Genomic DNA, 57,671 nt, shown 5'->3' with positions numbered 1-57,671 from the left:
GTTCGGCCCGAGAGTTTTCAGGAAATCAACAACTTCTACACCTCGACCGTCTATGAGAAAGGTGCCGAGGTCATTGGCATGTTGAAACGTCTGGTCGGGGATGAGGCTTATGGCAAGGCGCTGGATCTCTATTTTGACCGCCATGACGGGCAGGCCTGCACGATCGAGGATTGGCTGCAAGTCTTCGAGGACACAACAGGCCGCGATCTGAGCCAGTTCAAACGCTGGTACAGCCAGTCCGGCACCCCGCGCGTTTCCGTGGCAGAGGAATGGGCGGATGGCACCTACACGCTGACGCTAAGCCAACGCACCGAACCAACGCCGGGACAAGAGGATAAGCAGCCTCAGGTCATTCCCGTCGCTGTCGGCTTGCTGGGCCCGAACGGCGACGAGGTTCATGCGACCCAAGTGCTGGAGTTGACCGAGGCCGAGCAGAGCTTTTCCTTCACCGGGCTTGCAGCCAAACCCGTGCCCTCGATCCTGCGCGATTTCTCGGCCCCTGTGATCCTTGAACATGACACGTCGAATGCCGAGCGGGCCTTTCTGCTGGCCCATGACACCGATCCGTTCAACCGCTGGCAAGCGGGGCGCTCGCTGGCCGAGGACACTCTGCTGCGCATGATCACCGATGAGGCGACGCCGGATTCCGACTATCTGGATGGCCTGTTGGCCGTGCTGCGCGATGAAACACTGGACCCGGCCTATCGGGCCTTGATGTTGGGCCTTCCGACCCAATCCGAACTGGCCGCCGCCCTGTATGACAAAGGCGTCACGCCCGACCCGATGGCCATCTGGACTACGGTTGAGACTCTCCGTCAGGCCGCGGCCCAACATATTCAGGACCTTCTACCGAAACTGCACAGCGAAACGCTGGTGGACGCCCCCTATCAACCGGATGCAGCGCAATCGGGCAAACGTGCATTGGGCGGAGCGGCGCTTGCTCTCACCTCGCGCTTGGACGGCGGCAGCAAGGCTGCAGACGCGTATCAAACTGCCGACAATATGACCCTGCAACTGACCGCCCTGTCCTGCCTGCTGCGTGCGGGCAAAGGTGAGGCGGAACTGAGCGCCTTCTATGACCAGTGGCAGCATGACCGGCTGGTGGTCGACAAATGGTTTGGCCTGCAGGTCTCGATGGCTGCCCCTCCGAGAACAGTCGAGGTCGCGCAAGCGCTGACCGAGCATCCTGATTTCAATTGGAAAAACCCCAACCGATTCCGCGCCCTGATGGGATCACTGGCCATGAACCACGCAGGCTTTCATCAGGCCGACGGAACGGGCTATACCCTGCTTGCCGATTGGTTGATCCGGCTGGACCCGGTGAACCCGCAAACCACGGCGCGCATGTGTTCGGCATTCCAGACATGGAAACGTTATGACACCGATCGGCAGGCGCTGATGCGCGCGCAACTGCGCCGGATCGCCGACACACCCGAGCTATCGCGCGACACGACCGAGATGGTCTCACGCATCCTCGGCGCATGACCCCGTTCCGTTTCACCCGGCAGAACCGGAACCCGCGTGTGGTGGTCTTGCTGATTTGTATCTACGCAGTGCTGATCGGGTTAATCCTATTCCTGAATGCGGCCTGGTGGTTGATGGCGTTGCTGGCGCTGGCGACACTGCCTGCGGTTTGGGATATCGTAAAGGACACCAGCGCCGGGGTCGAACTAACCGCTGAAAAACTGCGCTGGTTCACCGGCCAGCGTAGCGGTGAACTGGACCTGACCGAGGTTGACCGATTTAGATTTGACACCCGCTGGGATTTCTCGGTTCGCGTCTCGGCGGTGTTGAAAACGGACAAGCGACTCCGCCTGCCGGATGAGTCGCTGCCCCCACACAAACATTTCGAAACCGTGCTTCAGCAGGCGGGATTTGCCGTTGAACGCCATCATTTCACGGTATTTTGAAACAGTGCGCAGGATTTCCACCTATTGACCACGCCAAACACCGGCAGGCGAAGCGACTCCTTGAATTGCACACAGTTTTTGGCAAACTGGGTGGGTTACACGTTTGTTCCAGTTTGAGTTTTGCCATGTTTCGGTCTTTCAGGGCGGTCGCCGCCCGTCTTTTCGGCTCTTCTAATCCTACCTCAACGCCTTTGCCTGCGTCCGTCGCGGATGCAACGGCGTGGCTTGTCGCCTCGGGGCAGTTGAATATCCCTGTTGCGGAAACCGATGATACCGCTGGACATCAGATAGTTGAACGCGGTCGCCATCTGGCGCGTCAGGACATGTGGGCCGAGCTGTCGCAAGAGATGCGCAAAGCGGACGAGGCGCGCGAAACGACCCCCTGCGGGCAACCGGTTGCCGATCTGTTGGGTTTCGGGGCCCGTTCGGATGTTGTGTTGGCCGCGGAACACGCCCTATCGGACGGCAGATCCCTTTCAGACTATGACTTTCTGGCGGGCATCTCTGAACTGGAAGTTGAGTTTCAGAATCACCCCGATGACCCGATGATCGCCCTTGTGGTCGCGTTGGCGCATATTGATCTGGCCTGGGCATGGCGTGGGACAGCAGACCCTAAAAATCTGCCCGCGCTGCATCAATCCCGTTGCGCCGCGCATTTCGACCGCGCAGCCGCCTTGTTGAAGGATTGCCGCTCTGACATGCCGAATAGCCCAGCGATTGCCGCTGCGGATTGCGCCCTACTGGCGGGCCATGTCAGCCCACGCACCCGCGTGGCGGACAAATACGAGGCGCTGATCACGCTGGACCCGCAGAACCATCGCCATATGCGCGCCATGGGCAGCCACTTGCTACCACGCTGGTTCGGGACCTATGACCAGCTAGAGATTCAGGCCCTGCGCAACGCCGCGCGCACTCAGAAAACATGGGGTGCTGGCGGCTATACCTGGGTCCAGTTCGACGCCATCGCACTGGATGACGAAGCCTGCGCGCGGGTGGATGTCGAGTATTTTCTGGAAGGTCTACATGACATCGTTGAGCGCCGCCCCGACCAGCAGACGATCAACATGCTGGCGGCCTATTGCTCGGTCACGTTGCAAAACGGGATGGGTCGCAGCCCAAAGGTCGACATCGCCCGCAAACAGATTTGCGAGGCCGCAAACTGGTTGATCCGCGATCACCTGACCGAGCTGCATCCCCTGATCTGGGCCCATGCGGCGAACGGGTTCAGCAACAGCCTGAGCATCAACTCGACCGAGCGCTTCGCCGCCCGTGGCCGCCGGGATGCCCTGCGTGCGATCGCCGATCAATTGCGCGACGAACTGCGCAATGGCCAAAGCGTGACCTTCACGCCGACTGGGTTGCAGGTTACAGGGAACTAACCCCTTGCCCCTTTGGCGCGCCGGGCCTAATACGCAAGCTTAGACTTCTGCGGAAATTAGAGGCGCGCCATGCTCGACCTGACATACGAAATGCCCAAACCCAAAACCATTGCCGGGGCCAAGCACGATTGGGAACTGGTGATCGGGATGGAGGTTCACGCTCAGGTCTCGTCCAATGCCAAGTTGTTCTCGGGCGCCTCGACCCAATTCGGGGCCGAGCCGAACTCGAACGTGGCCTTCGTGGATGCGGCGATGCCTGGCATGCTGCCGGTGATCAACGAATATTGCGTGGAACAGGCCGTGCGCACCGGTCTGGGCCTGAAGGCGGATATCAACCTGAAATCGGCCTTTGACCGCAAAAACTATTTCTACCCCGACCTGCCGCAGGGCTACCAAATTTCCCAGCTGTACCACCCCATTGTGGGCGAAGGTGAAGTGCTGGTTGAGATGGGCGATGGCACGGCGCGCATGGTGCGCATCGAACGCATCCACATGGAACAGGATGCCGGCAAATCGATCCACGACATGGACCCGAACATGTCCTTCGTCGACCTGAATCGGACGGGCGTCTGCCTGATGGAGATCGTCAGCCGCCCCGACATCCGTGGCCCCGAAGAGGCCGCCGCGTATGTCGCCAAGCTGCGCCAGATTCTGCGCTATCTGGGGACCTGTGACGGCAATATGCAGAACGGCAACTTGCGGGCGGACGTGAACGTCTCGATCTGTTTGCCGGGCGCGTATGAGAAGTATCAGGAAACGCAGGACTTCTCGCATCTGGGCACGCGCTGCGAGATCAAGAACATGAACTCGATGCGGTTTATCCAGCAGGCGATTGAGGTCGAGGCCCGCCGTCAAATCGCCATCGTCGAAGGTGGTGGCAAGGTCGATCAGGAAACCCGCCTATACGATCCAGACAAGGGCGAGACACGTTCGATGCGGTCCAAGGAAGAAGCGCATGATTACCGCTATTTCCCGGACCCTGACCTGCTGCCCTTGGAGATAGAACAGGCATGGGTCGATGACATCGCGTCCAAACTGCCCGAACTGCCCGACGCCAAAAAGGCACGTTTTATCAGCGAGTTTGGCCTGACGGACTATGACGCCTCAGTCCTGACCGCCGAAGTCGAGAGCGCCGCCTATTTCGAAGAGGTCGCAAAAGGCCGCAATGGTAAACTGGCCGCCAACTGGGTCATCAACGAACTGTTTGGCCGCCTGAAGAAAGAAGATCATGACATCACCGACTCGCCGGTTTCGCCCGCGCAGTTGGCTGGCATCATCGATCTGATCGCCTCGGATGCCATCTCGGGCAAGATTGCCAAGGACCTGTTCGAGATCGTCTACACCGAAGGCGGTGACCCGGCGCAGATCGTTGAAGAGCGTGGCATGAAGCAGGTCACCGACACCGGCGCCATCGAGGCCGCCCTGGACGAGATCATCGCCGCCAACCCGGCGCAGGTTGAAAAGGCCAAGGTGAACCCCAAGCTGGCAGGCTGGTTTGTCGGTCAAGTAATGAAAGCCACCGGCGGCAAAGCCAACCCCAAGGCCGTCAACGAGCTGGTCGCCCAAAAGCTGGGTTCGTAAGCCCGTTTTCAAAGTTATGCGACGGAGTCAGGCCATCCGCTTGACTCCGTTTTCTTTTGTGCCCTTTCTTCCGCGCAGGAGAGCTGCCATGACCAGAGAATTCGATCAGGAACTTGAAGACCGGCTGATGCGCTACGCGGCCATCGACAGCCAAAGCGACGAGACATCGCCTTCGACCCCCAGTACGCCCATTCAGTTCGACATGCTGAACCTGTTGCAGCAGGAACTGACCGAGATCGGCGCGCAGGATGTCGAGATGACCGGCGACAGCGTCGTTGTGGCGACCATTCCCGGCACCACTGACGGGCCGACCGTGGGGTTCCTCGCCCATGTCGACACCGCCCCGCAATTCAACGCAACCGGCGTTAAACCGCGCGTCATCAAAGGCTATAACGGCGGTGAGATCACCTTTCCCGACGATCCCGATCTGGTTCTGTCCCCGGACGAAAATCCCTATCTGGCCGAAAAGATTGGCCATGATCTGATCACCGCTTCAGGCACCACCCTGTTGGGGGCCGATGACAAGGCTGGCGTGTCGATCCTGATGACCATGGCGCGGCACCTGATCGAAAATCCAGACATTCCACACGGGCCCATCCGCATTGCCTTCACCCCGGACGAAGAAATCGGGCGCGGCGTGACCGAGCAACTGCCCAAGGACCTCAAGGCTGATTTCGCCTATACACTGGACGGGCAGGAAGTGGGCGAGATCGAATATGAAAGCTTCTCGGCCGACCGCGCGGTGATCAAGATCACCGGCGTGTCGATCCATCCCGGTTTAGCCAAGGAAAAGATGGTCAATGCCACCCATCTGGCCGCAAAGATCGTACAGACTCTGCCGCAGGCCACACTTACCCCCGAGGTCACCGACGGGCGCGAAGGGTTCATTCATGTCACCGACATGAATGGCGGCTCGTCCGAGATGGAAATCAAGTTGATCCTGCGGGATTTCGAGATGGAGGGGCTTGAGGCCCAACGCGACATCGTGCGTCAGGTCTGCGCGGCCGTGCAGGCGACCGAACCGCGCGCGACCATCACCTGCGAGATCAGCCACCAATACCGCAACATGCGCTATTGGCTGGAACAGGACATGACACCGGTCGAGCTGGCGCATGAGGCCTGCTGCGAACTTGGGATCGAACCCGTCTCCGTTCCGATCCGCGGCGGCACCGACGGGTCGCGCCTGACCGAGTTCGGCACGCCCTGCCCCAACCTGTTCACCGGCATGCAGTGCATTCACGGGCCTCTGGAATGGATCTCGGTCCAGGACATGGCGCTGGCGACTGAACTGTGCTTGTCGGTTGTGGCCAAGGCGGCGCAGAAGACCGGCTGATTTGCGCCACGTGCGTAACGTCTCTTTCACCCGGCGACCTGCGTGATAAGTTGACGGTCAAAGGTACAAGGGAACAGTCGATGCCGCGCTACGAATACAAAGTCATCCCGGCCCCGCAAAAGGGCGCGAAGGCCAAAGGCGTCAAAACGCCCGAGGGCCGCTTTGCCACCTCGGTCGAGCAGGTGCTGAACGAGATGGGCCAACAGGGATGGGAATACCAGCGCGCCGAGTTGCTGCCCAGCGAGGAACGCTCGGGCCTGACCGGATCGACCACGAACTGGCGCAATGTGCTGGTGTTTCGTCGGGTGATTGAGGCCGAGGCCACTGAGGCAGCGGCCCCCGCGGCCCCAATGGATGAGGATGTGGCGCAGGCTCAACCCATTCCGGGACCGCAAGACGTGAAGGCCCCGGAGGCGATTGCAGAAGACGCAAATGAGCCACCGCTTACCTTGAAACCGGAACAGGATGTCGAAACGTCCAAACCCTCGGATTGATCGGTGCACCATGAGGGCCGGGATCGGGTATCCCTGTCCGCTACGCTGGCGTGGCTATTTGGCGTTGCACCTGTCCGGCAACACCAGCGAGGCCAAGCTTTCGATGAACATGGGTTCTTTGGCAGACGCATGTTTTGAACAGATCGGTGCCAGCCAGAGCTTTTTGTCGGTTCGCCCGTCAACGGATTTCACCAGATACGCCTCTTTTGCTGGCTTCCCACACGGGGTAATGGCACACCGTTCGCGTTTGGAATTGGTATTGATCCGATAATGTTCCAAAGCATCTTTGCATTTGCATTTTGGCTTGGGCGCTTTCTTTATAACTTTGATTTCAAAGTTATTATTCCGGTTCGATGTCTTTTCGGTCTTGCCACATTTTCTTTGTGCCTTCTCGGCAACCAACTCGCATCTGACGCTAATATAGAACGGATTCTTGTGATTGGGATTGTTGTGCTTGGCGCAAAGTGGGATCAGCCAGGATTTCGGAAATTTCCGGCCTTTGTCTATTTCATAGAACTTGATGTGCGCACCGTGAACCGCACTGGCACTGCACCCGAGATAAACGCATTTCGCCCGGCTGGATTTTGAGTTGTTCTGCCAATGCGCAAGCCAGCTGTCACAGCACTGGCATTTACGAACGCCTGACCCATCCTCGTTCAGGACGGGGTGCCGGTCGTCCATATATTTCTGTTTTCCATCGACTCCGAATTTGGAGGTCTTGTCAAATTTGGGCATACACAACCCCTGAAAACAATTCATGGCGCAGCCCGGAAACCTTCATCCGCGCCCAATAAACTGCAATCAGGGTAACATGTTTTCAGGATTTGGAGAACAGATACGCTTGCGCCCATACCAGCCTGTCAAAAGACTGTTTCAAACCCCAATATCCAGCGCCAGCGCATGGATGCGCGGCACCACGTCGCCCAGCGCCTTGTGAACCGCGCGGTGGCGGGCAACGCGGGATTGACCTTCGAACGCGGAAGAACGGATACGGACGTTGAAATGGCTCTCGCCGCCTTCCTGAAATCCGGCATGGCCCCGGTGGCTTTCGCTGTCGTCGACCACCTCAAGTTCACGCGGATCAAAGGCGGCTTGCAGCCGGGTTTGGATTTCTTCTTTCACGGTCATATTTATGCTCATCGGCAAAAAATTTGCCGCTCCCCTCTTCTACTTTCGGCTGCTTAGACTAAACTGCTGCCTCCGAGTCGAGAAGATGCGTTCTTAAGGATCACAGCATGACGAAATCAGACCCTTTCGGATTCGATATGTCCGTCTCCAGCGCCAAGAAAAAGAACCCGCGCGGGCGTCGGGGTATGTCGGGCGCATCTGAAACCTCAGTGCGAATCTGCGACCATCCGGGCTGTGAAGAAGCGGGCAAGTACCGCGCGCCCAAGGCTCCGGACGTTTTGGATGACTTTTTCTGGTTCTGCCAGCAGCATGTGCGCGAGTACAATCAGAAGTGGAACTTCTTCGACGGCACGACCGAGGCCGAACTGAACGCGCAACGCACCAAGGACAAGGTCTGGGAGCGTGAAACCAAGCCCATGGGCGACCCCGAAGCCCGCGCCTGGGCGCGTCTGGGCATCGAGGACCCGCATCAGGTTCTGGGGGCAAACAGCACCCAGAACAAGGGCCGCACCTCGGGCGGTGGTGGCCGCCGTCTGCCCCCCACTGAACGCCGGGCCATCGAAATCCTCGAAGCCAATGACAGCTGGTCCAAGGCCGAGGTTCGCAAGGCTTACAAGAAACTGATCAAGGTCCTGCACCCGGATATGAACGGCGGCGACCGCTCGCAAGAAGAGCAGCTGCAAGAGGTCGTCTGGGCCTGGGATCAGATCAAGGACAGCCGGAACTTCAAGTGATCCTTTGCCCCGCTTCCGCCCTGAATATCAAGCTGGCGAAATACGGGGATATGGCCGATAGTCACAAGAAATTTCTATCGGTCATTCCTTGAGGTAATTTCTTGCGGGTCCCACTTTTTCTGACACTGATTTCTTTCGCCTGCCTTCTGACGACATTTGCATTGCAGTCGGACTGGCTGTTTCTGGCCCTGTTATGCCTGATATCCAGTGCCATTGTGCTGTTGAAGGCGTGGCTTCAACGCCGGAAAGAGGCCCGGAACTGGATCGTGCTGGATGGGTCGAACGTGATGTTCTGGAACGGAGGCGAGCCACGTATCGAGACCCTGCGCGAGGCACTTGCGGCGGTTCAGGCGCAGGGGCTGAAACCCGCCGTCGTTTTTGATGCGAACGCAGGGTACAAGCTTGCAGGCAGATATCTGAATGATCGGGCTTTTGCAAAACTCCTCAACCTGCCGGTCGACCATATTCTGATCGCCCCCAAGGGCACGCCTGCCGATCCGTTGATTCTGCGTGCAGCCAAAGATCACAATGCGCGCATCCTGACCAATGACCGCTACAGGGACTGGAGCGACGACTATTCCGACATGTTGGGCAGTGCTTTGGTCACTGGAGAATTCAAGGCTGGCAAACTGCAACTGTCGCTGTAAGGCCAGTTTGAAAGAAACATCCGCTCAGCCTGACGCGGGCATCTCTTTCCCTTGCCCTTGGTCGGAATATGTTGCACCAAACACAGGTTCAAACCCGGCGAGACGGGCGAAAGGATAAGGACGAAGCGCATGGCTGACGGATCAATTGATATCAACGCAAAACCCACCGAAGAGATCTCGGTCCGTGACGTGTTCGGCATTGATACCGACATGGCCGTCAAAGGTTTTGCGGAACACAGCGACCGCGTGCCTGCGATCGATCCTACTTACAAGTTCGATCCTGAGACGACTCTGGCGATTTTGGCAGGGTTTACGCATAACCGGCGCGTGATGATCCAAGGCTATCACGGCACGGGTAAATCGACCCATATCGAACAGGTTGCCGCCCGCCTGAACTGGCCCGCCGTGCGTGTGAACCTGGACAGCCACATCAGCCGGATCGACTTGATCGGCAAGGATGCGATCAAGCTGCGCGACGGCAAGCAGGTCACCGAATTCCACGAAGGCATCCTGCCCTGGGCCCTGCGCAACCCCGTTGCCATCGTATTTGATGAATACGACGCGGGCCGCGCAGACGTGATGTTCGTGATCCAGCGTGTGCTGGAGCATGACGGCAAGCTGACCCTGCTGGACCAGAACGAGATTATCACTCCGAACCCGAATTTCCGCCTGTTCGCCACGGCAAACACCGTGGGTCTGGGCGATACGACCGGCCTCTATCACGGCACGCAGCAGATCAACCAGGCGCAGATGGACCGCTGGTCGCTGGTATCGACGCTGAACTACCTCAGTCACGATGCCGAGACGATGATCGTGCTGTCGAAAGCACCGCTGTACAACACAGCTGAAGGCCGCAAGACCGTCAGCCAGATGGTCACCGTGGCCGATCTGACCCGGACCGCTTTCATGAACGGCGACCTGTCCACCGTGATGAGCCCCCGGACCGTGATCAACTGGGCGCAAAACGCCGAGATCTTCCGCGACGTGGGTTATGCGTTCCGCCTGTCCTTCTTGAACAAGTGCGATGAGCTTGAGCGCCAGACCGTGGCGGAGTTCTATCAGCGCTGCTTTGACGAAGAACTGCCGGAAAGCGCAGCGAGCGTGAGCTTGGGCTGACGCCGAATTGCGCCCGGTTTCGGGCGCAATGCCTCCGGCGGAGGTATTTTTAGCCAGATGAAGGCGGATCCGATTCCCTGTTTGGTGGAAATCGGGACGGCAATGTGAAAGGCTTGGGGACATGGCACAAAAGAACGACAACCCTGCTGATCCGTTCAAGAAGGCTCTGGCCGAGGCCACCAAGGTCATGGCCGATGATCCCGAGCTTTCGGTAAGCTATACCGTCGATCCCTCGGGCCTTTCGGGCGAGGCTATGCGGTTGCCTCAGGTGTCGCGCCGGATGACGCGCGAAGAGGTTTTGCTGGCGCGCGGAACTGCCGATGCCTTGGCCTTGCAGCGCCGCTACCACGATGACGCGACCCATATGCGCTATGCCCCGCCCGGAGATATGGCGCGGGACCTCTATGAAGCGATGGAAACCGCACGGTGCGAGGCAATGGGCGCGCGGGATATGCCCGGCACGGCCTCAAACATTGATGTCAAGATCAGTCACGAGGCCCTGCGGCGCGGCTATGACCAGTGCAAGCAGCCAGCCGATGCGCCTTTGTCCGTTGCTGCGGGCTATCTGATCCGGCATCTGGCCACGGGGCGTGATCTGCCGCAGGCGGCCGAGAATGTCATGAACCTTTGGCGTGGCTATATCGAGGAACAGGCCGGTGGCACGCTTGAGAAGCTCGAAGAAATCCTCTCGGATCAGGCAGAATTTGCCAAGTTTACCCGTCAGGTGATCAAGGATCTGGGATACGGCGACCAACTGGGCGATGACCCTGATGAGCTGGACGAAGAACAGGAAGATCAGGCCGAGGAAAACGCCGAGGAGCAGCCCGATCCCGACAGCACCGGGCAGGATGATCAGGAGGAACAGGATCCTGACGCCACGCCCGAGCAATCGCAGGAAGAACAGCAGGATCAATCGCAGGCTCAGGTCTCGATGGACGAGATGGCCGAGGATGAGATGGGCGATGAGGCCGAGATGCCCGAGGGGGAGGCCCCGCTGGAGCCGCCTGCCCCTCCGCCTGCGTCCGAGGCTGATCCGGAGTACCAAGTCTATCTGAACACCCATGACGAGGAAATCGCCGCGGAAGATTTGGCAGAACCTGCTGAATTGGAGCGCTTGCGCGCTTATCTGGATCAGCAGCTTGAGCCATTGAAGGGTGCGGTCAGCCGCTTGGCCAACAAGTTGCAGCGTCGCTTGCAGGCGCAACAGAACCGATCGTGGGAGTTTGATCGCGAGGAAGGTATCCTCGATGCCGGTCGTCTGGCGCGCGTGGTGGCGAACCCGACCACGCCGCTAAGCTTCAAGGTCGAAAAAGATACTGAATTCCGCGATACCGTGGTGACTCTGCTTCTGGACAACTCGGGATCGATGCGGGGGCGCCCGATTTCGATTGCGGCGATCTGCGCGGATGTTCTGGCCCGGACGCTGGAGCGTTGCAATGTGAAGGTCGAAATCCTTGGCTTTACGACCCGCGCCTGGAAAGGCGGTCAGGCGCGTGAAGCATGGTTGAATGCGGGTCGCCCGCAGCAACCCGGACGTCTGAACGACCTGCGTCATATCATCTACAAGGGCGCGGATGCCCCATGGCGGCGGGCGCGGCCCAATCTGGGCCTGATGATGAAAGAAGGGCTGTTGAAAGAAAACATCGACGGTGAGGCGCTGGAATGGGCCCATCGCAGGATGCTGGCGCGGCGCGAACAGCGTAAGATCCTGATGGTGATTTCGGATGGCGCTCCGGTCGATGATTCCACGCTGAGCGTGAACCCGGCGAACTATCTGGAGAAACACCTGCGCGACGTGATCGCCATGGTCGAAAAGCGCAAGATGGTGGAACTACTGGCCATCGGGATCGGGCATGACGTGACCCGGTATTATGATCGTGCGGTCACGATCACCGATGTGGAACAGCTGGCTGGTGCCATGACCGAACAGTTGGCGGCTTTGTTCGACAGTGATCCACGCGCGCGGGCCCGAGTGATGGGGATGAAAAAGGCCAGCTGAGGCTGGCCTTGCCTCCGGCGGGAGTATTTTCAAAAAGATGAAGAGGTGGCGTAGCACCACACTTTGGCTTGAGGGAGGCAGACATGTTCCAGTCTTTTGAGGTTACAGCGCGGCCCGAACAAGGACCACCGCGATTGGCTGCTTTACGGCAGGAGTTGGAGCGCGAAGGTTTGGACGGGTTTCTGGTGCCGCGTGCGGACGCGCATCAGGGTGAGTATGTGGCCCCTCGGGACGAACGGCTGTCATGGCTGACCGGATTCACCGGCTCGGCCGGGTTTTGTGCCGTGCTGCGGGGTGTGGCCGGGGTTTTCATTGACGGACGTTACCGCACACAGGTCAAGGCTCAGGTGGCCGATGACTACACTCCGGTACCGTGGCCTGATGTGAGCCTGGGGAACTGGTTGAAGCAGCAGCTACCGAACGGAGGATCGGTCGGTTTTGACCCTTGGCTTCATGCTGCAGGGCAGGTCAAAGCCGTGCAGAAAGACCTTGAGGGAAGCGGGATTGAGCTGGTGCGCTGTGCCAACCTGGTGGATCGTATCTGGCAAGATCAGCCCGCCCCTCCGATGAACCCGGTCAAGGCACATCCCATTGAATTTGCCGGGGAAACCGCTGAAAGCAAGATTGCTCGTCTGGCTGCGGGCCTGCGTGACGGTGGACGAAGCGCTGCCGTTGTCACGCTACCCGACTCGATCATGTGGGTGTTGAACATTCGCGGCTCGGACATTGCTTACAACCCGGTCGCCCATGGCTTTGCCATTTTGCATTCGGATGGGCGTGTCGATCTGTTCATGGCTGCAGCAAAACTAGGCGAAGTGGGAGAACATCTGGGTCCTCAGGTTTCGGTTCATGAGCCTGATGGGTTTCTGGACGCCGTTGCTGCCCTAGAAGGTAAGGTTCAAGTCGATCCGGGCACTGTGCCTCAGATTGTGGCGGACGCACTTGGCGACCGGATGGTTGACGGTGGCGACCCCTGCGCTCTGCCCAAGTCACGCAAGAACCCGGCCGAGATCGCAGGCAGCGCCGAGGCGCATTTACGCGATGCTGTTGCCGTTGTCGAAACCTTGTTCTGGCTGGATCAGCAAACGCCCGGACAGGTTAGCGAAACGCAGGTCGTGACCCGTTTGGAGGAGGCCCGCAGGCGCGACAATGCCCTGCAGGATATCTCATTCGACACCATCGCAGGAACAGGTCCCAACGGGGCGATCATGCATTACCGCGTGACCGAAGAGACCGACAGCGTCCTGCAGGATGGTCATCTGCTGGTACTGGACAGCGGCGGGCAATATCTGGACGGGACCACCGACATCACGCGAACTGTTGCGATCGGTGAGGTTGGTGAGGCCGAGAAGGCCTGTTTCACGCGAGTGTTGAAGGGCATGATCGCCATGTCGATGCTGCGCTGGCCGATTGGATTGGCCGGGCGCGATATCGAATGTGTGGCGCGCGCGCCTCTGTGGCAGGCGGGTCAGGATTTCAATCACGGCGTCGGTCACGGGGTCGGCGCGTATCTGAGCGTGCATGAAGGCCCGCAGCGCCTGTCGCGGGTCAGCCATGTGCCGTTGGAGCCGGGCATGATCCTGTCGAACGAACCCGGCTATTACCGCGAGGGCGCGTTTGGCATTCGGATCGAGAACCTGATTGTCGTTGAAGAGGCCCCATCTCTGCCCGACGGCGATGCGGAACGGGCCATGTTGCAGTGGCGCACGCTGACCTATGTACCCATTGACCGTCGCCTGATACTGGTCGACATGCTGACCGCACAGGAACGGGATTGGCTAAACAGCTATCACCGCAAAGTTGCGGAAAAAATCAGGCCAAGGCTGGGCGAAGCCGCGCAACTGTGGTTGGATGCCGCAACTGCGCCGGTCTGACATCAGACTGTCACATAAATTGGGCAAAGGAGAGGCCCTGACAAAAAATCGAAGGAAAAGACATGGTTGAAATCACGATCACCGCAGCACCCGGCAAATGGAGCATCCGTTCCGGCGGAGCCATTCTGGGCGAGAGCTCGAACGCGCTTGAGTTGCGCGAAGGTGATCTGGAACCCGTGATCTACTTTCCCCGATCGGATATTGCGATGGCCTTCCTTGACCGCACGGACAAGGTGATCCACTGCCCGCACAAAGGCGATGCCACGCATTTTTCGATCGTGAACAAATCCTCGGTCACCGAAAACGCGGCCTGGAGCTTTGAGGCACCCGGCAAAGAAGCGGCGGAACTCAAGGACTATCTGGCTTTCTATCCGGTTGATTCGGTCAAGGTCGAACAGATCTAGGACCGTTCGCGCAAAATCAGGTCGCACCAGGCCGTGGACGGCTAGCGACCAGAACGGTCACCGCAACCAAAGCAATACTGACAAAGCTGAGGTCGCCGGCAGACAGTCGGCAAGGGCCATTCCGGTCAGCAGAAAAACACGTGCCCCGGTATCCATAGGGCTGCCAAGCAGCCTGTTGATCGTCAAAGTCAGGCTGACGGAAAGCATCGGGTAGACGCTGATCACCCATGAACATCATCCCAGTCCGACGACTAGGAAAAACCCCTGAGCGAGTTGATCATCAAATTGCAGAGGGTTCCGTAAAACAGCAAGAGCAGACACGGCCGGCACACAGGGTCTTGGGATTTGCCATGGCGAAGCTGCTTGGAAAATACCCTGTCGGTTTTCAAAACGTTGCGCCTCAAGTCAACGGTTGAGGGTGATCACGTGCCAATCACGCAGCTGTTTCATGCATGGCGGTGCGTTTGCCCTCATACTATGCGGGAAAAAGATCGGAGGGTTCCATGTCTGTTTCTCGTCGCCAATTTGTCGGAATGGTCGGTGCCAACGCGCTGGCACCTGCCGCAAGCTGGGCGCAGGAAGACCCTGTGCTGGACGCGTTGCACAGCACGTTGCGCGGCGGTCGCACCGATTTCGAGGCCAAGATGGCCTTTCTGGTTCAGCGCGGGAACCCGGACGTGGTCCCGGCCCTGTTGACCGCCATGCGTTTCACCGACCGGCGGCGAGACGACATTGTCGAGGTGATGGAGACCCTGACCGGCGAGCAACTTGGCACCGACTGGTTCGACTGGATGCTCTGGCAAGAGCAGAACCCTCAGATCGTCCCCCACCCCTCATTGATCCCGTTCAAGCGCGAGGTCCTGCTGCGGATCGACGACAATTTCGACCTGTTCCTGCGTCCCGAATACCTGCAGCGCGAGCGGATGAAGATCCGGCTGGAGGAGATCACCTGGGGCGGCGTGCGCAAGGATGGCATCCCTTCGCTGGACAATCCGACGCTGATCTCGGCCTCGGACGCCGACTATCTGAAAGAGGATGACCTGGTCTTTGGGGTCTCGATCAATGGTGACGTGCGTGCCTACCCGCTGCGGATCATGGGCTGGCACGAGATGTTCAACGAGGTGATCGGCGGCGTGCCGGTGGCGCTGGCCTATTGCACCCTGTGCGGGTCGGGCATCTTGTTTGAGACGCAAGTGCCGGGGCGGCGGAAACCGTTTGTCTTCGGTTCCTCGGGGTTCCTGTATCGCTCGAACAAACTGATGTTCGATCGCGAGACACATTCGCTGTGGAACCAGTATACCGGCAAACCCGTGGTCGGCCCTCTGGTGGACAGCGGGATCGAGCTGAAGCAGCGCCCCGTGGTGATCACGACCTGGGACAGCTGGAAAACCTCGCACCCTGACACGCGTGTCTTGTCTCTCAGCACTGGGCACCGGCGCAATTATGGCTCGGGTGTGGTGTACAACGAATATTTTGCCTCGCCCGAGTTGATGTTCCCGGCTTTGGTGGATCAGTCTGAACATCGCCAGAAGGACTATATCTTCACCATCCGCCAGTTCGGCGCTGCGCGGGCCTGGCCGCTGGACGCTTTCGACCGGACCCGCGTGATCAACGATGCGATTTCGGATCGACCCTTGGTTCTGATCGGCAACCCGGACCGCCGGACAGTGCGCGCTTACGAGCGTGCAGGCCACCGCTTCACAGCATCAGACAGTGGCCTGATCGACGAGAGCGGTCGCAAATGGACCTTGTCCGAAGAGAAGCTGATCGGGCCGGATGGCACGCAATTGCCGCGCGTGGCCGGGCATATCTCGTACTGGTTTGCCTGGGACAACTATCTGGGCGACGCGGCCAGCGTGTATCGCGGCTAGGAGTGTTCTTCGGCCGCTGTCGCCGCCAGCGCCCGATTGTAGGCTTTTAGAACGTCGATGTGATAGAGCGCGCCAACCGGCGTTTCCGACCCGTTTTCGTCCATGACGATCACCGGGATACACGGAATGTCATCGCGGTCGAAATAGGGCATCGCCGCCTCAAGCGTCGCGCTTGCCTTGACGCAGAGACCTTTTTGGATCAGTGCCCGCGCTTCCTCCTTGGTGATCGAGCGCGCAGCGCCAATTGGTCGCATCACCGCCCCGGCGCGCAGCATGGCCAGAAGATAGGCCTGTGGTCCCGCCGCCAGATGCACGTTGCGACGTTCCAACTGGGTCAGGAAGAAAGACCGGTCCACAAGGCGCGAGGCCAAGGCCGTGGACATCGACACTGACACCATCACCGCCAGACCGATCTGCCAGTCTCCGGTCAGTTCGAACACGATCAAAGTGGTCGAGATCGGCGCGCCCAGAACCGCCGCCGCCACGGCGCCCATACCGGCAAAGGCATAAAGCGTGTGAGTGCCCGAAACCTCCGGCAGCAAGCCGGTCGCGATCAGCCCAAAGGCCAATCCTGTCAGTGCCCCAATCATCAGCGCTGGTGAGAAAACCCCGCCCCCCATGCGCCCACCCATGGTGATCGCAACGGCCACCGTCTTGAGAACCGCGAACAGAATCGCCGTGGTCAGGACCAGATCGCCGGTCAGGGCCCGGATTGTTGTTTCATACCCCACGCCAATGATATGCGGGAACCAGATCGCCAGAAGGCCCAGCATCGCACCCGAAACCGCCGGGCGCAGCCATCCCGGCAGGGACAGACGGCTTTGAACGTGATTACCGATATCCTCGGCAAAAAAGATCGAGCGCATCAGAAGCAACGAGACCAGCCCGCAGATCAACCCGAGGATCAGGAAGGCGGGCAGCTCGACGTAGAATTGCAGCGAACCGGGCGTGTCCAGCGTGAACTCGGTGACGTCGCCATATTCCAGCCGGTTGATGACCGTCCCCGCGACCGAGGCAATGACGATGGGCGCGAAGGCGTGGACTGCGAAATGGCGTAGTACGACCTCAAGCGCGAACAGCGCACCAGCGATAGGAGCGTTGAAACTGGCCGAAACCGCAGCTGCAACCGCGCAGCCCAAAAGGTCACGCCCGGTGATTCCGTCCGCGTGGATGCGGTCACTGACCCAGGTCGAAATGACCCCGGCCATATGCACGACCGGCCCTTCCCGCCCGGTGGATCCACCCGTGCTGAGTGTGATCAGCGAGGCGAAAAACGAGGCGATTCCGGCCTTGGCCTCAACCCGGCCATCGCTGACCGCTGCCCCTTCGATCACATCCGCGACCGAACGCACCCGACCATCATCGGTGAAACGCGTAAGGATCAGCCCCACGATTACCCCGCCAATGATCGGAAGGATAAGCACGATGAACCAAGGCAGAGTCTCGACGTGGCTGTGCAACAGCAGAATATCATCGGTATCGTAGAAATATGCCTGCAGCGCACGGATCGCCTTGCGGAACCCAAGGGCCATGAACCCGGCGGCAATCCCGATCGCCAGAGCGATAAACCAGAACTGGATCTGGCTTGGCCCCCGGCGGCGCATCACCCGCCATGCATCCTTGATCGCGGCCAGAGCCTGATTGAGCTGGTTGCGCAAAATGGTGCGGGTTGATTGGGTCATTGGCCCTCGGGGATCATCATTTAACCCTTAGTAAGCCACGGCGCGACCTGAGAAAAGCAAGATAGCGACGATCAGCATCGCTGATTGCGCGAAAGACGCGCTAAGCCTCCAACAAAGCACGTGCTGCCGCACGGGCCTCGTCCGTGATCGTATCGCCCGAGACCATGCGGGCGATTTCATCCACACGATCCGTATCAGCCAGCGGCACAACCGTGGACAGCGTCTGCCCATCGGTAACCTGCTTCTGCACGCGCCAGTGATGCGCCGCGCGCGCCGCAACCTGAGGCGAGTGCGTAACGACCAGAACCTGCCCGCCATGCGCCAGAGACGCCAGCCTGCGGCCCACCGCATCGGCTGTCGCACCGCCAACACCCCGGTCGATCTCGTCAAAGATCATGGTTCGGGCGCTGTCATCGCCGGACAGGCAAACCTTCAACGCCAGCAGAAAGCGGCTGAGTTCCCCGCCCGAGGCAATCTTGTTCAACGGCCCCGACGGAGCGCCGGGATTGGTGGCAACTGTAAAGGCCACTGCATCGATACCCTCGGGGCCGGGATCAGATGTGGTGATTTCGGTCCGAAACACCGCGCGTTCCATTTTCAGCGGTGCAAGCTCGGCCATGACAGCCTGATCCAACTGCCCTGCCGCCGCTTGACGCGCTGCGCTGAGGTCTCCTGCTGCTGCATCATAAGCAGACTGAGCCGCCTCGACCGCGGCACGTTGGTCAGCCAGATCGGCATCGCCTGCATCCAGCTTGCCTAAACGATCACGCAACGTATCGGCAAAGGTGCCCAAATCATCCGGTGCCACATCATGTTTGCGGGCCAGCGCACGGATGGCGAACAAACGTTCCTCGGCGGCTTCCAGTTCGGCGGGGTTGAAATCCAGCGCCTGAAGGCAGGCGTTCACACCGTCCTGCGCCTCGCCCAGTTCGATCATGGCCCGGCCAAGCGCAGCGATAGGTTCTTCTAACTGTCCGCCTGCGTTGTCTGAGACGCCTTCAAGCCAGCGTACCGCGTCCGACATCGCCCCCTCAGCCCCGTCACCGCCCAGCAGGTCAAACGCACGGGCGACATCGTCACGAATACGCTCGGCCCCCTGCATCATGCGGCGGCGGGCATCGAGGTCTGCGTCCTCGCCGGGTTGTGGATCAAGCTTGTCCAACTCAGCCACGGAATGGCGCAGGAATTCCTCTTCTGCGCGCATGGCGGCCAAAGCGGCCTCGGTCTCGGCCAGTGCCTTGCGGCTGCGCGACATCTCGGACCATGCCTGACGGACCGTGACCAATTGGCCCGAGACCTGAGCATAGTCATCCAGAAGAACACGATGCCCGCGCGGGTTCAAAAGCCCCCGGTCATCATGCTGCCCATGCAATTCGATCAGTGTTTCCGACAAAGCGCGGAGGACTTCGCCAGAACAGCGGCGATCATTGACCCAAGCGGTTTTTCGGCCCTCTGCCGTGTTGACCCGACGCAGGATCAGCTCTTCGCCACCCGGCAAACCGGCCTCAGATAGAACGGCATGGGCGGGGTGCCCTTCGGGCAGTTCGAACTCGGCCACGACCTCGCCCTGCGCAGCACCTTGGCGGACCAGCTCGGCCCGCCCGCGCCAGCCCAATACGAAACCCAGCGAATCCAGAAGGATGGACTTGCCCGCCCCGGTTTCACCGGTCAACGCGTTCAGACCCGGTTGGAAGGTCAGTTCCAACCGGTCGATGATCAGCATGTCGCGAATATCGAGGGCGCGCAGCATCGGGTCTTTAACGTCCCAAGCCTGATGACATGGCGACTACAACCACTGACCTTTGATCGTCTGACGATAGATCGTGCTGAGCCAGTTGTTGCCACGGCTCTTCAGATCCAACCCGCGCGATGTCAGCAGCTGGTACCCGCTATCATACCATTCCGAAGACTGGTAGTTGTACCCTAGGATCGCGCCCGCTGTCTGCGCCTCATCAAACAGGCCGAGCGACAGGTAGGCCTCGATCAGGCGATACAGCGCCTCGGCGGTATGAGAGGTGGTCTGGAAATCCTCAACCACGACGCGGAACCGGTTGATGGCCGCAACATAATGATCCTGACGCAGGTAGTAGCGCCCGATCTCCATCTCTTTGCCAGCCAGATGGTCAAACGCCAGATCGAATTTCAACACGGCCGAAGTGGTGTATTCGCTGTCCGGATAAACCTCGATCACGGTACGCAATGCTTGCAAAGCCTGAAAGGTCAGACCCTGATCGCGGCCAACTTCGTCAATCTGGTCATAATAGCTGAGCGCCAGAAGATACTGCGCGTAGGCCGCGTCTTCGTCTGTCGGATAAAAGTCGATATACCGCTGTGCCGCGGCACGGCTTTCTTCGTAATTCTTGTCGGCGTGGAACGAAAACGCCTGCATGATCAACGCGCGTTTGGCCCAATCGGAATAGGGATACAGACGCTCGACTTCCGAGAAATACCACGCCGCATCGTCCGAGCGATTCTGCGATAGTTCATATTCACCGCGCGTGTAGATCTGTTCCGGCGTGAACCCTTCCAGGTTTTGATCCCGGTCCGCGCCTTTGTTACCGAACAGGCCCCCTGCGTTGCCGCAGGCGCTCAAAACTGCTGCCAGAAGAATCGCGCTTGCGAATCTGACTGCCGCTTTGCTGCCAACCATACCGCTCATCCTTGTCGTCTTACTTACAGGATCCAAACCGGATCGAGCCTTGGTCTAGCACAGAAAATTCCGGTGCAAAACGCCTTATCCACCCGCTGGCGGAAATGTCGTCAGAGTTGATCAGATCAGGCGACAGCAGGGATTTCGGCGGCAATCAGGCCTTGGCCGGGCAGACGGGCGGCCTGCTCGGGGGTACACAGGATCGGACGAACGGCGCCGGGCGTCTCGAACAGTGTGCGCAGCAGCGTGTTGGTCATGGAATGGCCCGACTTATCACCGGTGAAGTGGCCCAGAATCGGACCGCCTGCCAGATAGAGATCACCCAGCGCGTCCAGCATCTTGTGGCGCACCGCCTCATCCGCGTGGCGGAAACCGCCCGGGGTCAGGACCTCGGTGCCCTGAACGACCACAGCGTTTTCCAGCGTCCCGCCCAAAGCCAAACCGTTCTCGCGCATGGTCTCAACGTCGATCCGGCGGCAGAAGGTGCGGCAATCACTGAGTTCGCGCACGAAGGACCCATTGCGCATGTCCAGCGTTTTTGTCTGGTTGCCGATGGCTGCGTCTTCGAAATCAATATGGAAGTCGATGATCAGCCCGTCCGCAGGCTTGATCGAGGCACTGGCCCCTTCACGAGACGCCGTCACAGGCTTCAGCACTTCGTAGGCCAGAACCGGGCTGGCCTGACGGCGAACGCCTTTCGCCATGATGCTGCGCACAAAGTCGATCGAGGATCCGTCCATGATCGGAACCTCGGGCCCATCAATTTCGATCAGGGCGTTGTGAACTCCGCACCCGGCAAGCGCTGCCATAATGTGTTCAATGGTCGAGACCGAAACACCGGCCTCATTCACCAGACGGGTGCAAAGCTGTGTGCGCTCGACCATGTCGTAGGCTGCAGGGATCAACGCATTGCCCAGCTCAATATCCGTCCGTTTGAACCAGATCCCGTGACCGGCAGCCGCCGGTTTCAGAACCATGACCGCAGGCTGACCGCCATGCAGTCCAACGCCGTTGAACGTAACCGGAGATTTGAGCGTATGTTGCAAATTGGGCCTCAGAGCGTGATGTCCAGCCTATGCGGGCTGTGTTGGACCCTGAGTTAAGGAAGAGGCCCCGCAGGCTCAACTCACTCTTTGCAACTGAATGAAACATGTATGTGACAGATCGGCAAAACCCTGCTCAGGGGTATTTAAGTCACTGTAAATAATGAAAAAAGGGCCGCCGTTTGGCGACCCTTTGCGATGATTTTGTTACCGTGATCAGTTGGCTTGACGGCGCAGGAAGGCCGGAATTTCGATACGATCCTGATCCGGATCAGCCTCTTCCTGTGCAGGTGCCGTAGCGTCAGCCTGGCGCATTTGCGGCTGATGACGCGGCGGTTGCGCAGGCGTATCCGCCGCGTGGCCGGTCATCCGGTCGATCAGGCGATTGAACCCGAAGCGGGGGCGCTCTTCGTGTTCTGCCTGCGACTGAGGCGCCGGTTCCTGTGGCCGGGTGGCCGTCAGGCGCTGCGCCGCCGAGGGGACATTCTGAACGGCAGCCTGAAGGCGTTGCAGTGCCTCGGGCGAGGGGGTGCCGGCAGAATGCTGATGTGGCGCGGTATAGGTTTCAGGGGTCTCTTCCACTGGTTCCGGCTGCGGCTCGAACTCGGCCACGCGCGGCTGATAGGCCGGGGGCGGAAGACCATCATCATCCTGTTCTACCCGCGGCTGGAACTGGCTCGGGGCCGGTTCTTCTGCGGCTTCGAACAGAGACGGTTCGCGGTTTTCGGTCTGCACCGTCGCGGCCTCGGCTGCGACGGGCGCCTCTTCCTGAACCGGCTCTTCAGCGGAAACAGTGCGTGTCAGAGGTTCGGACATCGAACGGCGCGCGACTGGCTCTTCCGAGGCTTTCTCGCTTGCGTCGATGCCGGTGGCGACGACCGAAACGCGCATCGCACCTTCCATCGCGGTATCCAGTGTCGAGCCAACGATGATGTTCGCCTCGGGGTCTACTTCCTCGCGGATGCGGTTGGCGGCTTCGTCCAACTCGAACAGGGTCAGGTCATGCGAACCGGTGATGTTAATCAACACGCCCTTCGCACCCTTGAGGCTGATTTCGTCCAGCAGCGGGTTGGCTATGGCCTTCTCTGCCGCCTGAATGGCGCGATCTTCGCCTGTGGCTTCGCCGGTACCCATCATCGCCTTGCCCATCTCGTCCATCACGGCGCGCACGTCCGCAAAGTCGAGGTTGATCAAACCCGGGCGGACCATCAGGTCGGTCACACCCTTGACGCCCTGATGCAACACGTCATCCGCCATCGAGAACGCCTCGGTAAAGGTGGTTTTCTCATTGGCCAGACGGAACAGGTTCTGGTTTGGAATGATGATCAGCGTGTCGACGACCTTTTGCAGCGCTTCAACACCGTCTTCGGCCTGACGCATGCGTTTGGCCCCTTCGAACTGGAAGGGTTTGGTGACAACGCCGACGGTCAGCACACCCAGTTCACGCGCGGCCTGCGCGATGATCGGTGCGGCGCCCGTGCCGGTGCCGCCGCCCATACCAGCGGTGATAAAGCACATATGCGCACCCGCCAGGTGGTCAACAATCTGTTCGATGCTTTCTTCGGCGGCGGCCGCCCCAACGGTCGGACGGGCCCCTGCCCCCAACCCTTCAGTGACCTTCACGCCCAGCTGCACCCGCGCCGAGGACTGGCTTTGCTGCAGCGCCTGCGCATCGGTATTCGCGACAACGAAATCAACGCCGTCCAGCTGCTTTTCAATCATGTTATTGACTGCGTTGCCGCCCGCACCGCCAACGCCAAATACTGTAATCCGAGGCTTCAGTTCGTCGTGCCCGGGCATCGAAAGATTCAATGTCATGCTCTGTCCGCCTGTATTTTTGTTCCGCCAAAGCGGTGTTTTTCTTTACCTATCCGACTTCGATTTTAGCGATGTGATGCGTAAAGGTCACGTCAAAAATCACGCGATTCCACAAAATATGGACGAAATATGGCAATGACCGGCGGCATTTCGCAGGTCTCGCCAAATATAGCGGAAACAACGCGGATCACTACTAGACACGGGATATCCGAGCGATGAACGACTCATGCGCCACGCCCTGAATTCGAACCAAAACTATTGCGGAAAACTGCTCAATGTCCTGCCGCAAGACCTCTGACGGGTCCTGTGGATATCTTTAGGGATAAATCAGGGCTCCGCAAGGTGTTTTTCAACTGATCGGGGCACTTGGACAATTCAGGCTGTGTTCGGTCATGCTGCGCACTTCTTGAATCTCACCATTGCTCAGCTCTGCCAGCCGAACCATCAAACGGCCCTGATATTCGAATGGCCACCAGCAGACCGGAATGCCGTCGGTATCATCATCATAGAGAAAACATATCTGCCCATTCGGTGTCGTGATCTGACCGTAGACGCATCCGCCACCCTCGATCTGCCAGACCGAGGTTTTGCGGTTCAGGAACTGTTCGGTTCCTACCAGATCACCACTGCGGATTTCGTGAAACTGCACCGTTTTGCCCAGCACAGCATCCAGAAACGTCTCGGGTGCAATGACAGACTGCGCCGAGGCGAGGCCGGGTGCCAGCGCCACGCACAAGGCGCAGCGCAGGGCTTTACCAATTGTCACGGAACCACCGAACGGCGCGCTTGAACGGGCGCGCGGCATAGGTGTCGACGGGTATTTCGAAATCCCACCACTCGTCCTGCGGATGCGCCGCAAACAGGCTGAGACCAACGGCCGAGGAAAAGCCCGGACCGGTCGCAGATTGCGGCAGGCCGTGAACGCGCAGCGGGCGGCCCAGGCGGACGCGCTGACCCAGAATGCGGGTCGCAAGGCCGTCGAGCCCCATGATCTGGCTACCTCCACCCGTCAAAACGATCTGCTGACTGGGCATATGTTCGAATCCAGCCGCATCCAGACGGACGCGCACCTCTTCCAGAATCTCTTCGACCCGAGGGCGCATAATCCCGATTAGCTCGGCCCGGCTGACGGTGCGGCGATCATGCTCCCAATCGCCGGTATCGCCGCCGATGTCGATCAGATCGCGATCGTCGGCTCCGGTCGCGTGGACACCGCCATTGAATGTCTTGATCCGCTCGGCCACGGCGGTTGGCACGCCAAGGCCCATCGAGATATCCTGCGTGACGTGGTCCCCGCCCATACGCACGCAATCGGCATAGATCATGTGTTTCTTCATGAAGATCGACACGCTGGTGGTCCCGCCGCCCATGTCGATACAGGCCGCGCCCAGCTCCTGCTCATCCTCGACCAGCGCCGAGATGCCCGACACATAGGCCGAGTTCGCAATCCCCGCGAGCTCCAGATCGCATCGCTTGATGCAACGGACGATGTTCTGGATCGCAATCGCGTCGACGGTCAGCATATGCATGTCGACAGCCAGAGACTGCCCCATCTGCCCCCGTGGGTCGATCAGGCCCGAGCGATTGTCCAAAGCAAAGTTCACCGGCTGCGCATGCAGAACCTCGCGCCCTGCGCCGTAGTCGGGCACATCGCAGGCGTTCAGAACACGGCCAACCTCGGCCTCGGTCACAAGCTGACCTTCCAGATCGACCTGCGCGTCCAAACCGTAGGAGCGCGGGTTCGCGCCCGAGAAACAGGCGATCACGTGATCGACCCGGATATCGGCCATCTTCTGCGCGGCTTGCAGGGCAGTGCGGATCGCACGCTCGGTTTCCTGCATGGCCGTGACTTCGCCAAACTGCACCCCGCGCGAGCGGGTGGTCGCCGCGCCAATAACCCGGAACCCGGTTTGCCCGGCCATCGAACCGATGGTGTTATCCTCGCTCAGCCGCCCGGTGCCATCAAAGCGCAGCACAAGACACGAGATTTTCGAGCTACCTACGTCGAGAATGGCGATGACGCCCCGCTGCATTGCTTGTCTGCGCATCTGCCGCATGGCGCGTTGGGACTGATAAAGATCGGTCATCATGGTCGTTACTGCCCGTTACCCACTGTCACTTTTGTATTCCACCAGTCTTCGCTGGCGGCTTTGGTCATTCTGATTGTTGGTCGCTGCCCAAGGCGCATATCCACGACGGCCACGTCACGTTCCAACAGGTCCTGCACTTCGTTTACCGCCAGCACCCGCTCAAGCGCGCGCACCGGGCGATCCGTGGGCAGCATGATGCGCTGGCCGCGATCCAGCACCAGATCCCAGCGCCGCTCGCCAATGCGCACGAGGCCCCGAACGCGGGTACCAAGGCTGCGCGAGGTGCGGAAAATCTCAAGCGCTTCGGCGACATGCTCATCCGCGCCCTTACCCGCGATCAAAGGCAGATCGCCGTGATCCTTGCGTGATGCGATCAGGTCCACATGCACGCCGGTCTCATCCAGAAGCTCGATAGATTCTCGGGTACGCCAGACGATGACAGGCTGGCGCTCAACAACGTCTACCTGAAGAATTCCACCCGGTCGAATGCGCACGGTGGCCGATTTCACCGGGTCCAGACCGGTGATCGTGTCACGCATCTGTTCGACATCCAGATCCCATGAGCTGATCGGAAAATCCAACGGCACCACTTCGCGAATGTCGTCCGAAAGACCCGAACCCGCGCCATCAATGGCCATCAGATTGACCATGAATTCAGGACGTTCCTGAATCGAGGTGCGGATGTCGGCGATATAGGTATTGAGCGCCTCGCGCCGGTCTTCCGAGGCAAAGTAGAGGCCGACGGCAGCCGCAACAGCACAGATCGGCAACCCCAGTTTGACGCCCATGCGAATACCCGGCGTCAGCATCCAACGCTGGAACCGATAGCTGAGGCGCGACGGCGCCGGGTCAGATCGGCGCGCGGTGCGATTGAACAGCCTTACACCGCCCAGCCGCAAGACTGGCTGCGCATCATGGGCTTCGGTATCGGCGGATTCGAAATCGGCATCCGGCCCGGCCAGAGGTTTGGTGCGATGGATCACTGGCGCGCGGGAGGCTCTTAGCGGTCGCATGAGGCGTCCTCCACCATCCAGGCGCAGAGCTGGCCGAAACTCATCCCGCAGTGTTCTGCCTGTTCGGGCACCAGGGAGGTCGGCGTCATGCCGGGCTGGGTATTGGTTTCCAGCAGGAACAACCCATCCCGGCCCTTGCTGTCATCCCAGCGGAAGTCGGTACGGCTGACCCCTTTGCACCCCAACACATCATGGGCGCGCAATGAGTATTCCATACACAGATCGAAAATCTCAGACGGCACCTCGGCAGGCAGGACATGCCACGACCCGCCGGGCTTGTATTTGGCGTCATAGTCGTACCAGCCATCGGTCATGATCTCGGTCACGGTCAGGGCGCGGCCACCCATCACAGTCACGGTCAACTCGCGCCCGGCCACATATTGCTCGACCATCACCTGAACGGGCATATCCTCGGCCAGTTGAGGCGGGCCGTTGGCAGCCTCATGCACCAGATAGATGCCGACACTGGACCCTTCGTTGTTCGGTTTGACCACATATGGCGGGGCCATGGCGTGATCGGCCATGACATCGTCCTTGGGCAGGATCACGCTGTCGGCAATGGGCAGGCCAGCGACGCGAAACGCCTCTTTGCTGCGTTGCTTGTCCATGGCAAGCGCCGAGGCCAGCACCCCCGAATGGGTGTAGGGAATGCGCATCCACTCCAGCAGGCCCTGCACGCAGCCATCCTCACCCCAGCGACCATGCAGGGCGTTGAAAACCACATCCGGTTTGATATCCAAAAGGCGCGCGTAGAGGTCGGGACCTGCGTCCACCTCAACCACTTCAAAGCCTTCTCCCACAAGGGCGGCTGCGCATTCGCGCCCAGAGCTGAGAGACACCTCGCGTTCCGCCGAGGGGCCGCCCATCAATACCGCCACTTTGGGGTTTGTCCTGCTCGACATACCCAACGTGCGCCTCAATGTCCCCGGACCTTATGTGGTGGTCCGTACTGCGTTTATGCCTTTGATCCGTCGCCGTTAATTGCCTGTTATGGTCTGACGGTTGGGGCTTTATTCTTTCAGCGGATCACCGACCCGCATGATTTCCCACTCTAGCGTGATGCCGCTTGTTTCGTAAACCTTTTTTCGCACCTCTTCGCCCAGGCCTTCGAGGTCTGCGGCGGTCGCCTCGCCCGTGTTGATCAGGAAATTCGAGTGTTTGGGGCTCATCTGTGCGCCACCTTTCGTGGCCCCGCGCATGCCCGCATCGTCGATCACCTTCCATGCCTTGAGGTCATGCACATCATCCGCCTTCCCGGTGGACGAGAACCCGGCCGGATTGCGAAAGGTCGATCCGGCGCTGCGGTCTTTGGTGGGCTGGGTCTCGTCGCGCTTTTGCAGCTGCGCCGCCATTCGGGCATGAAGTGCGTCGGGGTCGCCTATGGGACATTCGAAGGTTGCCGAGATCAGCACTGCGCCGTCAGGCAGATCGGATTGACGGTAGCGAAAGTTCAGGTCCTCGGGGTCAAGGTCCATCACCTCACCCTGCCGCGTCACGATGGTGGCCTTTTTCAGAACATCCGCTGTGTAGCTGCCATAACACCCTGCGTTCATGCGCACAGCACCACCGACCGAGCCCGGAATTGTACGCAAGAAGGTCAGATCCACACCGGCATCCGCCGCCTTACGCGCCACATGCGCGTCCAATGCCGCCGCGCCTGCAGTGACCGTGTTGCCCTCGACCTCAATCCCGTTGAAGCCCCGGCCCAGCCGGATCACCACTGCGCGCAAACCGCCATCACGCACGATGAGGTTCGAGCCGACGCCCATCGGGAAAATCACGACATCATCAGGAAGTTCGCGCAAAAAGCCCTGCAGGTCCTCGACATCGGCAGGTTGGAACAAATAGTCAGCCGGACCGCCGACACGCAACCATGTCAGGTCGCTGAGGCTTCGGTTTTCGGACAGTTTGCCACGAGGCACAGGAAGAACAGTCATAGCTGCTAACTCGCGGATTCAGAGGGATATGGCAACCAGTATCCGCAGTGAAACGGTCAAATACGCCGACGCAGCCACCGCCCCAGATAGATCACCGGCCAGCGCAGCATCGACATGCCCATCGCCAGTACAACCAGCCCGACCCAGGGGCCATTCTCATAGGTGACATATCCAAGCAACGGAATGCCGACCGCGATCAGGGTATAGGCGCGGGTCCAGTGGTTGTCCTTGCTGGGGATCATCGCAAGCAGATTCGCAACGATGCCCCACAGGGCCGCGAGGGCAAGAGAAATGCTCATTCCATCACCTCCCCGCGCACCCATTTGCGCCAGTAATAACGGATCGGGTTGCGGAACATAGATACGAAACCTCCGAAGGCCAAAACCGACCAGACCCACCCATGTTCATAGCCCAGCCAGATGATCATCACCGGCGCGCAGAGCAACAGGAAAACCCCCGGAGGGAATTGCATCCGCATCGGTAGCAAGGCCACGATCGTGGCGCTGATCACCCAAAGGGCGGCAAAGATGGTCGAATAGTCCATTGTCCCTTCCTGGGGCGTGGTCTTGATAAGGGGTCACACACCTTCAGGTTGTGCAACAATTGAAATCGGCAGTCAAACAGCCTGTTTTCGTTGCAGCCGCTCTGGCAAACCATTCGCCCACGCGCTGATCGTCCCGGCCCCAAGGCAGACAACCATGTCGCCGGGACGGGCCTGTTCGCGAACAAGACGCTCCAGATCATTCTCGTCCAGCAAGGCGCGCGCGTGGCGGTGGCCGTGACGGATAAGGCCCTGCACCAGATCATCGCGCGACGCACCTTCGATCGGGTCCTCTCCGGCGGCAAAGATATCGGCGATGGCGACCACATCTGCGTCGTTGAAGCAGGTGCAGAAATCGTCGAACAGGTTGGACAGGCGCGAATAACGGTGCGGTTGGTGAACGGCGATAACGCGGCCCTCGGTCGCCTGGCGGGCGGCTTTCAGGACGGCGGCGATTTCGACCGGGTGATGACCGTAGTCGTCGATGATTGTGACGCCATCGACCTCTCCGACCTTGGTGAAGCGGCGGTTGACGCCGCCGAAATTCGCCAAAGCCTCGCGGATTTGAGTGGTTTTCATGCCCAGATGGCGCGCCACGGCCACAGCCGACAACGCGTTCGAGACATTGTGGTCACCCGGCATCGGCAGGGTGCAGCCTTCGATCACCTTGTCTTCGTATTGCAGGTGGATATCGAAATGAGCAACACCGCCCTTGTATGTCAGGTTCACCGCCCGCACATCAGCCTGCGCGTTGAAGCCATAGGTGCGCACGCGGCGGTCGGTGATGCGCCCGACCAAAGCCTGAACCTCGGCATGATCCGTGCAGCACACCGCCAGACCGTAGAAGGGCAGGTTTGAGACGAACTCATAGAACCCATCGCGCAACCTGTCGAAATCACCCCAATGCTCCATATGCTCGGGGTCGATATTGGTGACAATGGCGATGGTTGCTGGCAGGCGGTTGAACGAGCCGTCGGACTCGTCAGCCTCGACCACCATCCATTCGCCCTGCCCCATGCGCGCGTTCGAGCCATAGGCGTGGATGATACCGCCATTGATGACAGTAGGATCGAAATCACCCGCGACCATCAGTTCGGCCATCATCGTGGTCGTGGTGGTTTTGCCATGCGTCCCGGCGATAGCGATGTTCGAGCGCAGGCGCATCAGTTCCGCCAGCATGTCCGCGCGACGGACAACCGGCAGGCCTTGCGCGCGAGCCTCGTCCAGTTCCGGGTTGCCCGCTTTGATCGCAGTTGAGGTGACGACCACGGCGGCATTTTGCAGGTTTTCGGCCTTCTGCCCGACAAAAATCTCGGCTCCGAAAGACGCCAACCGATCCGTGATCTTCGACGCTTTCAGGTCCGATCCCTGCACTTGGTAGCCAAGGTTCAGCAACACCTCGGCGATCCCCGACATCCCGATCCCTCCGATCCCAACGAAATGGATCGGTCCTACGTCCTGCGGCAGTTTGGTTGCGGGGGTCATGTGGTCTCCTTCTGCGCCAGTTGTTCGACCAGGGCTACCAGACGCTCGGTGGCGTCGGGGGCTCCGGTCGAGAGGGCGGCATGGGCCATTTTCTGTGCGGCTTCGGGGTTGGTCAAAACCGTGGTCATTTGCTCGGTCAGTGAGGGAACGTCAAGCGCCTTTTCGGGGATCATGATCGCCCCGCCTGCCTGCACCAGCCCTCGGGCGTTGGCGGTTTGGTGATCGCCTGCGGCGGCGGCAAACGGGATCAGGATCGATGGGCGACCGATGACCGAGATATCGGCCACGCTTGATGCGCCCGAACGGCTGATCACCAGTTGCGCATCCGACATCCGGCGCGGAACGTCGTCAAAGAACGGTTGCACATCGGCGCGAATGCCGTGATCGGCGTAAAAGGCCCTAACCCTCTCACCATCCTCATCGCGGGCTTGATGCGAGACGCGGATGAAACCGCGCAGAAGTTCGGGCAGAGCGGCAATTGCCTCGGGCACCACATCGCTGAGGATACGCGCACCCTGACTGCCGCCCATCACCAGTACCGACATCGGATACTCGCCGGGTGGTATATAGGGCGCACCCGCGCGCTCCAGCACCGAGGCGCGGACCGGATTGCCGGTGTGAATGCCGCTGGACCCTTCGGGCAGATCGGTCGGCCAAACACCGCAGGCCACTTGGGCCACGCGTTTGGCGAAGAGCTGGTTCACACGCCCCAAAACGCCGTTCTGTTCATGGATCATACGCGGCAGTTTCAACAGCGTTGCCGCGCCCAGCGCCGGGATCGACGGATAGCCGCCAAAGCCCACAACCACGTCCGGACGGTCGCGCAACATCTGCATCGCCATGCTGGTCACACCGCCCACAATCTTCGGCCCCACCAGCGCTTTTGCGGCCAGACCGCCGCGTGCGAAAGTGGCCGATGACGCCTCGACAATCTCGGTCGCGTGCGGGAAGCCCCCGGTATAGCGAGCGCCCCGGGGATCGGTCGACAGGCGCACGCGCCAGCCTTTTTGCAACATCGCTTCGGCCAGAGCCTGCGCCGGGAACATGTGGCCCCCAGTGCCGCCAGCCGCAATCAACAGGTAAGGTTTGCCCATCAGCCTCGTCCGCGCAGAATATCGCCAAGCTCACCCTGTGGGCGCGAGCGTGTGAAGGCCAGCAACATGCCGACCGCGATACCGCCCGCAATCAGGGATGAACCGCCATAGCTGACAAAGGGCAGCGTCATGCCCTTTGCAGGCAACAGGCGCACGGCCACACCCATATTGATCATCGCTTGTACGCCAAACATGCAGGCCAGCCCGGTGCCAGCCAGACGGATGAACAAATCCCGCTCACGCATCAGGCGCATCAGCGAGCGCACAACGATGATCGAATAGAGCGCGATGATGATCAGCACAAGGATCAGCCCGTATTCCTCGGCCGCCACGGCGATGATGAAATCCGTATGCGCATCAGGCAGAGACCATTTGACCTGCCCCTCCCCCACGCCGACACCGAACAAGCCGCCCTCGCGGATAGCGTTAGTGGCGTAGCCCAGCTGGGTCGTCGGATCGACCTCTTGGTTCAGAAAGCCGTCAATGCGGCGGGCAAAGTGGTCCGAGTTGGAGTAGGCGAACATCCCGCCCAGAACGACCACTCCGGCCATACCAACCAGCAGAAGCATCGGCGCACCGGCCACGAAATACATCACGCCCCAGCCAAACAGGATCAGGCAGGCTTGCCCGAAATCAGGCTGCATGACCAGCATGCCGACAATCGCCATACACAGCGCAAAGGACCACAACCGCCCCGGAGGGCCATTGATCTCTTGCGAAGCCGCCAGCAGCCACGCCGCAACGACCACAAATCCGGGCTTGAGAAACTCGGACGGTTGCAATGAGGCGAACCCCAGAGAGTACCAGCGCACAGCGCCTTTACCAAAATCCGTCCCGAAGACCGGCAGGAACGCCAGCGCCACGAAGGCCCCCAAAAAGCCCAACACCGCCAGACGACGCACCAGTGTCGGCGACATCATCGAGGTCAGCAGCATCGCGATCAGCGCCAATCCGCCGAAGAGCGCCTGTCGTTCGACATAGTGGAACGGATCAAACCCGTTACGCCCGGCCAGAGGTGGCGATGAGGCCAGCCCCAGCAACAACCCGATGACAAACAGAATCAGAACGCAGGACATCGTCCAGCGATCAATCGTCCGCCACCACTTTGGTAGAATCGGTTCCCCGCGCTGGTCCTGGACCGCGCCATACACCATCTCAGTCATGAGATACCGCCACTTACTGCCTCACTCGCGTCCCGTTTTCGGGATCTGTTTGAGAGTCTACAGGGAAATTGGCGTTTGGGCTAGGAAAATGAACCGTGCAAACGAAAAACGGCGCCTTAGCGAAATGTCATCCCCCCCTGTTGGCCTGAGCTTTTCTTTGAACCACTGGCTTGCCGTTTTTCACGTGACGCTGAACGAGATTGCGCATTTGCCTCCCCCTCCTCGGGACCAGTCGCGCGGGTTCAGGCTTGTGGGTGTCTAAAAACAATTGCGGGAAAATTTGCCGTAATTCTTCGACCCCATCCTTTCCGATCGCCCTAAGCGCTTCGGGACCGGTGAACAGGCTTTCCGTTGGCGCGCCCTCAGCAAAGATGACCTCATGGTGGTCTAGAAGAAGATGGATATAGGTGAATGTTTCGCCGCTTGTCTGCACTGAAACACCGGGCAAATCGAGCAGTTTGCAAGCTGGAACGAAGACTTCATCTTTGGCGAACATGCGCTCAGCAATGGCTGACCTAACCAGCATGCGATGTTGTGGTGAGACGCAAAGATCACGCGCAGGCACCCCCTGCCCCAAAGCGCCCTGCGCGATATGGATCGGCCTTAGCTTGGGTTTCAACGTCAGATCGATTTTGTCGAGATCTTGCCTGCCAATCCAACGGATCGGTTGAGCGCCGTGATCCTGAGTGAGAACCAAATCACCCGGGTTCAGATCGTCAATCAATCGCGGACCATCAGGTGTATCGATCAAGGTGCCCGAAACGAAACAAGGTACCACCGTATCGACATCGATATCGGGGCCGTTGTCGATAACACCGTTGACGGTCAGAGGTGTGTTCAGCGGAGGAACAGAGCCATCAAGAAACCCAATGAAGAACCCGGATTCCGCGTTGATAACGTTCGAGTTTCCATTGCCGTCGATGTCGTAGTCGAAGATACCGATCTGGTATGTATTGGTGCCGTCGGTGACTTCGATGGTAAAGTCCCAGAAGATCGCATTGCCATCGAAGGTCTGCGTTGGATCGTTTGGAAATTCGTTGTTCTGGTCATCCCCATCGATGATTGTAGCGTCGGCCCCATCCTCGATAGTGATCTGGCTGTAGGCCGAAATCTCGAAGACAACGCCTGTTGGATCGAAGGTAACGTCATTCGCAGACAGATCGGTATCGGTTCGGAACGCACCGAAAACATTGGTCGGCATAGTGATTACACTCCGCAAAACGGGAAACAACTCGGAACTTGGCACTTTTCTACCGTCACTTAGGCCAAGGTAACAGGTGGTAGGCCTCACACCGGTTCAAAATACATTATTCTGTTGCTGTTCAGGCGCGCGATATCGCAATCAATGCCTGTCGCATGGAAAACTCACGCCCTTGGATCCGCATCGAACCATTGAGCAAAAGCCTCACTGGCCCTTGCCATCAGCGTCAATCCGCGCCATGCGCAGCGCATGACCTTCGACACGATTATCCTTGGGGCCGGTGCAGCTGGCATGATGTGCGCGACGCATTGCGGCGGGCGGGTTCTGGTGGTCGACCACGCAAAAGCGCCGGGTGAAAAGATCCGCATCTCTGGGGGTGGGCGCTGCAACTTTACCAATATGTATGCGGGGCCTGCCAATTTCCTGTCGCAAAACCCGCATTTCTGCAAATCTGCTCTGGCGCGCTATACGCAATGGGATTTCATCGATCTGGTCGGGCGTCACGGCATCGCATGGCATGAGAAAACGCTGGGGCAGTTGTTTTGTGACGATTCCTCGAAGCAGATCGTTCAGATGCTGCTGGATGAGATGACCCGCGCAGGGGCTGACTTATGGCTACGGACCGAGGTCAAAGCATTGCGCAAGTCTGATGCCGGCTTCGCGCTTGAGGTGGACCGCGAAGGTGCGCGGCACAGCCTGACCTGCCGCAACCTTGTGTTGGCAACAGGCGGCAAGTCGATCCCCAAAATGGGCGCGACCGGTCTGGCCTATGACATCGCGCGGCAATTCAGCCTACGCGTCACAGATACCCGCGCTGCGTTGGTCCCATTCACCTTCTCGGACGGGAGGTTCAAGGATCTGTCCGGTGTTTCTCTGCCCGCGCGCCTGTCCAACGATCGCACCAGTTTTGACGAAGCCCTGCTGTTCACCCATCGCGGCCTCAGCGGGCCGTCAGTACTGCAACTCTCGTCATATTGGCGTGAGGGCGAAGCGATCTGCGTCAATCTGATACCGGACCTGCCCTTGTTCGATCTTCTGCGCGATCAGCGACAAGCCGGAGGGCGCAAGGCTCTGACCACCGAACTCGCCCGGCACTTGCCATCGCGGTTGGTGGATCACCTCGCCCAGCATATCCCGATGAAAGGCAATCTGGCCGATCAATCGGATGCAGCGCTGAACGATCTGACCTCGGCACTGTCAGAATGGCAACTGACCCCCACGGGGACCGAAGGGTATCGCACCGCCGAGGTCACTCTGGGCGGGATCGACACAGATGACCTATCGTCAAAAACGATGGAGGCCAGGGATGTCCCCGGCCTCTATGCGATTGGTGAAGCGGTAGATGTCACCGGTTGGCTTGGCGGCTATAATTTCCAATGGGCGTGGTCCTCGGGCCATGCCGCCGGAAAGGCCATATCCGCGCGTTAGCCGACACGATTGATCGCGCGGCCTCAGCCGACACGATTGATTGCGCGGCCCTAGCCGACGACGTTATAGCCGCGTCCGCGCATGCAGTTGCGCACGATGACTTCCTTGTTCTGGTTCTTGGCAATCACATCAGCACCAGCCCCGATCAGCGCACCCGCCGCCGCTGCGCGACCCAGATTGTCGCTGCTGTCCTGAATGATGGCCGTGGTCGCCGCGGCACCCGCCGCACCGATCGCCGCATTCCCAGCGGTCGACCCATCAACCGCCGCCTGCGACGCCGCAAGTTGCTGACATTGCAGCAGGTCCGACTGGTAGTTCGGCCCAACCGGGCCATCAATGACGGGCACGTAGTTTGCACCGGTATTCGTGCAAGCACCGGCCAGCAGCAGAGCCGGGACGATCAGAAGGGATTTCGGGTTAGGCATATCCATGACCTCTTGTCTAATTTCCGAGCAGAAAAGCAAATTCTTAAACGGCTTCAAGCCGATACCCGCAAACTGTCGCCCAATCGGCAAGGAATTGCAAACAGGCTAGGCGTTAAGGTGCTTTTGAACCTGCGCCGCAAAGTCATCCCCGCGTTGCTCAAAATTGTCATATTGATCAAAACTGGCGGCTGCAGGGGCCAACAAAACGGTTTCTCCTGCTTCACTATCGGCAACGGCCTGTTCAACGGCGGCCGCCATCGTGGTGCAAACCTGCGCCTCGACCTTTAGCTGCATGGCGAAACCCGCCGCCTCGCGCCCAATCACGTAGGCCTTGATCACCTGATCCGAGACACCGTTCAGGGCGTCGATGCCGCCTTCTTTCTCCAACCCGCCGCAAATCCAGCGGATCTTCTTGAACGCACTGAGGGCTTTCATAGCACTGTCCACATTCGTTGCCTTGGAGTCGTTGACGAAAGTCACCCCGCCCGTCTCGGCGATGATCTGACTGCGATGTGGCAGCCCCGGATAGCTGTGCAAGGCATCCTCGATCACGCGCGGCGCAAGACCCAGAGACCGGCATGCCGCATAGGCAGCGCACGCGTTCTGATGATTATGTGTTCCCGGCAGCCCCTTGATGCCGCGCAGATCAATCGATCCGGTCTGCCGCCCTTTGCGATACTCCGAAAGGAAGCCTTTGCGGGCAAAAACCTGCCATCCCGGACCGGTCAGTTTGCGCTCAACCGAGATCCGGATCACCCGATCATCCGCCGGACCCTCGGCCAATTGTCCGGCCAGGAATGCGCCTTCGGACTCATCAATACCAATCACGGCACGGTCCGGCCCGCCCTCGGCAAAAAGGCGTCTTTTGGCTGCGAAATAGCCACCCATTCCGCCGTGGCGATCCAGATGGTCCGGCGACAGGTTGGTGAACACCGCTACATCTGGCGTCAAGGCGCGGGCCAGCTCGGTCTGATAGCTCGACAGCTCCAGCACAACGACCGATCCATCGCCGCCGGGGTCTATATCCAACACGCCACGCCCGATATTGCCCGCCAACTGCGCCTCACGTCCCGCCTCGGACAGGATGTGATGGATCAAGGCCGCCGTGGTTGATTTGCCGTTCGACCCGGTCACCGCGATCACGCGTGGAGGCGTGTCGTAGTTGTTCCACTCCGGCCCCGCGAAGGATCGAAAGAACAGGCCGATATCGTTGTCCACCGGCACGCCGGCCTCCAACGCGGCGGCAACAACCGGGTTTGGTTGAGGGTAGAGATGCGGAATACCGGGTGAGACGATAAGCGTGGCGATCTCATCAAATGCCCCGTGGCGGCGCAGGTCGAGGCATTGAAACCCCTCCCCTTCAGCGGTCTCACGCGCGGCCGGATTGTCGTCCCAACAGATCGCCTCGACCCCACCCGCAAGCAACGCACGCGCGGTCGCTAAGCCCGACCGACCAAGCCCCAAAACGGCGACCTTCTGCCCTGAGAAACCTTTGACCGGGATCATGCCGCCCCCCTTCTTTCAACTTGAATGCGCGCCACACTGCACCAAAGAAAATCCCGATGGCAAGGGCGCTTTCAGGCTCGCGCGCCAGCGCGAGCCATGCCCAACAGGTGGCAAAGGGGCCGCAGGCCCTCTGAACCTGGCGGGAGGGCTATCGAACTTTCAGCGTCGCCAGACCGATCATTGCGAGGATCAGCGAAATGATCCAGAACCGGATCACGATGGTCGGTTCGGCCCAGCCTTTTTTCTCATAGTGATGATGGATTGGCGCCATCAGGAACACCCGCTTGCCGGTGCGCTTGAAATACAGAACCTGAATGATCACACTCAGCGCCTCCACCACGAACAGGCCACCGACGATGGCCAGCACAAGCTCGTGCTTGGTCGCCACGGCTATCGCGCCCAGCGCCCCGCCCAAAGCCAGTGATCCGGTATCACCCATGAACACGGCCGCAGGCGGTGCATTGTACCACAAGAACCCGAGGCCACCGCCAAACAGGGCAGATGTAAAGATCAAAATCTCGCCCGTCCCCGGTACATAATGCACGTCCAGATATTCGGTAAAGTCGACCCGACCCACCGCATAGGCGATGATCCCCAGAGTCGTCGCGGCAATCATCGCGGGCATGATCGCCAAACCATCAAGCCCATCGGTCAGGTTCACGGCATTTGCGGAACCCACAATCACGATGATGGCAAACGGGATGTAGAGGATCCCAAGATTGACCAATGTATCCTTGAAGATCGGTACCGCGAGTTGGTTCTGCAAAGCCTCCGGATGATGCAAAGACGCCCAGAAGGCAGCTAAAACGGCAATGATGATCCCCAGCGCCAGGCGCATTTTACCTGATACGCCCTTGGTGTTTTGCTTGGACACTTTCGCATAGTCATCGGCAAACCCGATGGCCGCGTAAGCCAGCGTCACGAACAAAACCATCCAGACGTAAGGATTGTCCCAGCGCGCCCAGAGCAACGTCGACGTCACCAGCGCCCCCACGATAAGCAAGCCTCCCATGGTGGGCGTTCCAGCCTTGGAAAAATGGCCCTCAGGCCCATCATCGCGGATCGGCTGGCCTTTGCCCTGCTTGCGTCGCAGCACGTTGATCAGAGGTTTGCCAAATAGAAACCCAAAGATCAGCGCCGTCAAAAAGGCCCCACCCGCGCGGAACGTGATATAGCGGAAGAGGTTCCAAAAGTCCCCTCCGTCCGACAGGGCAGTCAACCAATACAGCATTACAGTACCTTTCTCACACGCAGCGCACGGGCGCGTTACCCGTCAAGCGCGCCCCCTTGCCCCATTTTCCGCAGACCGTCAACAATCCGGGCCAAAGCCATGCTGAGCGAGCCTTTCGCCAGCACGGTATCGCCGCTTTCGATCAATTCCGGCAGGTGTTCAGCCATCTCGGCGCTGGTTTCAAACCACAGGCCCCTCTTTGTATCCGGCAAAGCCTCGTGCAGCGCTTTCATCAACGGGCCGATGCAGTGAACCTGATCGACCTGCGCCATCGCGCTGACCTCGGCCATGCCCGCATGCATTACGACCTCTTGTGCGCCCAGCTCTTTCATATCGCCCAAAAAGGCGATGCGGCGCGTTCCGTTCGAGGCAGCCAACACGTCCAGTGCCGCCTCCATCGAAGTTGGGTTCGCATTGTAGCTGTCATCCAGCAGTTCGATCTGACCGCCGTGCGCCAGCGGCAGAGTTTCCCGAACCCCACGCCCCTTGACCGGGGACCATCGGCTTAAACCTTGTATTGCCTGATCCAGGTCGACACCCATCTCGACACAGGCCGCCAACGCGCCCAGCGCATTCATCGCAAAATGCGTGCCTGCCGATTGGACGTCGAAGGTAAATGCGGTGTCACCAATCTCAGCCCGTGCGTGAACGGTTTCGGGCCCGGCAGTCACGTCGGTCAGCTTGTAATCTTCAGCCTGCCGACCGAATTCAACGATTCCAGCGCCAAGGTCTTGTGCTGTCTGGCGCAAGATACCCGCATGTTCGATATCAGCGTTCACGATGGCTGCCCCACCGGGTTCCAGCCCTTCGAAAATCGCGGCCTTTTCATGGGCGATGCCTGCAACCGACTCGAATGCCTCCAGATGCACGGCCGCCACGGTGGTTACCAGTGCCACATGCGGGCGGGCTTGTCGGGCCAGCGGCGCGATTTCGCCGGGGTGGTTCATTCCGATCTCGATCACGGCATATTCCGTGTCGCGCGGCATCCGCGCCAGCGTTAGCGGCACGCCCCAATGGTTGTTGTAGCTGGCGACACTGGCATGGGTTCTTCCCTGCGTTTCCAGAATGGTGGCCAACATCTCTTTGGTTGAGGTCTTGCCAACACTCCCTGTCACGCCCACCACACGCGCCTCGGTCCGGGCACGAGCGGCCTGTCCGAGTGCTTCCAGTCCGGATTGTACATCGTCGACAATCAGCAAAGGTGCATCTTCGGACACCCCTTCAGGGACGCAAGACACCAAAGCTGCTCCGGCGCCCTTCTCCAGCGCCTGAGCTACAAAATCATGGCCATCCCGCGCGGCCTTCAACGCGACAAACAGGTCGCCCGGTTGCAAAGTGCGCGTGTCAATCGAGACGCCATTCACAGTCCAATCACTAGTGGCGCGCCCGCCCGTCGCCGAGGCGGCCTCTGCCGCAGTCCAGAGCGTCATGCGACCCTCCCGTCCAGAGCGGCCACGGAAATGCTTGCCTGCTCCACATCATCAAAGGGTAGCACCTGATCACCTACGATCTGGCCAGTTTCGTGACCTTTGCCTGCAATCAGCAGCGCATCGCCGGGTTGCAAGGCGTCAATACCCCGCAGAATAGCTTCGGCCCGATCACCGACTTCGGTCGCCTCTGCCGCGCCCTTCATCACGGCGGCGCGGATAGAGGCCGGGTCTTCGCTGCGCGGGTTGTCGTCGGTGACAAAGACGATATCCGCGTGGTTGGCGGCAGCCTTTCCCATCAGCGGGCGCTTGGTGGCGTCGCGATCTCCGCCTGCGCCGACGATTGCGATCAGACGGCCCATCACATGCGGGCGCAGCGCTTTCAAAGCCGTGGCGACCGCATCCGGCGTGTGGGCATAGTCCACAAACACCGCCGCGCCATTGTCGCGGGTGGCGGCTAGCTGCATGCGACCCCGGACCGTTGTCAGATGCGGCAGGGTCTCGAACACGCGCTCGGGGTCGTCACCTGCAGCGATGACCAGCCCACAGGCCAGCAGGATGTTTTCGGCCTGAAACCCTCCGATCAGGTTCAGGCGCGTCTGGAAGGTCTTGCCCTGCCACGAGAACCGCAAATCCTGCCCGGTCGAGTCAAACCGTTGGTTCATCAGGCACAGGTCAGCCTCACCCAGCCCAACGGTCAGCACAGACTGACCCCGCGCCTCAGTGATCTTTCGCACCTGCGCACCCTTCGGGTCGCTCAGGTTGATGACTGCGGTGCCGTCCTGCGGCAAAACCCGGTCGAACAAGCCCATCTTGGCGGCAAAATACGCCTCAAACGTCTCGTGATAGTCCAGATGATCCTGCGTGAAGTTCGAGAAACCCGCAGCGGCCAGTTGCACCCCATCCAGTCGCCGCTGTTCCAGCCCGTGCGAGGATGCCTCCATCGCAGCGTGGGTCACGCCATTCTCGGCGGCCTCGGACAGGCAGCGATGCAAGGTGATCGGTTCGGGCGTGGTATGGGCCAGCGGCGCGGTCCATGCGCCTTCGACCCCGGTAGTGCCGAGATTGACGGCGGCGTGGCCGAGCTCAGCCCAGATCTGGCGAACGAATGTAGCAACCGAGGTTTTGCCATTGGTTCCGGTGACCGCAACAATCGTCTGCGGTTGCGCCCCGAACCAAAGTGCTGCCGACCCGGCCAGTGCCTGACGCGGGTCCTCAACCACGATAAGGGCAGCGTCGGATGCGGCCAATTCGGCCTCAGCGATCTGCGCGCCTTGGGCATCGGTCAGAATGGCGGCGGCCCCCATGCGCAGGGCGTATTGAATGAACTCACCGCCATGGACACGCGTACCGGGAAGCGCTGCGAACAGGAAACCATCTTTGACCTCGCGGCTATCGACGGCCAGCCCCGTGATATCAGGATTCGCGCCTCCGCGTGCTGTCAGGGCCAGTTGGCTGAGTTTCTTTGTCCTTGCGCCCATGACCCACCTGTTCTCTGGCACCCTAATTCGAGGTCAGGGTTATAGCAGCGCTCGCCTCAGGCTCAAGCCGCGGACGCAGGCCCAAAAGCGGCGCGACCCGACCGATCAACTCAGCCGCCACTGGCACAGCAGTCCAGCCCGCCGTGCGGCGCTTTTCGCCATAAGCCAGGATAGAGGGTTCGTCCAAAGTGACGACCAGCACATATTTCGGGTCGTAAGCCGGGAAGATCGTGGCAAAAGTGGCGATCACCTTGTCATCATAATACCCGCCACGCGGTTTGGGCTTGTCGGCGGTACCGGTTTTGCCCGCGACATCATAGCCTTTGACCTCAGCAAAACTGGCCGTACCGTCGGTCACCACTTTGCGCAGCATCTTCTGCGCCTGACGCGCGGTGTCTTCCGACATCACACGTGGCCCGTACTGAGGGCCATTGCGGCGCAAGATCGTCGGGCTGACATAGTGCCCGCCATTGGCAATCGCAGCGTACCCCGCCGCCAGATGCATCGGGCTGGTCGACAGGCCGTGACCGTAGGAAATGGTGACGGTGCTCAACTCACCCCATTTCTTGGGTTTGAGCGGCACACCGCCTGCGGCTTCGACAATCTCGAACGGGGTGGGTTCGAACATGCCCATGGTATCCAGAAAGCTCTGCTGTCTTTTTGCGCCGATCTGCAAGGCCAGTCGCCCCGTGCCCCGGTTCGAGCTGTGGACGATCACATCCGCCACGCTAATCTTGCCATAGTTCTTGCCGTTAAACTCACCAATTGGGAAACGGCCGATCTTCATCGGGCCAGAAGTGTCGATGATGGTGTCCGAATTCACCAATCCAAGCTGTACCGCCTGTGCGGCGGTGAAGATTTTGAAAACCGACCCCAGCTCATAGACACCCTGCACATAGCGATTGAACAGAGGGCTGTCGGACGGATCAAAGCCCGAGGTCGGCGGGCGCGGACGGTCATTGGGGTCAAACGACGGCAGAGACGCGGCCGAGACCACCTCACCCGTATGTGCATTCATCAGAACCGCCGAGGCCCCTTTGGCGTTCATGATTTTCATGCCGCCATACAAAACCTGCTCGACCGCTGCCTGAATTGTCAGGTCCAGCGACAGTTGCAGCGGCTTGTTGCCATTGGCTGGGTCACGCAGGTAGTCGTCGAACTTTTTCTCAACCCCAGCAACACCGATTACCTCGGCAGCGCTTACGCCTTCGCGGCCAAAACCCGAGCCGCCAAGAATATGTGCCGCCAGCTTGCCGTTGGGATATAGGCGCATTTCACGCGGGCCGAACAGGATGCCCGGATCGCCGATGTCATGCACTGCCTGTTTCTGCTCGGGCGAGATGCGTTTCTTGATCCAAAGGAACTTGCGCTTGCCGGTGAAGTCCTTGACCAGACGCTCTTTTTCCAGATCCGGAAAGATCGCGACCAACTGATCTGCTGCCGCAATCGGATCAATCATCAACGGCGGCTGCGCGTAGACCGAGTATGTATCCAGATTGGTCGCCAGAATGCGGCCTTCGCGGTCAACGATATTGGCGCGCTGCATGGCAATCGAAGCACCGGGCGCGCTGGCCAGCGGCTCTTGTGCCTCGGACGTGGCCAGCATGCCCATGCGGACACCTACAACCGAGAAGGCGCAAAAGAAGAACAGGCCCAAAACCAGAAGACGCCCCTCGGCACGAGCACGGGCGCGGTCTTTCATCTTTTCATGGCGTTGGCGGATATTTTCGCGCTCGATGACTTTTGGGTTTTCACCCTTCGCGCGGGCATCCAGAACGCGGGCCAGAGGGCGGAGGGGGGTGCGGGTCATGGAACCTGTACCTCACCCAAAGCCTGAATATCGGTGATCGCCTGCAGCTCGATCGGGTCGACAACCGGCAGGTCGGGGTCCTCGGCATAGGCGATCTGGTCCGCACGTCCGAATTGCTCGGCCCGCAAGGGCAGCAGGCCCATGCGTTCGAAGTTCAAATCGGCCAGCTCACGCAGACGATCCGGGCGGTTCAGATAGGCCCATTCGGCATTGAGAACCGCCAGCTTAACCTGCGCCACGCCGATCTCACCCTGCAGCGCCTGCATTTCCTTTACAACTTGCTGGGTCCGGTAGTTCTCTTGATAGGCCCACAGGGCCAATCCGAACACGGACAGAGCGGTCAACACATACAGAATACTCTTCATCTTGCCCTTCCCCCAAGTTGCGGCATCCCGATGGCGCGGGCCTCAATTTCCCCCGCCGGAGCCTCGGTACGAATCGCGACACGCAGCTTGGCCGAGCGCGCACGCGGGTTTTCCTGCAGTTCCTGCTCATCCGGCCCAACGGCCTTGCGGGTCTTGAGCGTGAATTGCGGCAGTTCCTGTTCCATCTCGGGCGCATATCGGTTGGCCCGCCCGGTCTTGCCAGCCCGAGATTGGAAGAACCGTTTGACCATGCGGTCTTCGATGGAATGAAAGGTCACAACAGCCAGTTGCCCGCCGGGTTTCAAAGCCCGCTCGGCAGCCATAAGACCCTGAAACAGCTCATCATATTCGGCGTTCACCGCAATCCGTAGACCCTGAAAACTACGCGTTGCAGGGTGTGATTGCCCCGGCTTGGGACGCGGCAGGCAGGATTCGATGATCCCGGCCAAACGCAAGGTCGTAGTGATCGGCTCTTCGGCGCGCGCCTTAACGATGGCGCGAGCGATACGTCGGCTGGCGCGTTCTTCACCATAGTGGAACAGGATGTCGGCCAGTTGCGCTTCGGTCGCCGTATTGACCAAATCGGCGGCACTTTCGCCTTCCTGGCTCATCCGCATGTCGAGCGGGCCGTCTTTCATGAAGGAAAACCCGCGCTCGGCCAGATCCAGCTGCATGGACGAAACCCCAAGGTCCAACACAACGCCATCGAGGTCCTTCGCGTATTCATCCATGCGCGAGAACACTCCCGGCTGCATCACCAACCGGTCACCATAGTCACCCGCCCAATCTGCGGCCATCTCAAACGCCAGCGGATCGCGATCCACACCAATCACCGTTTCGGCCCCGGCCTCAAGCAGGCCTTGCGTATAGCCACCTGCGCCGAACGTACCGTCCAGCCAAATGCCCGCGACCGGAGACACCGCCGCCAGCAAAGGGCGCAGTAAAACAGGAATATGTGGGTTAGAAGATGAGGAGACCGCGCCGGACATGCCGCTACGCGTCCCCAACGCCGTCAAGGTAGACCATCGGGTCGAAATCATCCGGCAGATCGTCCATCCATTCTTCGGCCTTGGCCAGTTCTTCGACCTCATAGGTCTCGGGCTTCCAGATCTGGAAGGTGTCACCGGCGGCTATGAAGAACGCCTCATTCTCCAGGTCGATCTTGGTGCGCAGCTTGGCCGGCAAAACCAGACGCCCGGTTTCATCTACATTGGTGGGAAAGGACTGGCCATGGAACATGCGCTGAAGCATCTTACGTTCCATCGAGCCACGCGGCAGAGCGTCGATCTTTTCATCGACCTCATCAATCGCCTGCATGGTATAGCATTCAAGGTATTTGCGGCGGTGGTCGCCATAGACAATCACAAGCTCAGGATTGTCACCGGGCTGCCAATTGGGATCGGACGATTCAAGCACACGGCGAAACGAGGCCGGGATCGAGACCCTGCCCTTCGTGTCCACCTTATGGTGGCTTTCACCTCTAAACCTGCGCGCCAAGACGACTGTCCCTTTCGCTTGCGCCCCACTTGAATGTCACGTTCCCCCCGGATGAAAAACGGCGGGTTGATCTGCTGCCACTGATCAACCCGCCGCATTGGCCCGCTTTGCGGGATGTCCAGCTGCACGCGCCACCTGGGGGGATGTCTGCTCGCCCGCGCGCCGGATCTCTTGATTGATGAAAGCGAGATGCCTGTATGAAACCTGATTATTTTTGGTTGGGGTCGTTTGCTGCCCCTGCTGCCTCGTCCTCATCGGATGCATTAGGGATGACATGGGAATTCATGGAAATCAATAGGAATTTTTGGCCACTTGCTCACAACGACCAGGAAATCAAGGCGAGCATCAACTTAAAATCAGAACCTCAACACCTCATATCGACACTTTGACCGGAGCTGACCCCATATATGGTAACCTTGAGGACCTCCCGCACTTACCCACGATTTCCCAAAAAAATGTCGACTTTTCGAAATTTGCATCGACTGAGGCCCATCTGCAACGCGAAAACCCAGAATCACGCGCAAGCAATCCGCACGGGATACGGCAGTCTTGGCCGGAGCCCATGAATTCCCACGCCAGGATCGAAAGGTGCTTTCCCGTGATCGATTTGAAACAAATCATCCATCAAGCGCACAAATTTTCGCAGATGCGCTCAAACTCCAAGCAGGTCGAAAGACAAGGCAAGCTGCTGCCTCGGCCGAACCTTTGCCCCCATTGGCCTTCAAACCCCAAATTTTCATGGGAGATTTCAAATCGAAGCCGACATGGTCCTGATAACCATGCGTTTGCTGCATAGCAGCATTGACGTTGCGGGCTATTGTGCAATCGCAGCATTTACCTATTTTCAATCTCAAGCAGACGCTGGCACCGGCCAGCAAGACAAGAATGAACGGAATAGATAGATGGCAATAGCGACAAACACAGCGGCACTCAAAGACACGCATGTCAGCGGAATCACCACCATGATCGAAGCTGCAAAGACACGTTTCGCCCGCTACCGCACGTATCGCCAGACAGTGAACGAGCTGTCCGCGCTGTCAAACCGCGAGCTGGCCGATCTCGGCCTGAGCCGCGCAATGATCCGCGGCGTGGCACGTCAGGCGACTGACAACTTCACAGCGCGCTAAGCGCAAACGAATACACGAGATCAGACCCTTCCTCCTCCCTTTAGGGTCTGTAATCAGCGGCGACGTCTCTCCTCCTCCCTGACGTCGCCGCACCAAATACCGGCCTCGCAACGCCGGACCATGACACACCGGGCTCTCCTCCTCCCTGCCCGGTGTTGAAAGCGCGCGGTGACGTCTTCCTCCTCCCTGACGTCGCCGCGTCTTCCTCATACCGGGCTCAAACCCGGGTTCAGATACATCGGGGCTCTCCTCCTCCCTGCCCTGATGTAGAAAAGAACGGCGGTTTCCCTTCCTCCTCCCTGGGAAACCGCCGTTTTTGCTTTTTGGGCAAACGGAATAAGATCGGCGCAGTTACGATTATTCAGGAGTGCGTCATGGCCGCCTATTTCATCGCCCAGATTTCCATTCACGACCCGGACGGGTATCAGAAATACCTTGAAGGTTTCATGCCTATCTTTGACCGGCACGGCGGGCGCCTGCTGACCATTTCTTCAAAACCCGTCGAGATCGTCGAAGGCAGTTGGGCCGAAGAAGGCATCGTGCTGATGGAGTTTCCAGACATGGCCGCGGCCCGGGCGTGGAAAGACGACCCGGACTATGTTGAGCTGGCCAAAATCAGGCGCAAGACCGCAACAGCTAATCTGGTGCTGGTCGAAGGCCTCTAGCGGTCAGAACGGAACGTCGTCTTTGGAGGTCAGGAAACGGGAAACAACCTTTTTAACGCCTGCCTTGTCGAAATCGACTTCGACCTTGTCACCTTCGATGCCTGTAACCGCGCCGTAGCCGAATTTCTGGTGAAACACCCGCTCACCCAACGTGAAGCTGGCAATGGCCGTGGCATCAATCACTGTATTCCGGCTTTCTTTCGGCTGGGACATTCCATACTGGCCCTGCCGCGCCTGCATCCGCTTCCAGCCCGGAGAGTTATAGACATTCGCCTCGGCCGCGCGGGTTTCGATCGTCGCAGCAGGTTGCCCACCGCCATAAAGCCCCGGAGGCGTCAGAACCTCCACATGATCTTCGGGCAATTCGTCGATGAACCGCGATGGCATCGCGTTCTGCCATTGCCCGAACACCCGCCGATTGGCCGCGAAAGAAATCGTGCAAACCTCCTCAGCGCGGGTAATGCCCACATAAGCCAGCCGCCGTTCTTCCTCGAGACCCTTGAGGCCCGATTCGTCCATGGAGCGTTGCGAGGGGAACAAACCGTCTTCCCATCCCGGCAGGAACACGGCGGGAAACTCCAACCCCTTGGCCGCGTGCAGGGTCATGATCGAGACTTTCGCCCCGTCACCCTCTTGTTCATTGTCCATCACCAGACTGACATGCTCCAAAAACCCTTGCAGGTTCTCGAAATTGTCCAGCTGGTTCACCAGCTCCTTGAGGTTTTCTAACCGGCCCGGAGCCTCAGGCGTCTTGTCGTTTTGCCAATGCCCGGTATAGCCGGATTCGTCCAAGATGATCTGCGCCAGCTCGATATGCGTGTGCTCCGGCGCGCCGTAGCGAATGGGCGACACCCCATCGTCGATGACCGAGTCGTCATCGACCTCGATCCGAGGCCCCCGCGTCAGCGCATTCCAACGCGCCAGCCCGTCGATCAATTCGCGCAGAGCCTTGCCGCCCTTACCCTTGATCAACTGGTTCTCAACGACAATGCGCGCCCCTTCGACCAGAGATACCCCGTTCTGACGCGCCACCACCTGAATCGTCTGCTGCGCCTTGTCACCAAGGCCGCGTTTAGGAGTGTTCACAATCCGCTCAAACGCCAGATCGTCCTCGAGACTGACCACCAGCCGGAAATAGGCCATGGCATCGCGAATCTCCATCCGCTCATAGAACCGAGGGCCGCCGATCACCTTGTAAGGCAAGCCAATCGTCAGAAACCGATCCTCAAACGCGCGCATCTGATGCGAGGCGCGGACCAGAATCGCGATCTGGTCGAGGTTCATCGGACGCACACCGCGCGTGCCGCCCTGCATCGCGTCGATCTCTTCCCCGATCCAGCGCGCCTCTTCCTCACCATCCCAATGGCCGATCAGACGCACCTTCTCGCCATCCTCGGCATCGGTCCAAAGCTCTTTGCCCAGACGGCCTTCGTTGCCGCGGATCACATTCGACGCAGCCGCCAGAATATGCGGGGTCGAGCGGTAGTTCTGTTCCAGCCGCACTACGAAGGCGCCGGGAAAGTCCTTTTCGAACCGCAGGATGTTGTCGACTTCGGCTCCTCGCCATCCATAGATCGACTGGTCGTCATCACCTACGACGCAGATGTTTTTTTCTTCACCGGTTAGGAGGCGCAGCCAGAGATACTGTGCAACGTTGGTATCTTGGTACTCGTCTACAACGATGTATTTGAACCAACGTTGATATTGCTTCTGCAGATCCTCGTGGGCTCGAAAAATCGCTATCATGTGTAGCAGCAGATCGCCAAAATCCACCGCGTTCAACTCGCGCAATCGGGTCTGGTATTGAGCGTAGAGTGCTATGCCTTTGTGATTAAAGGCCCCAGCATCCGCTGCAGGGATTTTGTCAGGCGTGAGAGCCCGATTCTTCCAGTCGTCAATAATACCCGCCAAGTTGCGCGGCGGCCAACGTTTCTCGTCGATGTTATTGACCTTGAGCAATTGTTTTAGGAGCCGCAGTTGATCATCCGCATCCAGAATTGTGAAATTAGACTTTAGATCAACAAGCTCTGCATGCCGCCGCAACAACTGCGCGCATATGGAGTGGAAGGTACCCATCCAAGGTATTGGATGTCGCACTTCATACGGCAACTCTAGAAGCCGTTTTTTCATGTCTTTGGCGGCTTTGTTAGTAAACGTAACCGCTAGAATTTCATTCGATCGAGCCAATCCGTTTCTGACAATAAACGCTACTCGCGACATCAACGTTCTTGTTTTCCCAGTACCAGCACCCGCCAAGATCAAGACCGGCCCTTTGAGACGCTCGGCAGCTTCGCGTTGCGCTGGATTTAGAAAATCCAATTCAAACTTTTCGCGCTGAGCCATTGCTCTTTGCGACAGCGATGCGCCCTCAAAGGCGTCCATTTCGTCAAAACTGCTCATATCGGCAAACTACGCTGGATGGGCTAAAAGGAAAAGGGTTTGTTCACGCCTTGTTCGCATGAATTTTTCCCTTTGGTCTTGCAAATCTTAATCACTTTCCCGCCCCCACATGCAAGGAAGTTAACACTCTGTCAAAACCTCTCACCGATGCTGTCTCTCAGATTGTGGGAGAATACGGGTATGGAACAGTCAGCAAAGGCGCGCCTTTTGGGCAAGCTCAAGGTCTTTGTCAGCACGGCAACTATGATCGCCCTGACCGCTTTGGCCGGCTGGGGGATATATACGCTGCCAGCTCCACTTGTAGATCGCATGCTGGAATCGGATCTGCGTCATCACGCAATGCGACTGGAAAAGAAGGTGGAAAGTCAACTATTTGACGTCAAAACCAGTTTCGAGCAGCATATCCTCAACCAACATGATGAGGCGTTTCTCAGCTTGCTGCCTGAAACCTCGGATATCTACCGTTTCAAACTGTTCGATTCCTCGGGTAAGGTTTTCTGGTCCACGCGCGACAGCGATACCGGGTCGGTGAATACCAAACCTTATTTCACGGACGTGGTGGCCATGGGCAACCTGTTCTACAAGCATGAGGAAAAGCCCATCGCCGAGGTGGACTCGCTGAACGCCGACCAGTTGGAAAATCTGGACAGCAACACCCGCCACGTGGCGGAAATTTTTACACCTGTGATTCAGAGCGGAAAATTCCTCGGCGCGATTGAGTTCTATACCGATATCACGGACGTGAGAAACCTGTTCATTGACCGGGTCCGAATGTCGTTGATCGCGATCAGTGCGGTGGTCCTGCTGGCGTTGTCCGCTGTAATTCTGATTGTGCATCGCAACAATCGACGACAGTTGGGCGTGCTGCGCGTGCGCGCGCAGAAAGAACGAGAACTGATGGACGACCAACTGCGCCTCGCGCGTGAGGTCCGGTTGCTGGGCGAGTTGAATGAATGGTTGCAATCCAGCCGTTCGCTGGATGAGCTGTTCGACATGGTCTCACGCTTCATGACGCATATCCTGCCCGAGGCTGAGGGTAGCGTTTACGTCTATTCAAACTCGCGCGATGTCCTGGACGGGTGCGCCAGCTGGAATGGCGGCACCCACAAGGCGCATATCCACCCCGAGGGTTGTTGGGGCCTGCGCCGTGGACGGACCTATGAATTCGGCGCCGCCGAGATTGATTTTGTCTGCGAGCATGCCGAACCCCATGATGGCCGGGCCTATTTCTGCTTTCCGATTCTGGCTCATGGCGAAACGGTCGGCCTGTTGCACCTGCGCGCGCATGAGGGGGAGTGCGAGGCCTTCCATGCCAGCAAGAAACTGGCCCAGCTCTGCGCGGAACAGATCAGCATGGCAATCGCCAATGTGCGGATGCGCGATCAATTGCATGACCAGTCGGTACGCGATCCTCTGACGGGTCTGTTCAACCGGCGTCACATGACCGACAGCCTCCGCAGGGGGATCAACCGCAGCCAGCAAACCGGTGCGCCGCTCAGTCTGATCGCGGTGGATGTGGACCATTTCAAGAAATTCAACGACACCCATGGACATGACGCGGGTGATATGGTCCTGCGCGCCGTGGGCGCCGCCTTGGAACAAGGGTGCGACCGCGATGAGATCGCCTGCCGCATTGGCGGTGAAGAGTTCATGCTGATTCTCCCAGACAACGGGCCAGACGACGCCGTGACGCGGGCGGAAACTCTGCGCCAATCGGTCGAGGCAGTGTCGGTCAGGTATGGAGACAAATCCCTGCCGCGGATCACGATCTCGGTCGGGGTGGCGCATTACCCTGCGCACGGGACAATGCCGCAAGACTTGATGCGAGCAGCCGATGACGCGCTTTACTCAGCCAAAGACAACGGTCGAAATCAGGTCCGCGTTGCAAGTGGCCGTACTGACACGATAGAGGAGCGTCCGGTTCCAAAGCCACTCAATTCCAAGCCTGATGCAGCGTGATGCCCTTGCCGAATCGCAGTGCAGGTCGGATCAAACCCCATGGATCTGCACAGCACCTATCCCGGCATCGCTGACCTGAAACACCGCGCTAAGCGACGGCTGCCGCATTTTGTGTGGGAATACGTAGACAGCGGAACCGGGGCCGAAACGGCCCTGCTTCGAAATCGAGCGGCGCTGGATGCCGTGCGTCTGCGCCCGGCGATCCTCAAAGGTGAACTGGAATACGATGCCAGCACGCGCTTTCTAGGCCAAGACTGCCCGCTGCCATTCGGCATCGCGCCAATTGGCATGTCGGGCCTGATCTGGCCGGACGCAGAAGGCATTTTGGCGCGGGCGGCTGCGCAGGCCTGTTTGCCCTACACCTTGTCAACGGTAGCCAGCCAATCCCCCGAGGATCTGATCCCCTATCTGGGTCAAAACGCCTGGTTCCAGCTTTACCCGCCCAGGGACCCGGGGATTCGGGCAGATCTTTTGACCCGCGCGCGACAGGCAGGATTTAAAACGTTGGTCTTGACTGCAGATGTCCCTGTCGCGTCCCGCAGAGAGCGTCAGACACGCTCAGGCCTGGCCCATCCGCCACGGTTAACGCCGAGATTGCTGGCCCAAGTAGCACGGCGACCCGCATGGGCGCTTGGGATGATGCGACAGGGCATGCCCAGAATGCGGACGCTGGACAAATACATCGACAACACGAAATCGATGCCGCTGACGGCTCATGTCGGATACCTTCTGCGCACCTCGCCGAACATGGATTATGTCAGACAGTTGCGTGATCAGTGGGATGGGCCCTTCGTGATTAAGGGAATCATGCGCCCCGACGATGCTGCAAAGCTTGAACAAGCCGGAGTGGACGCGCTTTGGGTCTCGAACCACGGAGGTCGCCAATTCGACGGCGCCCCGGCCAGCATCGAGGTTTTACCCGAGATTCGCCGCGCCACCAGCCTGCCTCTGATCTTCGACAGCGGCGTCGAAACAGGGCTGGATATCCTGCGTGCTTTGTCGAAAGGGGCAGATTTCGTCATGCTTGGACGGGCTGTTTTGTATGGATTAGCGGCACTTGGCGCGCGGGGGCCGGCCCATGTGATCGATGTTTTCAAGCAGGACATATTGTCAAACATGGGTCAGATGGGTCTTGCCGATCTGGGGCAAATCAAGACGAATTGCCGCGAAGGCTGATGCTGCAATGCAGCAACAATGCAAGAAACACGCAAATATTGGCCGTTTGCGAGCGTTAACATGCCGGTTATACCCAGAACCACTGATACACCTGCGCGTAATCTCTGCCTATCAACACGGCTGAAACACCAAGACCGGGGCCCAAAATGACCGATTTCAAGAAGATCCTGATCGCCAATCGCGGCGAGATAGCCATTCGCGTGATGCGCGCAGCCAACGAGATGGGAAAACGCACCGTTGCGGTCTTTGCCGAAGAAGACAAGTTAGGCCTGCACCGCTTCAAGGCGGACGAAGCCTATCGCATTGGCGAAGGTCTTGGCCCTGTCGCGGCATATCTGTCGATTGACGAGATCATCCGCGTTGCCAAGGAATCGGGTGCTGACGCGATCCACCCCGGCTACGGCCTGCTGTCCGAGAACCCGGATTTCGTAGATGCCTGTGTTCAGAACGGCATCACCTTCATCGGCCCCAAGGCCGAAACCATGCGCGCCCTGGGCGACAAGGCCAGTGCCCGCAAGGTCGCCATCGCCGCCGATGTGCCGGTTATCCCCGCCACCGAAGTGCTGGGTGATGACATGGCCACAATCAAGGCAGAGGCGGCCGAGATCGGCTACCCCTTGATGCTGAAGGCCAGCTGGGGCGGCGGTGGGCGCGGGATGCGTCCGATCCTGTCCGAGGATGAGCTGGAAGAGAAGGTTCTGGAAGGCCGTCGCGAGGCTGAGGCCGCATTTGGTAACGGTGAAGGCTATCTGGAAAAGATGATCACCCGCGCTCGTCACGTCGAAGTGCAAATCCTCGGCGACAAGCATGGCGAGATCTACCACCTCTATGAACGCGACTGTTCGGTCCAGCGCCGGAACCAGAAGGTCGTTGAACGCGCCCCTGCCCCGTACCTGACCGAAGAACAACGCACCGAGATTTGCGATCTGGGTCGCCGCATCTGCGCCCATGTGAACTATGAATGCGCGGGCACCGTCGAATTCCTGATGGATATGAACACCGACAAGTTCTACTTCATCGAGGTAAACCCCCGCGTACAGGTCGAACACACCGTCACCGAAGAGGTCACGGGCATCGACATCGTTCAGGCTCAGATCCTGATCGCCGAGGGCAAGACACTGGCCGAGGCCACCGGCAAATCCAACCAAGATGAAATCCGCCTGAACGGCCACGCGCTGCAGACGCGTGTGACCACCGAGGACCCGCTGAACAACTTCATCCCGGACTATGGCCGCATCACCGCCTATCGTTCGGCCACCGGTATGGGCATCCGTCTGGACGGCGGCACCGCTTATGCGGGCGGCGTGATCACACGCTACTATGACTCACTGCTGACCAAGGTCACCGCCTGGGCGCCAACCCCCGAAAAGGCGATTGCCCGGATGGACCGTGCCCTGCGTGAATTCCGCGTGCGCGGCGTCTCGACCAACATTGCTTTTGTGGAAAACCTGCTGAAGCACCCGACCTTCCTGTCGAATGAATACACCACCAAATTCATCGACGAGACACCGAACCTGTTCGCCTTCAAAAAGCGTCGTGACCGGGGCACCAAGGTTCTGACCTATATCGCAGACATCACCGTCAACGGCCATCCCGAGACCAAGGATCGCCCCGAGCCGCGCGCTGATCTGAAAGAAGCGAAAGCCCCCGCCCAGAAAGGCGAACCCCAGATGGGGACCCGCAACCTGCTGGAGCAAAAAGGCCCGCAGGCCGTGGCTGACTGGATGAAAGCCCAGCGTCAGCTGCTGATCACCGACACCACGATGCGGGATGGTCACCAGTCGCTACTGGCAACCCGGATGCGCTCGATCGACATGATCAAGGTCGCGCCCAGCTATGCCGCGAACCTGCCGCAGCTGTTCTCGGTGGAATGCTGGGGCGGCGCGACGTTCGACGTGGCCTATCGCTTCTTGCAGGAATGCCCGTGGCAGCGCCTGCGTGACCTGCGCGAGGCGATGCCGAACCTGATGACCCAGATGCTGCTGCGCGGTGCAAACGGGGTTGGCTATACCAACTACCCTGACAATGTGGTGCAGGAATTTGTGCGTCAGGCATCGCAGAATATCGACGTGTTCCGCGTTTTCGACTCGCTCAACTGGGTTGAAAACATGCGCGTAGCGATGGATGCGGTCGTTGAAAGCGGCAAGATTTGTGAAGGCACCGTTTGCTATACCGGAGACATTCTGGACCCGGATCGCGCCAAATACGACCTGAAATACTATGTCGGCATGGCCAAGGAACTGCGCGATGCGGGTGCGCATGTTCTGGGCCTGAAAGACATGGCGGGTCTGTTGAAACCGGCCTCGGCCAAGATCCTGATCCGGGCGCTGAAGGAAGAGGTCGGCCTGCCGATCCACTTCCACACGCATGACACCGCAGGCATCGCCAGCGCCACCATTCTGGCGGCGTCTGAGGCGGGCGTCGACGCGGTTGATTGCGCGATGGACAGCTTCTCGGGCAACACCTCTCAGGCGACGCTGGGCACCGTGGTCGAAGCGCTGCGTCATACCGAACGTGACACCGGCCTCGACATCAAGGCGATCCGCGAAATCAGCGACTACTTCGAGGCCGTACGCGGACAGTATGCGGCCTTCGAATCCAGCCTGCAGGCACCAGCGTCGGAAGTGTATCTGCACGAGATGCCTGGCGGCCAGTTCACCAACCTCAAGGCGCAGGCGCGCTCTCTGGGGCTGGAAGAGCGCTGGCACGAGGTCGCCCAGACCTATGCTGACGTGAACCAGATGTTCGGTGACATCGTGAAGGTGACGCCGTCGTCCAAAGTTGTCGGTGACATGGCGCTGATGATGGTCAGCCAGGGCCTGACATGCGAAGAAGTGGAAAGCCCTGCAACAGATGTGGCCTTCCCCGACTCGGTCGTGGACATGATGCGCGGCAATCTGGGCCAGCCTCCCGGTGGTTTCCCGCCTGCAATCCTTCAGAAAGTTCTCAAGGATGAGGCCCCCAATACCGAGCGTCCGGGCAAGAACGTACCTGCCGTCGATCTCGAGGCCACCCGCGCCGACCTGTCCAAGCAACTGGACGGCAAAGAGGTCGATGACGAGGATCTGAACGGCTACCTGATGTATCCGAAGGTTTTCCTCGACTATATGGGCCGTCACCGCACCTATGGTCCGGTGCGCACCCTGCCGACCCGCACCTTCTTCTATGGCATGGAACCGGGCGAAGAGATCACGGCCGAGATAGATCCAGGCAAGACGCTGGAAATCCGCTGTCAGGCCATCGGTGAGACCGACGAGAAAGGCGAGGTCAAAGTGTTCTTCGAACTCAACGGCCAACCGCGCGTCATTCGAGTGCCCAACCGCCTCGTAACGGCCACCACACAGGCCCGACCAAAGGCCGAAGTTGGCAATGCCAACCACATCGGCGCGCCGATGCCCGGTGTTGTGGCGACCGTTGCGGTCACCGCAGGCCAGGAAGTCAAGGAAGGCGATCTCCTGCTGACCATCGAGGCGATGAAGATGGAAACCGGCATCCACGCCGAACGCGACGCGGTCGTCGCTAGCGTTCATGTCCAACCCGGCGGCCAAATTGACGCAAAGGATCTGCTCGTCGAACTGGAATAACCAGTTTAGTTTTCAAAAGCACAAGCGCCGCTCGGGGAACCGGGCGGCCTTTTTTCCACTCAGGAGGAACAAGATGCTGTCCATCACCCCAGTTTACGCTTCATTGCTGGCGATCCTTTATCTTGCGCTGAGCGTCATGGTCATCAGCCAGCGCCGCAGCGACAGGGTCTCTTATGGCGATGGGGGTAAGCCGGATATGCTCAAGGTGATCCGGACGCATTCCAACTTTATTGAATACACACCCTTTGCCCTGCTGCTGATCACCATGGTCGAGCTTCAGGGCGCTGGGGCGCTGATGCTGAACCTTTTGGGGCTCTGCCTGCTGAGCGGTCGTCTGCTGCACGCCTACGGCTTTGGTCGCAGCCCTCAGATCGTGATTCTGCGCCAGATCGGAATGGTACTGACCTTCACGGCCATCCTCATCGCGGCAATCGCGAACCTCGTGCTGGCGCTTTGAGCCAAACATCATGTTTCATAGCGGACGCCTGTGTTTTTCAGGCTGATACGATCAAGCGATGATACAAGGATTCTACCATTCCAATTGGGCGCTACTTGTTTAAATCGGAGCTTAGGAACAACGTTACAAACTGGATAAATTAGCGGGTTGCGGGCTTAAAAATTTTGCCCTATACGCCTGCTCATCCAGTTGGTCGTTGCCTGATGAACATAGACCTAAATGTTCAAGGTTGCGTCCAAACTTTGGAAACTTAGCCCGTCGTGGTTTGATCTGAATGAGAAAAAGATCTGGCTCTGTCGCGAAGGACCAAGTTGAAAAAGTGCCCCTATAGCTCAGCTGGTAGAGCAACTGATTTGTAATCAGTAGGTCCGCGGTTCGAGTCCGTGTGGGGGCACCACTAAATCATTGAAAAACAATAACTTACGAGATCAGAGCGTACGTAAGATTGCGTAAAGTTCGAGTCTGTATTGCGGATTCGAACCGGCGCACGGTTGGTTTTGAATCCACACTGCCACCTATTAGCAAGGTCTGCCAGAATTTCGCAGCCTGTTTCCGCCTATCCCGTCTGGGTTGGGTACCGCACCGGCTACAATCACGCGCTTTGAAACGGAAAAGAGCGGAATACAGCTTTCAACAGCCGAACGGATACAGGCCACGCTAGAGGGCGAGGGCGTTCAATTTCTCAGCGAGACAGACGCAGCAAAAGGGCCGGGTGTGGTATTGGTCAAGAAAGCTAACCAGTGAGCATATCCTACCACCCCAAGCGGGGCACGATTGCTACGGCTGCTGGAAAGTATCCGCATTGAGACCCTACCAAGGGCAACTGGCCATTCAGACGAAAGCAAGTCTCAGGCCAGTGCTGAATACGGCCCCGCTTCGGCGGGGCCTTTGCTTTGTTGGCGTCTGCGATGCGAGCGCAACGATATCGTTACCATTACTCTCTTAG

49 protein-coding genes and 1 tRNA gene (2 of these 50 running past the window's edge) are annotated in these 57,671 nt (G+C 59.2%); 21 read left to right on the top strand and 29 right to left on the bottom strand.

What is annotated here, in order from left to right; genetic code table 11:
• The 6 genes from pepN to AC2FD8_RS06580 all read left to right on the top strand — a co-directional run.
• A protein-coding gene (gene pepN, locus AC2FD8_RS06605) for an aminopeptidase N (RefSeq protein WP_496854680.1) crosses the window boundary here: on the top strand, positions 1-1,485 show its 3' portion. 1,068 nt of this gene lie to the left of the window's left edge; only the last 1,485 of its 2,553 coding nucleotides appear in the window; its start codon lies beyond the left edge, outside the window; it ends in the stop codon at positions 1,483-1,485.
• Positions 1,482-1,910 (top strand): hypothetical protein, encoded by a 429-nt coding sequence (locus AC2FD8_RS06600; protein ID WP_496854678.1) that lies wholly within the window; start codon positions 1,482-1,484, stop codon positions 1,908-1,910. Before pepN ends, AC2FD8_RS06600 begins: the two co-directional genes overlap by 4 nt.
• A 125-nt stretch (positions 1,911-2,035) precedes the next feature.
• Positions 2,036-3,289, top strand: a complete 1,254-nt coding sequence (locus tag AC2FD8_RS06595; RefSeq protein ID WP_496874290.1) for a hypothetical protein — start codon at positions 2,036-2,038, stop codon at positions 3,287-3,289.
• A gap of 69 nt (positions 3,290-3,358) precedes the next feature.
• A complete protein-coding gene (gene gatB / locus AC2FD8_RS06590; RefSeq protein WP_496854676.1) occupies positions 3,359-4,870 on the top strand; it encodes an Asp-tRNA(Asn)/Glu-tRNA(Gln) amidotransferase subunit GatB in 1,512 nt (503 codons plus the stop codon).
• 88 nt (positions 4,871-4,958) lie between these two features.
• The gene (gene pepT, locus AC2FD8_RS06585; RefSeq protein ID WP_496854674.1) at positions 4,959-6,203 is read left to right on the top strand and encodes a peptidase T; all 1,245 of its coding nucleotides are present in this window, start codon (positions 4,959-4,961) and stop codon (positions 6,201-6,203) included.
• An 80-nt stretch (positions 6,204-6,283) separates the two neighbouring features.
• The gene (locus tag AC2FD8_RS06580) at positions 6,284-6,697 is read left to right on the top strand and encodes a DUF4177 domain-containing protein (protein ID WP_496854672.1); all 414 of its coding nucleotides are present in this window, start codon (positions 6,284-6,286) and stop codon (positions 6,695-6,697) included.
• Between the two features lie 54 nt (positions 6,698-6,751).
• Here AC2FD8_RS06580 and AC2FD8_RS06575 read toward each other — a convergent pair whose 3' ends face one another.
• Together AC2FD8_RS06575 and AC2FD8_RS06570 are read right to left on the bottom strand one after the other, a co-directional pair.
• A complete protein-coding gene (locus AC2FD8_RS06575) occupies positions 6,752-7,432 on the bottom strand; it encodes a hypothetical protein (RefSeq protein ID WP_496854670.1) in 681 nt (226 codons plus the stop codon).
• A gap of 138 nt (positions 7,433-7,570) precedes the next feature.
• Positions 7,571-7,825 carry a BolA family protein gene (locus tag AC2FD8_RS06570; RefSeq protein ID WP_496854668.1) on the bottom strand — a complete coding sequence of 85 codons (255 nt, stop codon included), beginning with the start codon at positions 7,823-7,825 and terminating at the stop codon, positions 7,571-7,573.
• Between the two features lie 107 nt (positions 7,826-7,932).
• Here AC2FD8_RS06570 and AC2FD8_RS06565 point away from each other — a divergent pair, with 107 nt between their 5' ends.
• The 7 genes from AC2FD8_RS06565 (at position 7,933) to AC2FD8_RS06535 (ending at position 16,470) form a co-directional block, all read left to right on the top strand.
• Positions 7,933-8,559, top strand: coding sequence for a J domain-containing protein (locus tag AC2FD8_RS06565; protein WP_480674475.1), 627 nt, complete (start codon positions 7,933-7,935; stop codon positions 8,557-8,559).
• Between the two features lie 101 nt (positions 8,560-8,660).
• A complete protein-coding gene (locus AC2FD8_RS06560; RefSeq protein ID WP_496854666.1) occupies positions 8,661-9,206 on the top strand; it encodes an NYN domain-containing protein in 546 nt (181 codons plus the stop codon).
• A 129-nt stretch (positions 9,207-9,335) separates the two neighbouring features.
• Positions 9,336-10,322, top strand: a complete 987-nt coding sequence (gene cobS / locus AC2FD8_RS06555; RefSeq protein ID WP_496854664.1) for a cobaltochelatase subunit CobS — start codon at positions 9,336-9,338, stop codon at positions 10,320-10,322.
• A 121-nt stretch (positions 10,323-10,443) separates the two neighbouring features.
• The gene (gene cobT, locus AC2FD8_RS06550; protein WP_496854662.1) at positions 10,444-12,321 is read left to right on the top strand and encodes a cobaltochelatase subunit CobT; all 1,878 of its coding nucleotides are present in this window, start codon (positions 10,444-10,446) and stop codon (positions 12,319-12,321) included.
• Between the two features lie 83 nt (positions 12,322-12,404).
• A complete protein-coding gene (locus AC2FD8_RS06545; RefSeq protein ID WP_496854660.1) occupies positions 12,405-14,195 on the top strand; it encodes an aminopeptidase P family protein in 1,791 nt (596 codons plus the stop codon).
• Between the two features lie 62 nt (positions 14,196-14,257).
• Positions 14,258-14,599, top strand: coding sequence for a DUF427 domain-containing protein (locus AC2FD8_RS06540; protein WP_496854658.1), 342 nt, complete (start codon positions 14,258-14,260; stop codon positions 14,597-14,599).
• Positions 14,600-15,102: 503 nt separating this feature from the next.
• A complete protein-coding gene (locus AC2FD8_RS06535) occupies positions 15,103-16,470 on the top strand; it encodes a DUF3179 domain-containing protein (protein WP_496854656.1) in 1,368 nt (455 codons plus the stop codon).
• Here the strand turns inward: AC2FD8_RS06535 and AC2FD8_RS06530 are convergent.
• The 16 genes from AC2FD8_RS06530 to AC2FD8_RS06455 all read right to left on the bottom strand — a co-directional run bounded on the left by AC2FD8_RS06530 (position 16,467) and on the right by AC2FD8_RS06455 (position 34,187).
• Positions 16,467-18,152, bottom strand: a complete 1,686-nt coding sequence (locus tag AC2FD8_RS06530; RefSeq protein ID WP_496854654.1) for a chloride channel protein — start codon at positions 18,150-18,152, stop codon at positions 16,467-16,469. The two genes, AC2FD8_RS06535 and AC2FD8_RS06530, sit on opposite strands and share 4 nt — an antisense overlap.
• Positions 18,153-18,252: 100 nt before the next feature.
• The gene (gene recN, locus AC2FD8_RS06525; RefSeq protein ID WP_496854653.1) at positions 18,253-19,902 is read right to left on the bottom strand and encodes a DNA repair protein RecN; all 1,650 of its coding nucleotides are present in this window, start codon (positions 19,900-19,902) and stop codon (positions 18,253-18,255) included.
• A gap of 36 nt (positions 19,903-19,938) precedes the next feature.
• Positions 19,939-20,802 (bottom strand): outer membrane protein assembly factor BamD, encoded by an 864-nt coding sequence (locus AC2FD8_RS06520; RefSeq protein WP_496854651.1) that lies wholly within the window; start codon positions 20,800-20,802, stop codon positions 19,939-19,941.
• 125 nt (positions 20,803-20,927) lie between these two features.
• On the bottom strand, positions 20,928-21,848 hold the full coding sequence (lpxC, locus tag AC2FD8_RS06515; RefSeq protein ID WP_496854649.1) for a UDP-3-O-acyl-N-acetylglucosamine deacetylase: 921 nt from the start codon (positions 21,846-21,848) through the stop codon (positions 20,928-20,930).
• A 213-nt stretch (positions 21,849-22,061) separates the two neighbouring features.
• Positions 22,062-23,663 (bottom strand): cell division protein FtsZ, encoded by a 1,602-nt coding sequence (ftsZ, locus tag AC2FD8_RS06510; protein WP_496854647.1) that lies wholly within the window; start codon positions 23,661-23,663, stop codon positions 22,062-22,064.
• 349 nt (positions 23,664-24,012) lie between these two features.
• Entirely contained in the window at positions 24,013-24,429 is a 417-nt protein-coding gene (locus AC2FD8_RS06505) for a hypothetical protein (RefSeq protein ID WP_496854646.1), read from the bottom strand.
• On the bottom strand, positions 24,416-25,750 hold the full coding sequence (gene ftsA / locus AC2FD8_RS06500) for a cell division protein FtsA (RefSeq protein WP_170375007.1): 1,335 nt from the start codon (positions 25,748-25,750) through the stop codon (positions 24,416-24,418). Before ftsA ends, AC2FD8_RS06505 begins: the two co-directional genes overlap by 14 nt.
• An 8-nt stretch (positions 25,751-25,758) precedes the next feature.
• A complete protein-coding gene (locus tag AC2FD8_RS06495; protein ID WP_496854644.1) occupies positions 25,759-26,766 on the bottom strand; it encodes a cell division protein FtsQ/DivIB in 1,008 nt (335 codons plus the stop codon).
• On the bottom strand, positions 26,754-27,668 hold the full coding sequence (locus AC2FD8_RS06490; RefSeq protein ID WP_496854643.1) for a D-alanine--D-alanine ligase: 915 nt from the start codon (positions 27,666-27,668) through the stop codon (positions 26,754-26,756). Before AC2FD8_RS06490 ends, AC2FD8_RS06495 begins: the two co-directional genes overlap by 13 nt.
• A 108-nt stretch (positions 27,669-27,776) precedes the next feature.
• Positions 27,777-28,703 carry a UDP-N-acetylmuramate dehydrogenase gene (murB, locus tag AC2FD8_RS06485; protein WP_496854641.1) on the bottom strand — a complete coding sequence of 309 codons (927 nt, stop codon included), beginning with the start codon at positions 28,701-28,703 and terminating at the stop codon, positions 27,777-27,779.
• A gap of 56 nt (positions 28,704-28,759) precedes the next feature.
• Positions 28,760-29,002 (bottom strand): DUF2484 family protein, encoded by a 243-nt coding sequence (locus AC2FD8_RS06480; RefSeq protein WP_496854639.1) that lies wholly within the window; start codon positions 29,000-29,002, stop codon positions 28,760-28,762.
• The gene (locus tag AC2FD8_RS06475; RefSeq protein ID WP_496854637.1) at positions 28,999-29,247 is read right to left on the bottom strand and encodes a DUF2484 family protein; all 249 of its coding nucleotides are present in this window, start codon (positions 29,245-29,247) and stop codon (positions 28,999-29,001) included. The genes AC2FD8_RS06480 and AC2FD8_RS06475 overlap by 4 nt, the downstream gene beginning before the upstream one ends.
• A 72-nt stretch (positions 29,248-29,319) precedes the next feature.
• Positions 29,320-30,729, bottom strand: coding sequence for a UDP-N-acetylmuramate--L-alanine ligase (gene murC, locus AC2FD8_RS06470; protein WP_496854635.1), 1,410 nt, complete (start codon positions 30,727-30,729; stop codon positions 29,320-29,322).
• Positions 30,726-31,823, bottom strand: a complete 1,098-nt coding sequence (locus AC2FD8_RS06465) for a UDP-N-acetylglucosamine--N-acetylmuramyl-(pentapeptide) pyrophosphoryl-undecaprenol N-acetylglucosamine transferase (RefSeq protein ID WP_496854633.1) — start codon at positions 31,821-31,823, stop codon at positions 30,726-30,728. Before AC2FD8_RS06465 ends, murC begins: the two co-directional genes overlap by 4 nt.
• The gene (gene ftsW / locus AC2FD8_RS06460; protein WP_496854631.1) at positions 31,823-32,986 is read right to left on the bottom strand and encodes a putative lipid II flippase FtsW; all 1,164 of its coding nucleotides are present in this window, start codon (positions 32,984-32,986) and stop codon (positions 31,823-31,825) included. Before ftsW ends, AC2FD8_RS06465 begins: the two co-directional genes overlap by 1 nt.
• A gap of 127 nt (positions 32,987-33,113) precedes the next feature.
• Positions 33,114-34,187, bottom strand: a complete 1,074-nt coding sequence (locus AC2FD8_RS06455; RefSeq protein ID WP_496854629.1) for a Hint domain-containing protein — start codon at positions 34,185-34,187, stop codon at positions 33,114-33,116.
• A 249-nt stretch (positions 34,188-34,436) separates the two neighbouring features.
• On the opposite strand from AC2FD8_RS06455, the gene AC2FD8_RS06450 reads away from it, so the two are divergent.
• Positions 34,437-35,615, top strand: coding sequence for a BaiN/RdsA family NAD(P)/FAD-dependent oxidoreductase (locus AC2FD8_RS06450; RefSeq protein ID WP_496854627.1), 1,179 nt, complete (start codon positions 34,437-34,439; stop codon positions 35,613-35,615).
• A 50-nt stretch (positions 35,616-35,665) separates the two neighbouring features.
• Here the strand turns inward: AC2FD8_RS06450 and AC2FD8_RS06445 are convergent, their stop codons facing one another.
• The 9 genes from AC2FD8_RS06445 to mraZ all read right to left on the bottom strand — a co-directional run bounded on the left by AC2FD8_RS06445 (position 35,666) and on the right by mraZ (position 45,357).
• On the bottom strand, positions 35,666-36,046 hold the full coding sequence (locus AC2FD8_RS06445; RefSeq protein ID WP_170719031.1) for a glycine zipper family protein: 381 nt from the start codon (positions 36,044-36,046) through the stop codon (positions 35,666-35,668).
• 99 nt (positions 36,047-36,145) lie between these two features.
• Positions 36,146-37,546, bottom strand: coding sequence for a UDP-N-acetylmuramoyl-L-alanine--D-glutamate ligase (gene murD / locus AC2FD8_RS06440; protein WP_496854625.1), 1,401 nt, complete (start codon positions 37,544-37,546; stop codon positions 36,146-36,148).
• Between the two features lie 148 nt (positions 37,547-37,694).
• Positions 37,695-38,777 (bottom strand): phospho-N-acetylmuramoyl-pentapeptide-transferase, encoded by a 1,083-nt coding sequence (gene mraY, locus AC2FD8_RS06435; protein WP_496854623.1) that lies wholly within the window; start codon positions 38,775-38,777, stop codon positions 37,695-37,697.
• Between the two features lie 35 nt (positions 38,778-38,812).
• A complete protein-coding gene (locus tag AC2FD8_RS06430) occupies positions 38,813-40,207 on the bottom strand; it encodes a UDP-N-acetylmuramoyl-tripeptide--D-alanyl-D-alanine ligase (RefSeq protein WP_496854621.1) in 1,395 nt (464 codons plus the stop codon).
• Positions 40,204-41,685: a UDP-N-acetylmuramoyl-L-alanyl-D-glutamate--2,6-diaminopimelate ligase gene (locus AC2FD8_RS06425; RefSeq protein WP_496854620.1), complete on the bottom strand. Its 1,482-nt coding sequence runs from the start codon at positions 41,683-41,685 to the stop codon at positions 40,204-40,206. Before AC2FD8_RS06425 ends, AC2FD8_RS06430 begins: the two co-directional genes overlap by 4 nt.
• Before the next feature lie 22 nt (positions 41,686-41,707).
• The gene (locus tag AC2FD8_RS06420) at positions 41,708-43,495 is read right to left on the bottom strand and encodes a peptidoglycan D,D-transpeptidase FtsI family protein (RefSeq protein ID WP_496854618.1); all 1,788 of its coding nucleotides are present in this window, start codon (positions 43,493-43,495) and stop codon (positions 41,708-41,710) included.
• Positions 43,492-43,860, bottom strand: a complete 369-nt coding sequence (gene ftsL, locus AC2FD8_RS06415; protein ID WP_496854616.1) for a cell division protein FtsL — start codon at positions 43,858-43,860, stop codon at positions 43,492-43,494. Before ftsL ends, AC2FD8_RS06420 begins: the two co-directional genes overlap by 4 nt.
• Entirely contained in the window at positions 43,857-44,849 is a 993-nt protein-coding gene (gene rsmH, locus AC2FD8_RS06410; RefSeq protein WP_496854614.1) for a 16S rRNA (cytosine(1402)-N(4))-methyltransferase RsmH, read from the bottom strand. The genes ftsL and rsmH overlap by 4 nt, the downstream gene beginning before the upstream one ends.
• Before the next feature lie 4 nt (positions 44,850-44,853).
• A complete protein-coding gene (mraZ, locus tag AC2FD8_RS06405) occupies positions 44,854-45,357 on the bottom strand; it encodes a division/cell wall cluster transcriptional repressor MraZ (protein ID WP_496854612.1) in 504 nt (167 codons plus the stop codon).
• 902 nt (positions 45,358-46,259) lie between these two features.
• Here mraZ and AC2FD8_RS06400 point away from each other — a divergent pair.
• Positions 46,260-46,484, top strand: a complete 225-nt coding sequence (locus AC2FD8_RS06400) for a DUF1127 domain-containing protein (protein ID WP_496854610.1) — start codon at positions 46,260-46,262, stop codon at positions 46,482-46,484.
• 374 nt (positions 46,485-46,858) lie between these two features.
• On the top strand, positions 46,859-47,149 hold the full coding sequence (locus AC2FD8_RS06395) for a DUF1330 domain-containing protein (RefSeq protein WP_480564626.1): 291 nt from the start codon (positions 46,859-46,861) through the stop codon (positions 47,147-47,149).
• A 3-nt stretch (positions 47,150-47,152) separates the two neighbouring features.
• Here the strand turns inward: AC2FD8_RS06395 and AC2FD8_RS06390 are convergent, their stop codons facing one another.
• Positions 47,153-49,549, bottom strand: coding sequence for an ATP-dependent helicase (locus tag AC2FD8_RS06390; RefSeq protein ID WP_496854608.1), 2,397 nt, complete (start codon positions 49,547-49,549; stop codon positions 47,153-47,155).
• Positions 49,550-49,729: 180 nt separating this feature from the next.
• Between AC2FD8_RS06390 and AC2FD8_RS06385 the strand changes: the two genes are divergently transcribed.
• The 5 genes from AC2FD8_RS06385 (at position 49,730) to AC2FD8_RS06365 (ending at position 57,122) form a co-directional block, all read left to right on the top strand.
• Complete coding sequence (locus AC2FD8_RS06385) at positions 49,730-51,508, top strand: sensor domain-containing diguanylate cyclase (RefSeq protein WP_496854606.1); 1,779 nt, start codon at positions 49,730-49,732, stop codon at positions 51,506-51,508.
• A 39-nt stretch (positions 51,509-51,547) separates the two neighbouring features.
• Entirely contained in the window at positions 51,548-52,684 is a 1,137-nt protein-coding gene (locus AC2FD8_RS06380; RefSeq protein ID WP_496854604.1) for an alpha-hydroxy acid oxidase, read from the top strand.
• Between the two features lie 146 nt (positions 52,685-52,830).
• Positions 52,831-56,268 (top strand): pyruvate carboxylase, encoded by a 3,438-nt coding sequence (locus AC2FD8_RS06375; RefSeq protein ID WP_496854602.1) that lies wholly within the window; start codon positions 52,831-52,833, stop codon positions 56,266-56,268.
• A 73-nt stretch (positions 56,269-56,341) separates the two neighbouring features.
• Entirely contained in the window at positions 56,342-56,725 is a 384-nt protein-coding gene (locus AC2FD8_RS06370) for an MAPEG family protein (protein WP_496854600.1), read from the top strand.
• Between the two features lie 321 nt (positions 56,726-57,046).
• Positions 57,047-57,122, top strand: a tRNA-Thr gene (locus tag AC2FD8_RS06365).
• Between the two features lie 545 nt (positions 57,123-57,667).
• Here the strand turns inward: AC2FD8_RS06365 and AC2FD8_RS06360 are convergent.
• Positions 57,668-57,671 carry the 3' end of a hypothetical protein gene (locus AC2FD8_RS06360; RefSeq protein WP_496854598.1) on the bottom strand. The gene runs 428 nt beyond the window's last position, so 4 of the gene's 432 nt are visible here — the last part of the coding sequence; its start codon lies off the right edge, out of view; the stop codon is at positions 57,668-57,670.

The sequence above is a fragment of the Ruegeria sp. YTSC192 genome (assembly GCF_059609705.1).
Note: the sequence above shows the minus strand (reverse complement) of the source record. Positions and strands in the feature narration are given on the sequence as shown.

Bases quoted from the DNA above. Each gene is read 5' to 3' on its own strand.
- AC2FD8_RS06600 (WP_496854678.1), top strand. From the start codon at position 1,482: ATGACCCCGTTCCGTTTCACCCGGCAGAACCGGAACCCGCGTGTGGTG.
- AC2FD8_RS06595 (WP_496874290.1), top strand. From the start codon at position 2,036: ATGTTTCGGTCTTTCAGGGCGGTCGCCGCCCGTCTTTTCGGCTCTTCT.
- gatB (WP_496854676.1), top strand. From the start codon at position 3,359: ATGCTCGACCTGACATACGAAATGCCCAAACCCAAAACCATTGCCGGG.
- pepT (WP_496854674.1), top strand. From the start codon at position 4,959: ATGACCAGAGAATTCGATCAGGAACTTGAAGACCGGCTGATGCGCTAC.
- AC2FD8_RS06580 (WP_496854672.1), top strand. From the start codon at position 6,284: ATGCCGCGCTACGAATACAAAGTCATCCCGGCCCCGCAAAAGGGCGCG.
- AC2FD8_RS06575 (WP_496854670.1), bottom strand. From the start codon at position 7,432: ATGCCCAAATTTGACAAGACCTCCAAATTCGGAGTCGATGGAAAACAG.
- AC2FD8_RS06570 (WP_496854668.1), bottom strand. From the start codon at position 7,825: ATGACCGTGAAAGAAGAAATCCAAACCCGGCTGCAAGCCGCCTTTGAT.
- AC2FD8_RS06565 (WP_480674475.1), top strand. From the start codon at position 7,933: ATGACGAAATCAGACCCTTTCGGATTCGATATGTCCGTCTCCAGCGCC.
- cobS (WP_496854664.1), top strand. From the start codon at position 9,336: ATGGCTGACGGATCAATTGATATCAACGCAAAACCCACCGAAGAGATC.
- cobT (WP_496854662.1), top strand. From the start codon at position 10,444: ATGGCACAAAAGAACGACAACCCTGCTGATCCGTTCAAGAAGGCTCTG.
- AC2FD8_RS06545 (WP_496854660.1), top strand. From the start codon at position 12,405: ATGTTCCAGTCTTTTGAGGTTACAGCGCGGCCCGAACAAGGACCACCG.
- AC2FD8_RS06540 (WP_496854658.1), top strand. From the start codon at position 14,258: ATGGTTGAAATCACGATCACCGCAGCACCCGGCAAATGGAGCATCCGT.
- AC2FD8_RS06535 (WP_496854656.1), top strand. From the start codon at position 15,103: ATGTCTGTTTCTCGTCGCCAATTTGTCGGAATGGTCGGTGCCAACGCG.
- AC2FD8_RS06530 (WP_496854654.1), bottom strand. From the start codon at position 18,152: ATGACCCAATCAACCCGCACCATTTTGCGCAACCAGCTCAATCAGGCT.
- recN (WP_496854653.1), bottom strand. From the start codon at position 19,902: ATGCTGCGCGCCCTCGATATTCGCGACATGCTGATCATCGACCGGTTG.
- AC2FD8_RS06520 (WP_496854651.1), bottom strand. From the start codon at position 20,802: ATGGTTGGCAGCAAAGCGGCAGTCAGATTCGCAAGCGCGATTCTTCTG.
- ftsZ (WP_496854647.1), bottom strand. From the start codon at position 23,663: ATGACATTGAATCTTTCGATGCCCGGGCACGACGAACTGAAGCCTCGG.
- ftsA (WP_170375007.1), bottom strand. From the start codon at position 25,750: ATGACCGATCTTTATCAGTCCCAACGCGCCATGCGGCAGATGCGCAGA.
- AC2FD8_RS06495 (WP_496854644.1), bottom strand. From the start codon at position 26,766: ATGCGACCGCTAAGAGCCTCCCGCGCGCCAGTGATCCATCGCACCAAA.
- AC2FD8_RS06490 (WP_496854643.1), bottom strand. From the start codon at position 27,668: ATGTCGAGCAGGACAAACCCCAAAGTGGCGGTATTGATGGGCGGCCCC.
- murB (WP_496854641.1), bottom strand. From the start codon at position 28,703: ATGACTGTTCTTCCTGTGCCTCGTGGCAAACTGTCCGAAAACCGAAGC.
- AC2FD8_RS06480 (WP_496854639.1), bottom strand. From the start codon at position 29,002: ATGAGCATTTCTCTTGCCCTCGCGGCCCTGTGGGGCATCGTTGCGAAT.
- AC2FD8_RS06475 (WP_496854637.1), bottom strand. From the start codon at position 29,247: ATGGACTATTCGACCATCTTTGCCGCCCTTTGGGTGATCAGCGCCACG.
- murC (WP_496854635.1), bottom strand. From the start codon at position 30,729: ATGACCCCCGCAACCAAACTGCCGCAGGACGTAGGACCGATCCATTTC.
- AC2FD8_RS06465 (WP_496854633.1), bottom strand. From the start codon at position 31,823: ATGGGCAAACCTTACCTGTTGATTGCGGCTGGCGGCACTGGGGGCCAC.
- ftsW (WP_496854631.1), bottom strand. From the start codon at position 32,986: ATGACTGAGATGGTGTATGGCGCGGTCCAGGACCAGCGCGGGGAACCG.
- AC2FD8_RS06455 (WP_496854629.1), bottom strand. From the start codon at position 34,187: ATGCCGACCAATGTTTTCGGTGCGTTCCGAACCGATACCGATCTGTCT.
- AC2FD8_RS06450 (WP_496854627.1), top strand. From the start codon at position 34,437: ATGACCTTCGACACGATTATCCTTGGGGCCGGTGCAGCTGGCATGATG.
- AC2FD8_RS06445 (WP_170719031.1), bottom strand. From the start codon at position 36,046: ATGGATATGCCTAACCCGAAATCCCTTCTGATCGTCCCGGCTCTGCTG.
- murD (WP_496854625.1), bottom strand. From the start codon at position 37,546: ATGATCCCGGTCAAAGGTTTCTCAGGGCAGAAGGTCGCCGTTTTGGGG.
- mraY (WP_496854623.1), bottom strand. From the start codon at position 38,777: ATGCTGTATTGGTTGACTGCCCTGTCGGACGGAGGGGACTTTTGGAAC.
- AC2FD8_RS06430 (WP_496854621.1), bottom strand. From the start codon at position 40,207: ATGACGCTCTGGACTGCGGCAGAGGCCGCCTCGGCGACGGGCGGGCGC.
- AC2FD8_RS06425 (WP_496854620.1), bottom strand. From the start codon at position 41,685: ATGGGCGCAAGGACAAAGAAACTCAGCCAACTGGCCCTGACAGCACGC.
- AC2FD8_RS06420 (WP_496854618.1), bottom strand. From the start codon at position 43,495: ATGACCCGCACCCCCCTCCGCCCTCTGGCCCGCGTTCTGGATGCCCGC.
- ftsL (WP_496854616.1), bottom strand. From the start codon at position 43,860: ATGAAGAGTATTCTGTATGTGTTGACCGCTCTGTCCGTGTTCGGATTG.
- rsmH (WP_496854614.1), bottom strand. From the start codon at position 44,849: ATGTCCGGCGCGGTCTCCTCATCTTCTAACCCACATATTCCTGTTTTA.
- AC2FD8_RS06400 (WP_496854610.1), top strand. From the start codon at position 46,260: ATGGCAATAGCGACAAACACAGCGGCACTCAAAGACACGCATGTCAGC.
- AC2FD8_RS06395 (WP_480564626.1), top strand. From the start codon at position 46,859: ATGGCCGCCTATTTCATCGCCCAGATTTCCATTCACGACCCGGACGGG.
- AC2FD8_RS06390 (WP_496854608.1), bottom strand. From the start codon at position 49,549: ATGAGCAGTTTTGACGAAATGGACGCCTTTGAGGGCGCATCGCTGTCG.
- AC2FD8_RS06385 (WP_496854606.1), top strand. From the start codon at position 49,730: ATGGAACAGTCAGCAAAGGCGCGCCTTTTGGGCAAGCTCAAGGTCTTT.
- AC2FD8_RS06380 (WP_496854604.1), top strand. From the start codon at position 51,548: ATGGATCTGCACAGCACCTATCCCGGCATCGCTGACCTGAAACACCGC.
- AC2FD8_RS06375 (WP_496854602.1), top strand. From the start codon at position 52,831: ATGACCGATTTCAAGAAGATCCTGATCGCCAATCGCGGCGAGATAGCC.
- AC2FD8_RS06370 (WP_496854600.1), top strand. From the start codon at position 56,342: ATGCTGTCCATCACCCCAGTTTACGCTTCATTGCTGGCGATCCTTTAT.